Here is a 55817-nt window from a genome sequence, read left to right as displayed (position 1 = left end):
GGCGTCAGGCGCAGGCTCTGCACCAGGTTCCGGATCGGCTGGCCATAGCGATAGACCGTCTCGTGAGAGATCTTCAGGCGCATGGGTCACACCCCTCCAAGCAGGTAATCCTGGTGCACCAGGTTGGAAATCTCGGACAGTTCCAGGATGAACCAGCTGAGGAACTCGTGCAGCCCCTCATCGAAGATCATCTCGATGTCGCGGGCCTGCAGGGCTGCCAGAACCTCGCGCGCCTTGTCGCGGGCGCTGGTCGGCACCCCGTCACCATAGCGCCGCGCCAGCCCTTCAAGGTGCCACACGGTCTCATACAGCGACGTGATCAGCGCGCGGGGGCTTTCCCCGTTCAGGATCAGGAAATCGGCCACCTGGCCCGCTGTGATGTCGCCGCCATAGGCCCAGTGATAGGCCCGGTGCGCCGACAGCGCGCGCAGGATCACCTGCCACTGATAGGTGTCCAGACCCGATCCCACGAACTCGATCCGCGGCAGCAGGACGAAATACTTGACGTCCAGCAGGCGCGCGGTCGCGTCGGCGCGTTCCAGCCCGTATCCCAGGTTCATGAAATGCCAGCCGTCGTTCCTCAGCTGCGTCGCGTTGATCGCGCCGCGCACGGTCGAGGTGTGGCCGGTGGTGAAATCGGTCAGCCCTGCGGTGTCCAGCTTGGCGCGCGGCTGGCGTTCGATCCGGCGCAGCTCCTGGAAGGCCACGTTCAGCGCGTCCCAGACCTGGCTGGTCAGCGCGGTGCGCACGATCCGACCGGCCTCGCGCGCCTTTTCAAGGCAGCTGGCCACCGATGACGGGTTGGCGCGGTCGAAGAAGATGAACTCCTCGATGTTCTCCTGGGTGATCTCTCCGTATTTCTGCGCGAACAGGTCCGAACTGCCCGAGGCCTGCAGCAACGAGTTCCATTCGTTCTGGTACCCGGCCTCGGTGTTGGGAAGCAGCGTGATGCGCTGTCCCACGTCCAGCAGGCGCGCGGCGGTTTCGGCACGTTCCAGATGGCGGCCCATCCAGAACAGGTTCGAGGCGGTGCGGCTGAGCATCGTGTTACGTCCCCTCATTCCGACAACACCCAGGTGTCCTTGACACCCCCGCCCTGGGACGAGTTCACCACCAGCGACCCCTCGCGCAGCGCGACGCGCGTCAGCCCGCCCGGTACCAGCTCGATCCGGTCGCCGCACAGGCAATAGGGGCGCAGGTCGACGTGGCGCGGCGCGATGCCCTCGTCCACGAAGGTCGGGCAGGTCGACAGTGCCAGCGTGGGCTGGGCGATGTAGTTCGACGGATTGGCCTGGATCTTGGCGCGGAACGCCTCGATCTCCTCCCTGGTCGACTTGGGGCCGACCAGCATGCCGTAGCCGCCCGATCCGTGGACCTCCTTGACGACCAGTTCGGGCAGATGCTCCATCACATAGCGGTAGTCGTCGTCCTTCCACAGCGTCCAGGTCTGGACGTTGTTCAGGATCGGCTCCTCTCCCAGATAAAAGCGCACCATCTCGGGGACGAAGGTGTAGATCGCCTTGTCATCGGCCACGCCCGCGCCCGGCGCCGAACAGATCGACACGCCGCCAGACCGGTACACGTCCATCAGCCCCGGAATGCCCAGCATTGAATCGGGGCGGAAGCACAGCGGGTCCAAGTAGGGGTCGTCGATCCGGCGATAGATCACGTCCACGCGCTTGGGCCCGGTGGTCGTGCGCATATAGCAGAATTCGCCATCCACGAACAGGTCCTGCCCCTCGACCAGCTCGACCCCCATCAGGTTGGCTAGGAAGCTGTGCTCATAATAGGCGCTGTTGTAATGGCCCGGCGTCAGGATCACGCAGGTCGGCCGGTCGCTGCATTTCGCGGGCGCCACCGATTCCAGTGTGCGGCGCAGAAGGTCGGGATACTGGTCGACGGGTTCGATGCGGTTGCCGCGGAACAGGGCCGGGAACATGCGCATCATGATCTCGCGGTTCTCCAGCATGTAGCTGACGCCCGACGGCGTGCGACAGTTGTCCTCCAGGACATAGAACTCGTCCTTGGCGGTGCGGACCAGGTCGATGCCGATGATGTGGGAATAGACGCCGCGCGGGGGCACGAACCCCACCACCGATTTCTCGAATGCCTCGTTCTGATAGACCAGGCGGGCGGGGATGCGTCCGGCGCGGATGATCTCTCCGCGGCCATAGACGTCGCGCAGGAAGGCGTTCAGCGCGCGGGCGCGCTGCTTGATGCCGCGTTCCAGGCGGCGCCACTCGGCCTGCTCGAACACGCGGGGCATCATGTCGAAGGGGATCAACCGGTCCGGGTCGCCCCCCTCGCCATAGACGGCAAAGGTGATGCCGATGCGGCGGAACAGCGCCTCGGCCTCGGCCTGCTTCATCTGGCGGAAATCGTCGGGCATGGTCTCGACCCATTCCCGCAGGCGGGCATAGGGGTCGCGGACGCTGTCGCCCTCGTACATCTCGTTATAGTAACTCATCACTCCCCCACTGACTGACGCAACGCTTCCGGGTCTTTCCTTGGATCGATGATCCGCGCCCGGTTCCGGTAAGTCCACAGCAGAACCGCCGGATTTGCCCATTGGTTCCGCAGCTTGGCGCCGTGGCGGGGGCGCCGCTGCCGGCGCCCGGGGCAGCCTGCCGGTTTGGCAGGCAGATCAGCACAGTTCGACCGCCAGCGCGGTTCCCTCGCCGCCGCCGATGCAGATCGCGGCCACGCCCCGGCGCAGCCCTCGCGCCTGCAGCGCATGGATCAGCGTGACAATGATCCGCGCCCCCGACGCGCCGATCGGATGGCCCAGGGCGCATGCTCCGCCATGCACGTTCACGCGGTCATGCGACAGGCCCATCCGCGCCATGAAGGCCATCGGCACGACGGCAAAGGCCTCGTTCACCTCCCACAGATCGACGCTGTCCCTGTCCCATCCGATCCGCGCCAGCAGCTTTTCGGCGGCGGGCACAGGCGCGGTGGGGAACTGGCCGGGGGTCTGGGCGTGGCTGGCATGGCCGACGATGCGCGCGACGGCGCCCTGCGCCCGACCGCCCAGCACCAGCGCCGCCGCCCCGTCCGAGATGGACGAGCTGTTGGCCGCCGTCACGGTGCCCCCGTCGCGGAACGCGGGTTTCAGCAGCGGGATCTTGTCGGGGCGGGCCAGGCCGGGCTGTTCGTCGGTATCGATGACGGTGATCTTGCCGCGGCCGGGCACGGTGACGGGTGCGATCTCGGTCGCGAACGCGCCGCCGGCGATGGCCTCCTGCGCGCGCGTCAGGCTGGCCAGGGCGTAGTCGTCCTGCGCCTGGCGGGAAAAGGCGAATTCCGCGGCGCAATCCTCGGCAAACGTGCCCATCAGGCGGCCCTTGTCATAGGCATCCTCCAGCCCGTCCAGGAACATGTGGTCCAGCGCCTGTGCATGCCCCAGGCGCGCCCCGGCGCGCATTTTGGGCAGCAGGTAGGGGGCGTTCGACATGCTTTCCATGCCGCCCGCGACGACGATGCCGGCGCTGCCGGCGCGGATGGCATCGGACGCCATCATCACCGCCTGCATCCCCGATCCGCACATCTTGTTCAGCGTCGTTGCCGGCACCTCCTGTCCCAGCCCCCCGGCAAAGCCCGCCTGCCGCGCCGGGGCCTGGCCCTGGCCCGCGGGCAGGACGCAGCCCATGAACAGCGCATCGACCGCGGGCCCGCCCGCGCGCGCCAGTGCCGCGGCGATGGCCGCCCCACCCAGATCGGCCGCGGACACCCCCGACAGCGCGCCCATCAGCCCGCCCATCGGCGTGCGCGCCGCCCCCAGCACGTAGATGTCCTGAATTGTCATGATCTTTCCCCCCGATCTGTCCTCGCGCTTACCGGATCGTAACCTTTGGGGTCTAGTCAAGGATGCAGATGCGCAAGGAAGGCCCGGAATCATGCAGTTCATCGTCGAAGACGCCGAATCCCATCTGAACATCACGGTGACGGAACCCCGGATCGACGCGGCGATTGCGACCCTGTTCAAGGACAAGCTGCGCGAGATCGTGGTCAAGAACCGCAAGCCGGTGCACATGGACATGGCGGCGGTGGACTTCATGGACAGCTCTGGCCTGGGGGCGATGATCGCCGTCCGCAAGAGCCTGCCCGAGAACCTGGCGCTGGTGCTGTTCGCGCTGACGCCCAATGTCGAACGCGTGTTCCGCCTGACACGGATGGACAGCGTGTTCGACATCCAGCCCCGCACCGCTCAGCCCCGCACCGCTCAGAAGGAGCAACGAGAATGACACCCAGTGAACGCTCCGATCCGGGCATTGGAAACCGTGCATCCGCACTGACGCAGCCGATGTTCCACCGCGTCCTGAACGCCCATCCGATGATCGTGCGCGACACCCTTCAGGACGTCCGCCAGCGTTTCCGTGGAGAGGTGGGCGACGACACCCTGGGCCGACTGGAACTGGTCCTGGCCGAGGTGATGAACAACGTCGCCGAACACGCCCCGCTGGGCCAGGCGGAACAGGCACGGCTGCCGGTGATCCACCTGTGCATCGTGCGTCACAGTTCGGGCCTGGCCTGCGCGCTGACCGATGACGGGATCTCGCTTCCGGACGACTGCCTGCTGCCGCGCAGCCTGCCGCCGATGGTCGCGGACGATCTGCCCGAAGGCGGCTTCGGCTGGTTCCTGATTCAGGACCTGACGCAGGCCCTGTGCTATTACCGCGAGGAAAGCCGGAACTATCTGGCCTTCAGTATCCCCTTTGCCCAGATGGAGGTCGACGCCTAGTTGACCGGTCCCGCCAGGAAATAGCGGCCGTCCTGAAAAGCGCTAAACATGTCCCCGACCTCGGGGTGGTCCAGCGGTTCGCCCGACACGTCCAGTTCAAGGTTCTGTTCGGACACATAGGCCACGTAATAGGTCGCCTCGGTCTCGGCGAACAGGTGATAGAACGGCTGGTCACGGTCGGGGCGCGAATCCTCGGGGATGGATTCGTACCATTCCTCGGTATTGGCGAATTCAGGATCGACGTCGAAGATCACGCCCCGGAACGGCCGCGAACGGTGCCGGACGACCTGTCCCAGGCTGTATTTCGCGTGGCGGCTTTGGGCCTGCATCCGGGCGGTATCCATCGTTCGTGTCAGGGATCAACAAAAGTCAGCGCGCCTTCTAGCGCGCCGCGACGGTCCTGTCCACCGGCAGGCGATCAGGGGGCGATGTCGTCCGCCGTCAGGGGCACGGTCGCCATCGACATCTTGGCCGACCCCTCGCTGACCTGGTTGGCATGGGCCAGATAGACCAGCACGCGGTTGTCGGCGTCATAGATGCGCTGCACCCGCAGCGACTTGAACACCAGCGAACGCCCCTCGCTGAACACGTTCTCTCCCTCGCCGGGGGTCAGGGCGCTGACGTCGATGGGCCCGGTGCGGGTGCACTGGATCGCGCTGTTGGACGGATCCTCGAACCAGTTGCCTTGGCTCAGCCGATCCAGGACCGAGCGGCTGAAATAGGCCAGATGGCAGGTCACGCCCGGCACCTCTGGGTCCTTTATCGCCTCGATGACGACATCGTTGCCGACCCAGTCCACGCCGACGCGGCCGACCTCCTCGGCCTGCAACGACAGGGGGGCAAGGGTCAGGGCAAGGGTCAGGGCAAGGCGCATGGTCTACTCCGGCAACAGGGGCTGGCGGCCCGATTCGGTCAGCAGGTGCACGGCACCCGGTTCGATGACGGCGGCGGACAGCGGCCGGCCATAGGCGGCGCCCCCGTCCAGGTTCAGGCGGTTTGCATACAGGGCGGGGGCCTCCAGCGCGGTGTGCCCGTGCACGACCAGCGGCCCGAAATCGACGTCGCTGTCCAGGAACCCCTGGCGGATCCAGACCAGGTCGCCCTCGGCCTGGTCCTGCAGGTCGATGCCCGGACGGATGCCCGCATGCACGACCAGCGCCAGCGGATGCAGATACCACAGCGGCAGTGCCGCCAGGAACCGCGCGTGATCCGCAGGAACTGCCGCCCGCGCATCGCGCAGCAGCGCCTCGCGCGGCTGATCCGGGTCCACGCCATAGGACCGCAGCGTCGCGGCCGCGCCCAGACCCGGATGGTCCACCCAATGCTGTCCGGACGACAGGCCCGGGTCGATCCAGTCGGGCTGGTTCAGGAAGGCGGGCAGGAAGCGGTCGTGATTGCCGCGGGTGACGATCCAGGGCCGCCCCGCCTGCTGGCCGCGCAGCAGGTGGTCCACCACGCCGCGCGAATCGGGACCGCGGTCGATCAGGTCGCCCACATGGGCGATGACCGCATCAGGCCCGCCGTCGTCGAAGATCCGCTGATGCGCGGCCTTCAGCAGGTCCAGCTGTCCGTGAATGTCGCCGATCGCATAAAGTCGCATCTGTCACCTGGCCGTGGCGCGCGGCAGGGAGGGTCCGCACGCCCCTTGGGTAAGGGCGTGCGGGGCCGAGGTCAAACCTCGAACTGCAGCCGGCGGGCCTGCAGGAACTTGCCGGTGTTCTGCAGCGTGGCCAGGGCCTCGTCGCTGATCGCCTCGTCCAGGTACAGGATCGCGATGGCATCCGCTCCGTTGGCGGCCCGTCCCAGGGTAAAGTTCGCGATGTTCACGCCCAGGTCGCCCAGGGTCATCCCAAGCGCGCCGATGACGCCGGGAACGTCCTTGTTGCGGGTGTACAGCATGTGGCTTCCCACCTCGGCGTCCACGTTGATCCCGCGGATCTGGATGAAGCGCGGCTTGCCATCGCTGAACACCGTGCCCGCGATGGACCGCTCGCGCGTCTCGGTCACGCAGGTGACCTTGACGTAACCCTCATAGGCGCCGGCCTTGTCCTGCTTGGTGGTGGACACCTGCACGCCGCGATCCTTGGCCATGACCGGGGCCGACACCATGTTCACGTCCGGGTTCGACGCCTTCATCACGCCGGCGATCACCGCCGCGTTCAGTGCGTTCAGGTTCATCTCGGACACGACGCCGTCATACAGCACGTTGATCGCCTTGATCGGCTCGTCGGTCATCTGGCCCACGAAGGCGCCCAGATGCGCGGCCAGCTTGATCCAGGGGCCCATCACCGCGGCCTCCTCGGCCGTGACCGAGGGCATGTTCAGCGCGTTCTGCACCGCGCCCGTCAGCAGATAGTCCGACATCTGCTCGGCGACCTGCAGGGCGACGTTCTCCTGCGCCTCGGTCGTGGCGGCGCCCAGGTGGGGCGTGACGACGACGTTGGGCAGGTTGAACAGCGGGCTTTCCGTCGCGGGCTCGACGGCAAAGACGTCGAATGCGGCACCCGCCACGCGCCCGTCCTTCAGCGCCTCGGCCAGCGCCTCCTCGTTGACCAGGCCGCCGCGGGCGCAGTTGATGATGCGCACGCCCTTCTTCAGCTTGGCGATGGCCTCGCGCGACAGGATGTTGCGGGTCTTGTCGGTCAGCGGCACGTGGAAGGTGATGAAGTCGGACTTGCCCAGCAGGTCGTCCAGCTCGACCTTGGTCACGCCCAGTTCCTTGGCGCGATCCTCGGACAGGAAGGGGTCATAGGCCAGCACCTTCATGTGCAGCCCCAGGGCGCGGTCGATCACGATGCCGCCGATGTTGCCCGCCCCGATCACGCCCAGGGTCTTGTTGAACAGCTCGACCCCCATGAAGCGGTTCTTCTCCCACTTGCCGGCATGAGTGCTGACGCTGGCCTCGGGCAGCTGGCGCGCGACCGCGAACATCATCGCGATGGCATGCTCGGCCGTGGTCACGCTGTTGCCGAAAGGCGTGTTCATCACGATCACACCCTTCTTGCTGGCGGCCGGGATGTCGACATTGTCGACCCCGATGCCGGCGCGGCCGATGACCTTCAGGTTGGTCGCGCCTTCCAGCAGCTTGTCGGTGACCTTGGTCGCCGACCGGATGGCCAGCCCGTCATACTGCCCGATCACCTCGGCCAGCTTTTCCTTGTCCTTGCCCAGATCGGGCAGGTAATCCACCTCGACGCCGCGATCGCGAAAGATCTGGACGGCGGTTTCCGACAGCTTGTCTGAGACGAGAACCTTCGGCATGTCATTCATCCTTGCAGGGGCATCGGGGCCAGGCCTCGCCGACGCCATGTTTCTTCGTTGGAGAAATACCAGGGTCGGTCCGGGGGACTGGCCCCCGGTCCGCTTGGCTTATTGCGCGGCCAGTTCGGCGCGGTACGCCCATTCGATCCACGGCATCAGTGCCGCGACATCGGCGGTCTCGACCGTCGATCCGCACCAGATGCGCAGGCCCGCAGGCGCGTCGCGATAGGCGCCGGCGTCCAGCGCCACGCCCTCCTTCTCCAGGCGCTTGGCCACGGCCTTGGCAAAGGCCGCGCCGTCCTTGATCGTCGGATCGGTGAACTTCAGGCAGACGCTGGTCGTCGATGCGGTGGCCGGATCCTCGGCCAGATCGGCGATCCAGTCCTTGTCCGCGATGAAATCGCGCACAGCAGCCGCATTGGCATCCGCCCGCGCGATCAGCGCCGGCAGACCGCCCAGGGATTGCGCCCATTTCAGCGCGACCAGGTAATCCTCGACCGCCAGCATCGAGGGCGTGTTGATCGTCTCGCCCTTGAAGATGCCCTCGATCAGCTTGCCGCCCTTGGTCATGCGGAAGATCTTGGGCAGCGGCCAGGCAGGGGTATAGGTCTCCAGCCGCTCGACGGCGCGCGGTGACAGGATCAGGACGCCATGCGCGCCCTCGCCGCCCAGCACCTTCTGCCAGCTGAAGGTCACCACATCCAGCTTGTCCCAAGGCAGGTCCATGGCAAAGGCCGCGCTGGTCGCGTCGCAGATGGTCAGGCCCGCGCGGTCGGCGGGGATCGCATCGCCGTTCGGCACGCGCACGCCGCTAGTGGTGCCGTTCCAGGTGAAGACGACGTCCTTGTCGAAATCGACCTCTGCCAGATCGACGATCTTGCCGTAATCGGCCTTGCGGACCGTGGCGTCCAGCTTCAGCTGCTTCACGGCATCCGTGACCCAGCCTTCGCCAAAGCTTTCCCAGGCCAGCATCTCGACGGGGCGGGCGCCCAGCAGGGTCCACATGGCCATCTCGACCGCGCCGGTGTCGGAACCGGGGACGATGCCGATGCGGTAATCGGCCGGCACGCCCAGGACCGCACGGGTCAGCTCGATGGCCTCGGCCAACTTGGACTTGCCGACGGCGGCGCGATGCGACCGGCCCAGGGGCGCGTCCGACAGCATGTCCAGCGAATAATGGGGGATCTTGGCGCAGGGGCCCGAAGAAAAGCGCGGGTTTTCCGGCCGCGCAGCCGGGATCGCATGATCGGTCATGTGGCTAGCCTTCCAGCTAAAAAGCCCCTCGTTGGGGAGGGGTGTCCCACCGACCGACCTAAGGCCCCTCCCGCTCTGGCGCAAGAAAAAACTTTGTCCTACACCCGCAGGCAACCGCACAAGGACCGCGCCCATGTTCACCGTCTCGCTGATCGCGGCGCCTGCCGCAGCCAATCTGGATGATGCCCTGCCCGGCGGTCTGGCCGACCGGTGGGGCGGCGACGTGACGCGCTGGCTGTCGCCGGGCATGGCCGCCGAATTCGACATCGCGGTGCTTCCGGGCGATTCGGGCCAGGTCTGGTCCGACCTGCAGGCCATCGGCATCGACCTGGCGATCCAGCCCGCGGGCGGGCGGCGCAAGCGCATCCTGATCGCCGACATGGATTCGACCATGATCGATCAGGAATGCATCGACGAACTGGCCGACATGGCGGGCTTTGGCCCCCGCGTGGCCCAGATCACCGCCCGCGCCATGAACGGAGAGCTGGACTTCAACGCCGCGCTGACCGAACGCGTGGCCCTGCTGGCGAACCTGCCGGAGGCGGTCATCGCCCAGGTCCTGGCCGAACGCATCACCTATGCCGCGGGCGGGGCCGTGCTGGTGGCGACCATGCGCGCGCACGGGGCCTATACCGCGCTGGTCTCGGGGGGCTTCACCAGCTTTACCCGGGCCGTGGCCCAGACCCTGGGCTTTGACGAACATCGCGCCAACACGCTGCTGGCGCAGGACGGCGTGCTGACCGGGCAGGTCGCCCTGCCCATCCTGGGCCGCGAGGCCAAGGTCGATGCCCTGACCCAGATCGCCGCCCGCCTCGGCACCACGCCCCAGAACGCGATCGCGGTGGGCGACGGCGCCAACGACCTGGGCATGATCCAGCTGGCGGGTGCCGGCGTGGCGCTGCACGCGAAACCCGCGGTCGCCGCCCAGGCCCAGATCCGCATCAACCACGGCGACCTGACCGCGCTCTTGTACCTGCAAGGCTTCGCGGACGAGGATTTCGTCACCCCCTGATTTCTCCTTTGTTCAAATGCCCCTGCGACGATTGCCCCACCGAAAGTCCCGATGATGTTCGAACTGACCGCCGACCTGGTGATGCTGCTGATGATGGCGGCCTTTGCCGCAGGCTTCGTCGATGCCATCGCGGGCGGGGGCGGGCTGATCACGCTGCCCATCCTGATGCTGGCGGGCCTGTCGCCCGCGCAGGCGCTGGCCACGAACAAGGTGCAGGGCGTCTTCGGCGCGGGGACGGCCGCGCTCAGCTATGCGGCGCGGGGTCTGGTCGATCTGCGCAGCCAGTGGAAATCCGCGCTGATCGCGGGGGCGGCGGGGGCCGCGGGGGCGGTGCTGGTCAGCGCGATCCCCACCGACGGGTTGCGGCTGATCCTGCCGGTCATCCTGATCGGCATCGCGTTGTTCTTTGCACTGAAACCCGGACTGAACGACCTGGACCGCACGCGCCGCCTGACGCCCCTGGTCTTTGCGGCGACGGTGGTGCCGTTCGTGGGCTTCTATGACGGGCTGATCGGGCCGGGGGCGGGGGCTTTCTACATGATCGGGTTTGTCACGCTGGCCGGATACGGGGTTCTGAAGGCCACGGCCCATACCAAGCTGCTGAACTTCGCCTCGAACCTGGGTGGGCTGGGGGCCTTCGCGCTGGTCGGCCAGCCGCTGTGGCTTTTGGGCATGGCGATGGGGGCGGCGCAGATCGCGGGGGCGATGCTGGGCGCGCGGCTGGCCTCGCGCATCGGCGCGCGGCTGATCAAGCCGCTGCTGGTCGTGACCTCGACCCTGCTGGCGGGTCGGCTGATCTGGCAGATGATCTGAGACCGCGCATCCGGCGCCCGCTCTGCCAAGGGACGTCTAGAGTCTATCTACATTACATTACAATCAGTTAGGTGTACCCTACCACCTACGCATACCACCTACGTTTGCTCTATTTTTTTTGTGGATGGGTAGTCAGTCCAGAATCTTGCAAACAACGTTCCCGAATTGCTGCTTCGTCTCTCCAAAACCGGACATTGATCCAGATGAATTGAAATTCACCAACAGTAGCTTCATGTCGCGGAAGGTGAACGTACGCTCAGGATCAAAGTCGCCAGTGGTTGTAAGGCGATTAGCTATCACTGCACTCTCTCCTCGATGGATTTCGGGACCATGCAGCTTGCCAACTATTCTGACTGACTGGATAATCTCATCAGGGTCAGCAGGTTGAGGGGGCTTAGGCGCAGCTTGTGCGTCAGCTAGCTTTACGTTCAAAGCTTGGATTTCATCGTTACGGGCTTGGACGCGGTGCTCTAGGGTGCTTTTCTGTTCGGTTAGTTCAGCTATCTGTCCTGCATAGTACTTACAGGCGAGCCACCATACCGCAGCAGCTACCAAAGCAACAATTGCGAGAAACGACCACGGGGCATCACTAATCACCGCCCATTCGTTACGGAGGGTTGCCAACGGATCAGCCATATCAAGACGCCCTAAGTTGAATTTCTATTTTTTTTTTGCATTGTAGATCATTAGCCTTACCCGAACGCCATAAGGGTGCCTACCTTACGATTGTGGGGGACCCTAACGAATCATAGAGAGGGGAACTCCACCAAAGGAATCCCCCGCCCAGGTATCTACAACAAAGTCAAGTAATATTATTCAAGACAGCGATAGACAGAGGCGCGACTAATCCCGACAGTCTCTGCAATCTGTACAGGCTTCATTCCTTCACTGTGTAGCTGCTTCACCTTCTCTGCTTGTGACATGGCTGTAGGCTTCCTGCCCTTGTACTTGCCCTGCGCCTTGGCCTTAGCGATGCCTTCCCTTTGACGCTCTAGCATGATGCTTCTTTCGAACTCAGCTACACCACCCATGATATTGAGCATCAGCTTGCCAGTGGGCGTAGAGGTATCAATCCCCATATCAAGTATCTTGAGTGCAGCACCCTTGGCTTGGATCATGGACAGTAGTTCATGCAGGTGGGCTACAGAGCGGGCCAGACGATCAAGCTTAGTGACTATCAGCGTGTCACCTTCCCTAATGAACTCTAGTGCCTCAGTAAGCTTCTGACGGGCTGTCACGTCTACTGACGATACTTGCTCTACAAACAGCTTCTCACAGCCTGCTTGGTGTAGGTCACGCTCTTGAGCGGCAAGTCCTGCGGTCTGGTCCAGGGTAGAAGTACGGGCATATCCAACGAGCATGGTCTTAGTCTCCAATTGGGGAATCAGTCTCAATAGGCTCTAAGATGTTATGCCCTCACCGTCTCAGAATGTAAACACCATTTCAGTGAGACAGGATTCATGGGGCTAGCGTCTCACGGGGGCTATCTCACACCACCTTGGTTCATTGAGACAAGATCGGGGAACTGTCGCCTGGAACTCATCACCACAATGAGAACGAATCAAGAACGATAATCTCTAAGAGAACTTCTAGGAAGAACTCAAAAGTAAAGAGTTAATTATAAAAGAATCAAAGAGAAAGTTAGATATAGAATTGTCAAGACCTAACTTAAGATCACACGATAACGTGATGCAAGAGGTGTTGCTAGGCCCTACGATGGGAATTAGGAATGTTCCTGAGGCGCTAGGAGAGCGACAGGGTAAGCCTTTTCCACCATATACGAACAATGCTGAATTAGAACGAAAGTAGAACATAGTACTGAAATAGCGGAATAATCTCAAGGATACATCACTACTTTTGCGGCATGTAAGCTATTGTTATCTAACTACGGTATTACAGCTTTAGATAAGGGGAATATGACGAGCGCCAGCGGATCAGCTATAACACTTACAGTGTTCTATCTGTCACTCTTTACAGAGTGAAAATCCTTGGACTCCTGTCGGGACATTCTACACAGATTAGCTACAAAATAAGATAGGTAACTAGTAGTCTAATTCATATCTTCTATTTGATCATAGCCTATCAAGGCTGACCGATAGGTCTAGTAATTACCATATAGTGCCTAACTACTGTAGTTCTTTAGCTTATGTTCTTATTACTGGGCTATCGCCTCAGCCTGTAGGCTATTTATATATTAAGAGATAAGAAAGATAACTACAGTTACAGCACTATACCATACTTCTTATTTTGTAGAGATTAAGAATGATTAGTCATTCCGCCTACAGATCGGTTAGAGGCTGTGCCGAGAAGCGAAAAGAAGGCTCGTAGACTTCTTTAGTTATCTGATGCCCTGGAACGTGAGTAGAATGTACTCCTTTATTCTTAGGGGGGTGCAAATTCACCTTATAATATCAATGGGTTAGACCCCCCACTGGGAAGGTTTTTCCGCAGACTGTAATACTTGACTGACCAATCAACAATAAATCAGGCTCAGTGGGCCACTGAAATAGCGCCATTCCCTCAACTTTATTTTCATGAGTGACATGGTTTACACTGCAAAAATCAGTCAGAGTGCTTATATTAGTAGTACAAGAAAAGCATCAAACTATTTGCACGAATTATGCCAATAATTCATTAATAAATGTTAACTGCTACTTGAAATTTCGACCAATCGTACCTATATTATATAAGACGAAAAGAATAGCACGTTCTGCTGTCTACGTGTTGAATGCAGCGTCTGCCAGTGCTGCTACAAAGATAGTAATCCTTGGTTGTTAAATCATAGACTTTAGCCGATAGCCCGATGTCTGAAATCGTTAGCTATCGGCCATTTCTTCTTTTAACCAATCATCCTCATTCACATTCACGACAAAAGATGCCGGGGGGCATTGTCGCGATATAAGAAATACCTTGTGTCATTCCTCAAGGTTTAAGCCGTCACTCGCGTTCCCCCGGACGTTGGAGTGGCGGCTGTTTTAATTTTTGGACTATTTCAATGAACAACAAAGTATTCGTACTAGACAGCATCATGGGCAGCGGCAAAACCACTAAGATCATTGATTGGATGATTGCCAACCCACAAGAGAAATATCTTTACGTATCCCCACTACTATCTGAGGTAGAGGAACGTATTCCTGTAGCTTGTAGGGATGCTATCGGCTTTTCCTTTCCTGTGTCTGATGACGAAACAACTAAGTCCAAGTCATTTCTAGAGTTACTGAGAGCCGGACAGAACGTATCTACAACTCATACTCTGTTCTCTCTGATGACCAAGGAACACCTAAAACTCATTAAGGATCAAGGCTATATTCTTATTGTAGATGAAGAAGTGAATATGATTGAAAACTTCTCCACCAAGTATGGTGATCTTGATTCACTACGGGCATGGGAAGTAATCGACGTAGACCAACAGAACTACGGTCAGGTCAAAGTGCTAAAGCCCACTGACAGCGGTAGTTTCAAGTACCTGTTCGATTATGCTAAGACTAACTCGCTATTCGCCACTAAAGACAACAACAACGCCCTAGTGGTACAGCTACCTATCGAACTTCTTCTATCTGCAAAGAAAGTTATCATTCTTACCTACAAGTTCAAAGGTTCAATTCTTTCCAAGTTCCTTGACATGAACAATCTTACTTATATTCCATTTACTGAATTTGATATGCCTGACGAAAAAGAACTAAAGGCACAGATCAAGAAGCTTCTGACCATCGCTACAACGCCATCAATTGACGCTCTTAGTAAGCGTGCAGGGTTCCTATCTACCACTTGGTACAATGAGGGGAATGCTCGTGACTTTGTAGCACTCAGATCGGCCCTGGCATCTATTTATCGTAAGCATCCGAAAGACACTACTCTAATCACTTGCCCTAAGTCTGCTGTAGATACACGGCATAGCAAGTCAATACATGACAATAAGTACATCAACCCTAAAGTCAGTGGCCCGAAACAAGGGTGGTTAGCATGTCATACGCGAGCCACAAATGAGTTCGCTGACAAGACTGTTATGATCCATGCCTATGACAGGTATCCAAATCGTAACGTCGATTCCTACCTGACCTCATGGGGACATTCCATTGATAGAGGCAACTACGCTCTGTCTGAGATGATCCAATGGCTTTGGAGAGGTTGTATCCGTAACGGTGAACCTATGACTGTCTACATTCTATCAGACAGGATGAAAAACCTACTTATTAATTGGCTCAACAGTCAGGAAGAAGAACTACTAGACTTAGCTATTTGAAAGAAAGATTATGATTACTCTAATTTACGAACTACGAACATTTAACACTGACTACGGTAGCGACAAGAAATCCAAATTTGAGATTTACCTAAACGGTACGTCATTAGGATTAGTGAACAGTCCTACTTACGATGGTGCACGGCTCTTGCTCAAGCTAGGCTACAACCCAGAAGAACTACTCACAACACGACAAGCTGACAGCAAACATAACTCATGGAATCCCCAAGCCTTATGGAAATGGGCTAAGTGGACAACCGAAGAACAGTATGACCGTGCAGTACGTGTTAAATCGTTCAGGGAGTGGGAACGGGTAGGTGTTTTAGAGGGGGTAAAGCCTTCTCAGGTCCCGACCTACCAGAACAGTACTAATACCGTTCCCCGCTACACTCGTCCCCACTGTGAGGCAGTAGCATGAACGTCAATCAAATCTCACAGAACAGACAAGAAACCAGTCAACACCCTTGGCACATACCATACTCACCACAATGTATCTGTGCAGGGTGTCAAAGTAAGCCTTATTGGGATGGTGAAATCTATTACAGTTGCTGCCTGAAATGCCTTGAGCAAAAGTCTCTTGGTCCGTTTAGGAAAAAGCACTTTAAGGAAAATAGTTACTCAACACTATTCTGGTTGACCGACTATGAACGCAATAATTCAGGAAAGGAAACATTGCAATGATTAAACTATTTAACAGAAACGAAACACTAAGATGGCTGATGTAGATATTGCCGTAGACAGTGGCGATCTTAAAGCAGCCATCGCACTATTAAATGAATACGGTCAATCCTTCACAGGGATGGTTAACAAGGTTCAGACAGAAGGCAATAGGCTTGCAAGAGCAAGTAAAGCTACAGCAGCCCAAGTAGAACAGGCTTTCAACAACTCCTTGGCTAAGATCAATAACGACAAGCTAGCCGTACAGGCCAAACAAGAAGCACAGATTCTAAGGCTACGGGAACAGAACTGGAAACAATTCTTTCAAAGCTACGGAAAGTCACAGGCTGGTTTGAATGGTGCTCCAAGTTCTGCTGGTAGTTCTGCACTACTACAGATGCTCAAGGACGAGGAACAGCAGGCTAAGGTGAACGCTCAAGCCCTCAAGGCACTGGAACAGGAAAAGATCAGGCTTACCGCTACCTACAACCCTCTCCTAGCCGCACAGAGACAGTACGAGCAATCGCTACAAGAGATTAACCGGGCTACAGAACTACAGATCATTGACACCAAGCAGCAAGCCGCAGCATTAGCCCAACTTGACAGGGAATATGAGGCCCTAGGCTCTGGTGTGTACCTAGCAGGATCACGGTTCAATCAGTTTGGTGAAATGGCCGGTATGTCAGGCAAGGCCGCAGGTCGGTTCGGCATGTATGCTCAACAGGCAGGTTATCAGATCGGTGACTTCGCGGTGCAGCTACAGTCAGGGGCAAATGCTGGTGTAGCGTTCTCTCAGCAGGCCGCACAGCTTGCAGGTCTAATCCCCGGCCTAGCTGGTGCCCTGACCACCTTCGCAGCCATTGGTGTCGGTCTAGGTATTCAAGCCATGACCAGGTTCAATGAGGACGGTAGGAAAGGCAAGGACATCTACGACGATCTAGGGGCAACCCTAAGCAACCTAGAAGCTCTGACCTTCTCCAACATCACAGGTAGCCTATCAGACAGTGCCAAGACCATCCGTGCAGAGTTCCAAGCAACCTTTGACCTGATTGAGCGGGTGGAGACACAAGCCCTCAAGAACAATCTCTTGCAACCTCTCAAGGAAATGGAAGCGGAACTAAAGGCTTTCCAAACTAGGAACCAGTTATCCAACCAACTTGGTAGTGGTGATACCTCATTTAATTATCTTGGCTTCACTGATCCTGACAGAGCAATTCAAGCTTTCAGTTACCTAAAGGATATTCAGGGTGAAACGAGGGAAGAACTTTCCCGCAGTCTGAACCTACAGACCATGTATCTACAAGGGTCAGGTCTATTGACAGCTGAGGTACAAGCTAGACTTGCAATTATGGCTGAGGAACTTGGTATTGTAGAAAGCACCACTCAACAAGCTGAAACACTCAACAGCGTGTATGAGAGCCAAAGAGTAGAACTTGCTCAATCCAATGAACTGCTAAGGCTAAAGGCACAATTTGGGGAACAATCCGTACAGTACCTTAATGCTGAAAGGAATCAGACCCTACAGAACCTTCGCACTGAAATGGAACGGGCTGGTGTTGCTGACCATCTTATCAGTCAGATCATCACAATGAAGAATGAGCAGATTGGTTATGAACAGTCTGTAGCTAGATCAACCGCAGCCGTAGAGACGCTACAGAACGTCCTAGAGGGCATTAGCGGAATTGACATATCATCAGTATTCATTCGCGCACAGGCTGCTGCTAACGGCCTTCTAGGCACTGTGAACGCCATTGGTAGGGGATTGTCTCAAGTAGGTCAGTTAGGACTAGAGGCTCAAGCGATCCAAGCAGAGAACGCGGCATTGAAAGGTGGGGCAAGTCCCGGTCAGGCCAGAATTGCTGGTGAAACAGTGAGGTTCGGTAATAGTCTGAATTTACCTGACGGTCCGCTAAATAACATTGCCAAAGGTTTCCTGACTAAAGCTTTCGAGAACCAATCTCTTGAGAACTTATCCTACACAGAGGAAAATGCTCAAATCACCTCTGCCTGGAATGAATCAAATAATCCTAAAGGTGGTGGTAAAGGCAAGAAACCTAAACTGTCAGATGCAGAGAAGCAAGTTGAGAAAGCTAATGACAAACTTAAAGAGTTCTTTGAGCAGTACAATCTGAACATCAAACAGCAAGAACGTCTATTAGGTGTTCAAGGTGAACAGAGACAAGAACTTGAAAAGGTAATCGAGATTGAGAACCGTCTTGGTGAAGCACGTAGTCTAGTGTCTCAAGAACAGATCGAAGCTATGGCTAGAGAGGAACTTGCCCTAGAGCGAAAGCTACAAAGAGAGCAAGAAATCTACAATCTAGGCAAGAATAGCGTAGAGAACCTTCTAATGACTGTCGTGGATGGTACTTCAAGTATTGAAGATGCATTCAAAGGTATGTTGAGAAATATTCTCCTAGAAGTCTATCAGCAATATGTAGCGAAAGGTGCTGCTGATCTTGCAGGTAATGCCTTGGTTAGCCTGCTATCCGCTAATGGTAATGCCTTTGGTGCTGGTGGTGTCAAAATGTTCGCTAAAGGTGGCGTTGTAGGTTCCCCTACTCTGTTCGGCTATAGTGGCAATAAGACAGGAATGATGGGTGAAGCAGGTCCAGAAGCTATCATGCCACTAAAGAGAAATAGTCAAGGTCGTCTTGGTGTGGAAGTCTCTGGTGGTGGTGGCAGTCAGGTAAACGTCTACCATAATTTCAACATTGCAGCTAATGGCGATGATTCTGTAAACAGGATTATTCAGTCACATATTCCAAGAATTACCGAGGCAAGCAAGCGTGCTGTTATTGACGCCAACCGTAGAAGTCAGAAGGGCTTTCGGTAATTAATGAAGCGGGGGACAATAGCGCCCCTACTTCTACTACTACTTTACAATCAAGGAAATTGAACATGATTAAATTAAAGACAAACTGGTCTGTACTATCCCAAGATCAAGCTACAACTAATAAAGTACAGGAACTGAAATCTTACCTAGATAACCGACTATCTGTAGTCAAAGAGGCTACACAAGATGATCTTGAACGTATTCTGGTAAGCTTCCTAGCCTATGGCTCTAATGAATACCAAATTAGTATGGACTCCATTCCAGATCAGGACAAAGAACTTGTTGCAGTATGTAGGGATACACTCACAGGGAAGCTACTACAGCGCACGAAAGGTCGGAATGGCTATCGGGTCAGGGAAGATCAATTAGGGCCGTACAGCGTCACCACAACAGGTGCAGAGAGCAAGTTTAGGGTACTCACCAAGTACGGTTCAGCGATCCTGGACGACAGCTACCATGACATTCCCCTAGATCAGCTTAAGACACTGAATTACTACCCCGTCTCGTCTATTACCGTGATTAAGCCCCATCTACAGACAAGTTGGTGTGTCACTGGTGAAGGTCCAGCGCTACGGTGGCAAGGTGTAGAAGGTGATGAACTACCCGAAACAGGTCTATTCGCACAGATCAGGGACAGAGCAGTAGCTGACAACTGGATGACACTAGCCCCTTACGGAGAAGATACCATTCTCTGTGTAGATGCTAACCAAGCCTGTGTGTCCCTAAGGACTGCTACAGCAAAAATGACAGGACAACTTTTTAACTACTCTGTCTCATTCAAAGATCAGTTTGGGCGGAAAGGTGTGACTTGGGGTAGTAAAGGCTAAGCTCTACAATCACTAAATAAATATATCCCTACGGCATTAGATAGCTGTAGGGACTTTTTCTATCTTGAAGGAATGAATCAATGATTTTTAGTTTTCTCTACATCGCATCAGCACTAGCAGTAACCGTATCAGCTATGAATAATTCCTACACATTCGATAACTAAAGTTAGTTACTACAGTAATCTTTTTTATTCATGACTGAATGATGATTAATCTAATCTGTAGCGTGACTACTATAGTATTGCGCTCCGCTAGGGAATATAGGACTGAACCCTGCCCGTTCAAGGGTCTATCATGTCACTACACGGAATAAATTTTGGGGCGTACAGCGGCAATAGCACTGTCAGGTAGGGTGATCTACAGAGATAGTGTTCCGCCGCTGTAGGGTGCCTTCTAGGGCTTCTGTGGCACTACTCAGGTGCTATTCCTGCAATCTCTTCCAAGATCATCTGTCTTACGTCATTGGGAACTGGGCCTTTCTGATAAGTATACGTCTTTCCGCCCATTCTGTTGAATTTCTTTGTAGGATTTTTTATAAGGTATTCTCTGACTTTGATATCATCAGCGGATGGTGTTCTCTTTTGCTGCTTGTTATTTGTTTTTTGCTTGATACCGAAATGCTTTATTGCTTCTTCTTTCGTTATTCCAAGAAGATCAAACTTCGAGATACCTGATAGGGACGATATGTTGTTAATTTTATCTTTTATAGACTCAGCTTCCCCTACAGCACTTGCCTTGATTTTCTCTCTAATCTTAGCTTGTTGTTCATCGTGTTCTTTGAGTTGTGCAAGCAGATCATCAATGTTTTCTTCTTTTGCCATTTCTAATTCCAATCTAGTGTGTTGATTGCTTCTTGTAGCTTAGGGAAAGGGGTATTGCCGCTTGAGTACCTGCCATATGACATAGTGGTGATCTTGTGACCTAGCAACCTCGCAGCGATCAGTTCATCTATACCAGCAGCCTCAAACTGACTAGCTACGGATTTTCTGAAAGAGTGGAATACTAGGTCAGGACCGTACCCGCAGTTAGTTTTGATCCTACCAAACCGTTTTCCAATAGCGTTGGACCTGTCCCCGTACTTGTTTTCAGTCAGACCGGACAGAACGTACCCATCTAGAGAACCCTTCACCAGTGAGGCTACAAGGCTGGCAATGTCTTTGTGTATGGGGATGGTTCTCAGGCCAGATTTTGTCTTAGCATCTTGGATAACTAGCCTATCCTTCTTCACATCACTGGTCTTAAGTGAGCAAATTTCCTCTAATCTACAGCCTGTATACGCTGCAATCCGTATCAGAGCGACCATCTGAAGGTCTTTCGTGGCTGCTATTAGCTTCTTGTAGTCGTCTACCTCAAAAGACTTCCTGCTATCTGCATTAATCTGTTTCTGAGTGGTCAATCTGGCAGGTACTACATCATCAAAAGGATCAGGTAGGTTCAGGTCTTTCTTGTCCTGTAGGTATTTCCAGTACTGACGTGAGTTAGAGACGATCTTCCTACAACTAAGCAGAGACAAGCCTTGTTCAGCAATCAGGTTAATCTCTACCCAATCTCTAACAGCCTTCTTTGTGGCATCCTTGGCGTACTTGAACTGTTTAGCAAAGCGTTTGACGTCAGATATGCGAATATCCTTAGTCTTTTCTTCTATGTAGGTCAGTGATTTATCGTAATCAGCAATGAACTGCTTAAGAAGGAAAGTCTTACCCTTAGCAATCTCGTCTATCTCTGTTTTTTCAGTATCTGACAGGGCTGACGCAGGACCTACAACATTCATGATGTGCTGAATCATTTCAGTGGTCAGCTTGGGGGGTTCATCCTTCTTACGGGAATCCTTCTGCACCTTCACCAGAAACGCCAAATCAGTCTCTGAAAGGTTGTTCCGCGCTGCTTCAATCTCTGCTTTCCAGCGTGAGACGAGAGCGTGTTTCCGTACCTCAGCCACCTTGAGGGAGTCAGTCTGTAATGATTGCTTGAACCGGACCTTGCCTAGCTTCGCACGTAGGCTCTTGGGCACCTCTATTGTGGCGTAGTACCCGTTACGTTGCTTGACCAGATATTGTGCCATATTGACAACTACCACCTACGATTCTCACCTACATTGACCACAGCAACCTGTTGTAGATCAATATATTTTCAGGAGTCCATAGGCTTAAGTCGCATCCGGCGCCCGCTCTGCCAAGGGGCGCCGGTTCGGGGCACGGGCACGGGACGGGGGCATCCCGTGCCGTACAGTAAAGCACGGCTCCATGTCGGGGATGTGACGGCCCTCAGGCGGGAAAGCCCGGCGCGCGGCGCAGGTTGCCCGTGACCATGCCGCGACAGTTCAGGATCGGTCCGTCCAGAAGCGCCTGCGCCGCCGGATGGGCCGCATCCAGAACCCCCAGGTGGATCAGCAGCGCGGTGATCGCGGCCTCGCTGGCGCGGGTGCCGCCATCGGTGATCTTCAGCGCGACGCCCAGGCCCTGGTCGGGCAGGATCGCCACGAACACCGCCTCGGCCCCGGTCTTGATCGCCGCGACGCCCCCCATCGCGCGCATCAACTCGGTGCAGGACCGACCCTCGCCCGCGACCATATCGGGGTGGCTGCGCATCGCGTCCACCAGCCGCCGCATGGCCATGCCGCGCCTGTCCGTTCCGGGATTGGCGAACCGTGCCATCGCGCGGGCCAGCCCCTCGACCGTGCAGGCCCAGTTCGGGGCCGAACAGCCGTCGATGCCGAAACCGGGGCTCTCCTCGTCGGTGACCGCCTCGAAGGCGGCCTTGACGGCGCGCTGGACCGGGTGGTCGGGCTCGACATAATCCGGCCCGCCCTTCAGGTGCCGGTTCAGCGTCAGAAAGCCCGCATGCTTGCCCGAACAGTTGTTGTGCAGCTGGCAGGACGCGGTGTCGGAGCAGGTCAGGCGGCGGTTCTCCTCCGGGTCGCGGGGCATGTGGCTGCCGCAGCGCAGGTCGGACTCGCCCAGGCCCAACCCGGTCAGCCAGCCGTCCACGGCCGCGACATGCATCGCCGCCCCCGAGTGGCTGGCGCAGGCCAGGGCCAGCTGGCGGTCGGTCAGGCCCGCCGCATCGGCGGCCCCGCTTTCCATCAGCGGCAGCGCCTGGATCATCTTGCACGACGACCGCGGATAGATCACCTGCCCGGGTCGCCCCCAGGCCTCGACCACGCCATGGGCGTCGCAGATCACGGCATGGCCGGCATGCAGGCTTTCGCGCATGTCGCCGCGCCACAGTTCGATCATTTCTGCGGACCGCATGTTTTCTCCCTGACAATTGCGCGATTGTGCTTGCGCAGCCTTTAACGGGCGGCGATTTTCGCTATCCTGACGACAGATGGTTGAAAAGACCACAGCAATCAGGAAGAACGCCGGGCGAAGCGGCGAATTGAATTGGCAGGAGGCCAGAGCATGATTACCACCACCCTGCGCGGCATGGGCGCCAGCCTTGTCCTGATCGCCGGACTGGGCACGGCGGTTGCGCAAGAATCCAGCAACGTCGTGGCGACCGAAGGGGACTGGACAGTCTTCGCGGCCGACAACCCGCGCGAATGCTGGGCAGTCTCGCCCCCGAAATCCACGCTGAACACCCGCGACGGTCAGCCGACCGAGGTGACGCGCGGCGACATCCGCCTGTACGTCGCCTACCGTCCCGGCCAGAACGGAGAGGTCAGCTTCAGCGGCGGCTATCCCTTCGCCCCGGATTCGACGGTCGAGGTCGATGTGGGCGGCCGCACGTTCAACCTGTTCACCGAGGGCGAGAGCGCCTGGACCGGCAGCCCGTCCGACGACGAGGCGATGATCGCGGCCCTGCGCGGCGGCTCGTCGGCGGTCGTGACCGGCCGTTCGGCACGCGGCACCACGACCAAGGACACGTTCAGCCTGTCGGGCATCACCGCCGCGACCAACAGCGCACGCGAGCGCTGCCAGTAACCGCAAGGTTGCAGTCCTGACGGAACCAAGGGGGCGGGCCGGTTGATTTCGGGCCCGCTTTCGCATATGTGGCTGTCTTTCGCCCCTTGGGCCGTTCCAACACCGGTGATCTTCATGACCGATCAGACCCCGTCTGCGCCGATCACGCAGGACGTGATGACGCTTCCGCGCAAGCTGCCCCAGGGCGGGCTGACGAACATCGTCGGCCTGACGCGGGCGCAGCTGCTGGACGCCTTGGTCGCGGCGGGCACGCCCGAGCGTCAGGCCAAGATGCGCGTGGGCCAGGTCTGGCAGTGGGTCTATCACTGGGGCGTGCGCGATTTCGCGCAGATGACCAACCTGGCCAAGGATTACCGCGCCCTGCTGGCCGAGCATTTCGAGATCGTCCTGCCCGAGATGGTGACCCGTCAGGTCAGCAGCGACGGCACGCGCAAGTATCTTGTCCGCATCGCCGGCGGCCACGAGGTCGAGGTCGTCTACATCCCCGAGGAGGGCCGCGGCACGCTCTGCGTCAGCAGCCAGGTGGGCTGCACGTTGACCTGTTCGTTCTGCCATACCGGCACGCAGAAGCTGGTGCGCAACCTGACGCCCGGGGAAATCGTCGGCCAGCTGATGCTGGCGCGCGACGATCTGGGCGAATGGCCCGTCCAGGGCGCCCCCAAGGACGAGACGCGGCTGATCAGCAACATCGTCCTGATGGGCATGGGCGAGCCGCTGTACAATTTCGAGAACGTCCGCGACGCGATGAAGGTCGTGATGGACAACGAGGGCCTGTCCCTGTCGCGCCGCCGCATCACCCTGTCGACCAGCGGCGTCGTCCCCGAGATCGCGCGCACCGCGCAGGAGATCGGCTGCCTGCTGGCCGTCAGCTTCCACGCGACGACGGACGAGGTCCGCGACCGGCTGGTCCCCATCAACAAGCGCTGGAACATCGAGACGCTGCTGGCCGCGCTGCGGGACTATCCTCGCCTGACCAACAGCGAGCGGATCACCTTTGAATACGTGATGCTGGCGGGCGTGAACGACAGCGACGAGGACGCGCACCGCCTGGTCAAGCTGATCGAGGGCATCCCGGCCAAGATCAACCTGATCCCGTTCAACGAATGGCCCGGCGCCCCCTACAAGCGGTCCAGCAATAACCGCATCCATGCCTTCGCGAACATCATCCACAATGCGGGCTATGCCAGCCCGATCCGCACCCCGCGCGGAGAGGACATCATGGCCGCCTGCGGTCAGCTGAAATCCGCGACAGAACGCGGCCGCAAGTCCCGCGCCCAGATTGCGGCGGAAACCGCCTAGAACAGCCCGTCTGAACCTGCCGCAGGGCCGGTCACGGCACCTGCCACCGGCAGGCTGCTCGACGGCGACCTCCTGTGCGGATGGCACGCTCTACAGTGCGTTTGGCGGTGATCGCCGCCGCGGCGTCACGGGAGTTTTTGCCTGTCGTCCGGTCCAAAGGCCTGTCTGCGATGCGTTTGGCCCCGCCGCGCACAAACAGTTTTGGCGCGTGACCCTTGGCCCTGTTCGTCGCATTTACAGTGTGGCTTCATCGGCGACCTGTACCATCGTGATGCAGGTTGCGGCCTATGTGCTTGGCTGTTCGACGACGCTTGCAGCAGCAGGGGTTGCCCAAACCGGGAAACGTCCGCCAAGGACGACCTCTCCCCCAGCGCCTGCAACATGATTGCGGGAGCAGTGACCGTCAGCGCCGCCTGCCGCCGCGGGGCAGGGTGGTGCGGTTGCCGCGGGGTCCGGTCTGGACCGGGGTGTTGTCGCGGTTCTCGTCGTGCAGCTTGCGCCAGCGCTCCAGCCGGTCCGCGTCCAGCGTGCCGGCGCGCACGGCCGCCTGCACGGCGCAGCCCGGTTCATGCGCATGGGTGCAGTCGCGGAACCGGCAATGGGGGGCCAGTTCGGTGATCTCGGCGAACAGCATCTCGATGCCCACGGCGACATCGGCCACGTGCAGCGTGCGCATGCCGGGCGTGTCGATGACCCAGCCCCCGCCCGCCACCGGATGCAGCGACCGCGCGGTGGTGGTGTGCCGCCCCTTGGCGTCCGATTCGCGGATCTCGCCTGTGGCCTGGGCATCGCGGCCCGACAGCGTGTTCAGCAGCGTCGATTTGCCCACCCCGGACGAACCCACCAGCGCGACCGTCCGCCCCGGTCCGCACCAAGGTGCCAGCACGGCCGCCGCATCGGCCGACTTGGCGTTCAGCGCCACGACCTGCAGCCCGCGCTGCAGGGTGCTGGCGCGGTCGATCCAGTCCGACGGGTCGTCGACCTTGTCGATCTTGGTCAGCACGATCACCGGGTCCGTCCCGGCCTCGTTCGCCAAGGCCAGATAGCGTTCCAGCCGCGCCGGGTTGAAATCATCGTTGCACGACGTGACCACGAACAGCGTGTCCACGTTGGCGGCGATCAGCTGGCGGGCATCCGCCCCCTCGGTCCGGCGGCGCAGCAGGGCGCGGCGGTCCAGCAGGCGGGCCACGACGCGCGTGTCGCCCTTGGCCAGCACCCAGTCGCCCACCGCAAAGTCTGCGGTCGTGGCATGCAGCGGCAGGTCCAGCCGGACCTGGCCCGCCCCGGTTTCGGCCATCAGCCGCGACCGGTGCACCGCGGCGATGCGCATGGGCACCAGCCCCGCATCGTCATCGGTGACCTGATCGGCAAAGAAGGGCCCCCAGCCCAGATCGTCCAGTGCGCGTGTCATGCGATCTGCATGATCGGGCCACGGGCGCGATGCAAGCGTTTCATTCCGGCGACCAGGCGTCGATGATCGCCACGGCCTCGTCCGCGGTCTCGACATAGCGGATCAGGTCCAGGTCGGACGCGCTGATCGTGCCGGCGCGGGCCAGGGCCTGCCAGTTGATGATGCCGTCCCAGAACTCGGCCCCGAACAGCAGGACCGGGATGCGGGCCATGCGGCCGGTCTGGATCAGGGTCAGCGCCTCGAACAGCTCGTCCAGGGTGCCGAAGCCGCCGGGGAAGACCGTGATGGCGCGGGCGCGCATCAGGAAATGCATCTTGCGGATCGCGAAATAGTGGAAGTTGAAGCACAGGTCCGGCGTGACATAGGGGTTGGGCGCCTGCTCGTGCGGCAGCACGATGCCCAGGCCGATTGACTGGCCGCCGACCTCCTGCGCGCCAAGGTTGCCCGCCTCCATGACGCCGGGGCCGCCGCCGGTGCAGATGACCAGGTCCTTGCCGCCCTGCGCCAGGCTGCGTTCGGTCATCAGGCGGGCGAACAGGCGCGCCTCGGTATAGTATTTCGACAGTTCGGCCAAGGCCGGGCTGCGGGCGTCGCGGGCCGCGCCGTCGGGCGCCGGGATGCGCGCGCCGCCGAACATCACCACGGTGGATTCGATGCCGTGTTCGTCCATGATCATCTGGGGCTTCAGCAGCTCCAGCTGCAGGCGGACGGGGCGCAGCTCCTCGCGCAGCAGAAAGTCGCGGTCGCTGAAGGCCAGCTGATAGGACGGCGCACGGGTCTGGGGCGTGTCGGGCACGTGCCGGGCGCGGGCCGCGTCGCGGCTGCTGGCGGGCAGGGTGTGGGCGCGGTCCTGTTCGGTCGTATCGGTCATCAAGGCCTCGGGGTGGGGGATGCGCGGATTGCGCGGGCATTGGTTGATGCTTATAGCCCACAGGCAACAGTTTCCACCCGGACGCGACAGCAGCAAGAGGCCAAGATGACTCAAGACCTGGAACAAGCCATCGAAACCGCGTGGGAGGCCCGCGCCGAGATCACCCCCGACACGCAGGGCGCCGCCCGCGAGGCCGTGCGCGAGACCCTGCACCAGCTGGACAGCGGCGCCCTGCGCGTGGCCGAAAAGCGCGGCGCCGACTGGCACGTGAACCAGTGGGCGAAAAAGGCGGTGCTGCTGTCCTTCCGCCTGAACGACATGGAGGAGATGGCCGGCGGTCCCCAGGGCACCTCGTGGTGGGACAAGGTTCCGTCCAAGTTCCACGGCTGGACCCAGGACGACTGGCGCCGCGCGGGGTTCCGCGCCGTGCCGGGCGCGATCGTGCGGCGATCGGCGTTCGTCGGCAAGGGCGCGGTTCTGATGCCGTCCTTCGTCAACCTGGGTGCCCATGTGGGCGAGGGCGCGATGATCGACACCTGGGCCACCGTCGGGTCCTGCGCGCAGATCGGTAAGAACGTCCACCTGTCGGGCGGCGTGGGAATCGGCGGCGTGCTGGAGCCGCTGCAGGCGGGGCCGACGATCATCGAGGACGACTGTTTCATCGGCGCGCGTTCGGAGGTGGTCGAGGGCTGCATCGTGCGCGAGGGATCGGTCCTGGGGATGGGCGTCTATATCGGCCAGTCGACCAAGATCGTCGACCGCGAGACCGGCAGCGTGACCTATGGCGAGGTTCCGGCGGGGTCGGTCGTGGTGTCGGGCACGATGCCGTCCAAGAACGGCGTGAATCTGTACTGTGCGGTGATCGTCAAGCGGGTCGACCCGCAGACGCGGTCCAAGACCTCGATCAACGAGCTGCTGCGCGACTGATGACCACGCTGTTCATCGATGCGGATGCCTGCCCGGTCAAGGCCGAGGCCGAGCGGGTGGCCGTCCGCATGGGTGTGCCCATGGTGCTGGTCTGCAACGGGGGCCTCAGGATGCCCACGCATCCGCTGGTCCGGCTGCAGATCGTGTCCGCGGGCCCGGACGAGGCCGACAAGTGGATCGCCGACAGCTGCGGTCCCGGCGACGTGGTGGTGACGGGCGACCTGCCGCTGGCGGATCGCTGCATCAAGGCGGGGGCGGCGGTGCTGACCCATGCCGGAGAGGTGCTGGACGTGCGCAACATCGGCCCACGGCTGGCCACGCGCGACCTGATGGCCGACATCCGCGCGGCGGACCCGTTCCACAAGGGCGGCGGGGCGGGGTTCGGCAAGGCCGACCGGGCACGGTTCCTGCAGTCGCTGGACCGGCTGCTGACCGCCGCACGCCGCGCGGGCTGAGCGCGGACCCCGTGACGCGTCAATGCGTTGCACCCCCGACAAGCAGGAGAATGCGATGAGCGATGACACCGTCATCACCGATCTGGTCGGCCGCGTGCGCAAGGGGGCCGAGGGCGACAAGGTCAGCGTCGGACAGATCGCCGAGGCCCTGGGCCAGGATTCGCTGCCCCCCAACCTGATGATCCCGGCCTTTGCGGTGGCGTCGCCCCTGTCGGGCGTGCCGCTGTTCTCCAGCATCTGCGGCCTGCTGATCGCGCTGGTGTCGGCGCAGATGCTGATCGGGCGCGATCACGTCTGGCTGCCGGGCTTCCTGATGCGGCGCCAGGTGTCCGGCGACCGGTTGCGCAAGGCGCTGGACTGGATGGAGAAGCCCGCGCGGTTCCTGGACCGGGTCAGCCACGAGCGGCTGACCCCGCTGGTGCGCAGGCCCATGCGCTGGATCGTGCAGGGGATCTGCCTGTGCTGCGGGCTGGTGATGCCGCTGCTGGAATTCATTCCGTTCACCTCGTCGCTGATGGGCGTGGTGGTCAGCCTGCTGGCGTTCGGCCTGCTGGCGCGGGACGGTGTCTTCGTGCTGCTGGGATTCCTGGCGATCGGCGGGGTGGTCACACTGGTCCTGACCCTGATGCCCTGAGCAAGGAGCGGTCGGCCGGGGCATCGATCCCCGGCCGACCGCTGCCGCGGCACGGGCCCAAGGCCCGCGACGCGACATGGCGCCCCCGTCAGGCGGGCTTGATCTTGTCCGCGGTGCCGCCGGCGAAGGCCGCCAGCCTGTCGCGGGCCTCGGCCTGGGTGTTCACGACGCCGGCCACGGCGGCCTCGGCATAGGCTGCGTCCAGCGCGCTCATGTTCTGCATGTGGCTGATGGCCGAGCAGATGGCGAAGTTCGACAGCGGCGGATTCAGCGCCGCCTTGCGCGCGATCTGCAGCGCATGGGCGGCCGGATCGTCGACGATGTACTGGCACAGCCCCACCGACACGGCCTCGTCCCCGCGATAGAGGCGCCCGGACAGCATCATGTCGATCATCCGCGCCTTGCCGATCAGGTCGGCCACGCGGATCGTCGCGCCGCCGCCCGTGAACAGGCCACGCTGCCCCTCGGGCAGGCCGAAATAGGTGCCGGGCCCCGCCACGCGGATATGCGCGGCGCTGGCCAGTTCCAGCCCGCCGCCAACCACCGCGCCCTGCAGCACTGCGATAATGGGCACTCCGCCATATTCCATCCGGTTGAACGCGTCGTGCCAGCGCAGGCAGACCTGCATGAAATCGGCGGCGCTGCGATCCTCGTGGTGGTGTTCCACCAGGTCCAGCCCGGCGCAGAAATGATCGCCCGCCGCGTCCAGGATCGCGGCGCGCACGCCCGCGCGCGGCAGGGTGGTGAAGATGTCGATCAGCTCCTCGATGGTGGCCAGGTCCAGCGCGTTGCGCTTGGCCGGGCGGTTCAGGGTGACGCGGGCGATGCCCTCGTCGTCCACCGCCAGCAGGATGTTCGACAGCCTCAGATCCGCGATGTCGCGCATGTCCGGTTCCCTCCCTTGAACGTGCGCGTCCGGGGATAGCCCGCCCCGCCGCCTGCGTCGAGGCGAAGTTCGCCGTTGGCAAACGCGTGCGAAAGGATCACCCTTGGACCATCCATCCAGGGAGGGATGCACCATGAAGGACCTGACCGACGCCGCGACCAACGCGGCAACCGCCACCCGCCGCCGCGCCGCCATGGCCCGCGGCGTGGGCGTGATGACCGACCATTTCGCGGCCCATGCCGAGAACGCCACCGTCACCGACATCGAGGGCAACCGCCTGATCGATTTCGCCGCCGGCATCGCGGTCGTGAACACCGGCCACCGCCACCCCCGCGTGATCGAGGCCGTGCGCGCCCAGCTGGACGCCTTCACCCATACCTGCCACCAAGTCCTGCCCTATGAGAACTATGTCTGCCTGGCGGAGCGTCTGAACGACGCGACTCCCGGCGATTTCGACAAGAAGACGATCTTTGTCACCACCGGGGCCGAGGCCTGCGAGAACGCGGTCAAGATCGCCCGCGCGGCCACGAAGCGCGACGCGGTGATCGCCTTCACCGGCGCGTTCCACGGGCGGACCTTCATGGGGATGACGCTGACCGGCAAGGTCGTGCCCTACAAGAAGGGCTTCGGCGGCATGATGCCCGACGTCTTTCACGCGCCCTTCCCCTGCCCGCTGCACGGGGTCACGACCGAGGACAGCCTGGCCGCCATCGACAAGCTGTTCAAGGCCGATCTGGACCCCGCCCGCGTCGCAGCCATCGTGTTCGAGCCGGTGCAGGGCGAGGGGGGCTTCTATCCCGCGCCCACCGATTTCGTCGTGGCGATCCGCGCGCTGTGCGACCGGCATGGCATCGTGATGATCGCCGACGAGGTGCAGACCGGGTTCGCGCGCACCGGCCGCCTGTTCGCGATGGAGCATCACGGCGTCGCGGCCGACCTGGTGACCATGGCCAAGGGCCTGGGCGGCGGGCTGCCCATCGCCGCGGTCACGGGCCGGGCCGAGATCATGGACGCGGCCGAGCCGGGGGGTCTGGGCGGCACCTATGGCGGCAACCCCTTGGGGATCGCGGCAGGCCTTGCGGTGCTGGACGTGATCGAGGAGGAGGGCCTCTGCGAACGCGCCGACCGCCTGGGCGCGGCGCTGAAGGCGCGGCTGGAGGCGATCCGGCCGCAAATGCCGGAACTGGCCGATATCCGGGGCCCGGGCTTCATGGTCGCGGCCGAGTTCATCGGCCCGGACGGGCCCGATGCAGGCCTGACGGCGCGGGTGCGCGAACAGGCGCTGGCGCGGGGGCTTTTGCTGCTGACCTGCGGGGTGCATGGCAACGTGATCCGCTTCCTGGCGCCGCTGACCATCCCGGACGACCAGTTCGCGCAGGCGCTGGACATTCTGGAGGAGGCGATGCTGGCCGCGCGGGCCTAGGCCCCGATCAGCAGGATCAGCGCGGGGATGGTCAGGATGCTGGCCGCGGTCGAGATCAGGATCGCGGTCGACACCCGCTGCTGCGCCAGCCCGAAATGCTGGGCCAGGATATAGACGTTGCCCGCGACCGGCAGGCCCGCCGCGACCACCATGACTCCTGCCGACACGGGATCCACCCCGAAGGCCCAGGCCGCCAGACCCACCGCGGCCGGGTGCAGGACCAGCTTGGCCCCCGACAGCCAGGCCGAGGGCGCCAGCCGCGCCAGGCTGCGCCCCGCCAGGCTGGCGCCGATGGCGAACAGCGCGCCCGGCGTGGCGGCGGCCCCCAGGATCGACAGGAACTCGTCCAGGGGGGCGGGCATGGGCAGGCCCAGCCCGCCCCAGGACAGGCCCGCGACCATCGCCAGGATCATCGGGTTGGCCGCGATCCCCCGCAACACCGGCACAATCGCGGCGAGGCCGACCCCGCCATTGCGCGAGGCATGCACGATCAGCGTGATCAGCGTGGAAAAGACCAGCATGTCGATGATCAGCACCATCAGCACCGGCCCGATCGCCGCTGGGCCCAGCAGCACGACCAGCATCGGCACGCCCAGAAAGCCGGTGTTGCCGATCATGCAGCACTGCGCCTCCATCGCGGCCTCGGCCAGGCCCAGGCCGCGGGCGCGCGCGACCCACAGGCCCACCGCCCAAACCGCCGTGGAGCCTGCCAGATAGGCCAGCACGAAGCGCAGATCGAACAGCTGGCCCAGATCAACCCCCGCGGCAAAGCGGAACAGCATCGCCGACAGCGCGAAATAGAACACGAATTTCGTCAGCCAGGCCGCGCCCTGGGCGGGAAAGAACCGCGTGGCGGCGGCGACCCAGCCCAGCCCGATCAGGGCAAAGAAGGGCAGGGTCTTGAGCAGGATCTCGGTCATCTGGCCCCCGGGTGGGGGCCGTCAGCCCGATCCGATCAGCACCCCAACGGCCAGCACCAGACCACCGCCCACGACGACTTGCAAGACGGCCCGCCAGAAGGGCGTCTGCATCCAGCGGTTCTGGATCCAGGCGATGGCCCACAGCTCGACGAAGACGACGATGATGGCGATGGTGGTGGCGGTCCAGAAATCCGGTATCAGATAGGGCAGGGCGTGCCCCATCCCGCCCACGGTGGTCATCACCCCCGACGACAGTCCGCGCTTCAGCGGCGATCCGCGCCCCGACACCACGCCGTCATCGGACGCGGCCTCGGTAAAGCCCATGCTGATGCCTGCGCCGATGCTGGCGGCGGCGCCCACCAGGAAGGTCGTCCAGGGGTTCTGCGTGGCAAACGCCACTGCAAAGATCGGCGCCAGGGTCGACACGCTGCCGTCCATCAGCCCCGCCAGCCCCGGCTGGACCCAGGTCAGGACGAAATCGCGATGGGCGACGGCATCCTCCTCGGCGCGGGCATCGGCGGGCAGAAGCTGTTCGGTCAGCTCGTGGGCGCGGTTCTCGTGGCCGCGCTCGGCGGCGGCCAGATCGCCCAGCAGCTTCCGCGTGCCGGCGTCCTGGCTGACCTGGGCGGCATGGGCATAGAACTCGGCCGCGTCGCGTTCCATGCCAGCGGCCTCGGCGCGGATGCGGTCCAGCGACAGGTTCTCGATCATCCAGGCGGGGCGGCGGGTGACATAGCCCGCGACATGTTCACGGCGGATCACGGCGATGGCGTCCCCCCACCGGCGCTGGTGCATGTCCAGCAGCAGGCGGCGGTGGCCGTCCTCCTCGGCGCTCATGGCGTCGAACACGGCGGCGCTGGCGGGATAGTCCTTGCGCAGGAACGCCGCCCAGTTGCGATAGATGCGCGCGTCATCCTCCTCGGAGGCGATGGCCAGGGCCACGATCTCTTGCTCCGTCAACTCCGACAGGCGCTTGCGCGAGGGCAGGAAGGGCATGGTCATCGTCGGTGCTCAACTCTCTTCGGGGGCAGGATCGGCTGCCTGTCCGGTCGCGGGGCCGCGCCTGACCGTGAATTCCGTGACGCCGTCGCCCAGATCGCGCATCCCGATCATGGCATGCCCGGCCTGCCCGCAGAAATGCGGCACATCGACCATCGCCATGCGATCCGTCGCGATCAGCCGCACGATGCCCCCTTCGGGTATCGCCAGCAGCTGCTTTCGCAGCCGCAGCACCGGCAGGGGACACAGCAACCCCCGCGCGTCCAGGTCCGTCACGACGCAGCTGCGAATCGGTCCAGGCACCAGGACCGCAGCTGGTCGGGCCGGATTTGCACCGCCAGATCGCCCGCGAAATCCAGGAACGCCGCCTGCTGCTGGCGCGGCACATACAGGATCACCGGCTGCCCGTCGGCCACCGCCTGGCCGATCAGGTCACGAAAGCCGCGGCCCATCGCCTCCTGCCGGCCGAACTTGGGGATCACCACCAGGCCCGCGCCGGCCAGGCGGGGCGCGGTGCGCGCCACCGCCTCCTCCAGCGCGCCGGTATCCAGCCTGCAGCCCTGCGCCCCCGGCCCAAGCGACTGAGAGATGCGGACCGGATCGCCGGGATCGCCCAGCACGATCATTTCCATGTCGCAGGCGCAGTCGGGGCCCAGGTCCAGGTTGCGCTGCACCGCCCCCGCCACGGCCAGTCCGCGCGCGCTCAGGTCCGCCGCCAGCGCCTCCAGCGCCAGGTCGGCCGCGCCGGGCGTCGTGTCGGTGTCGTTCGTGAACCAAGCCAGCATGCCGACCCCCTATACGCCGCTGTCCAGCGCGAATTTCATCAAGCCGTTGATCCCGTCCACGCCCAGCTTCTTCTTGAGCGCCGACGAGGTGTTGGCCGCGGTCTTGTAGCTGACGCCCAGCTGATCCGCGATGGCCTGCAGCGCATGTCCCTGCCCGATCAGGGCCAGGACCTGGCGTTCGCGGTCCGACAGCGCGCCCAGGGGGTCGCCCGCCGCGCCCGCGCGCAGCGTGGCCAGCGCCATCGCCTGCTTGGGGGCCAGATAGAACTCTCCGGCCTCCAGCGTGCGCACGGCGTCGCGGAAATCGGACGGCGGGGCGTTCTTGGACAGGAACCCCTGCGCGCCCGCCTGCAGGGCACGGGCGGCAAAGCCTGTCTGGTCGTTCATCGAAAAGACCAGGATGCGCGCGTCGGGTGCGGCGGCCAGCAGCGGGGCGACCAGGTCCAGGCCACCCGCGCCGGGCAGGCTGATGTCCAGGACGATCAGGTCGGGGGCGGGGTCGCGGGTCAGCTGGTCCAGCGCCTCCTCTCCCGACATGGCCTGGCCCACCGGGTCATAGCCCAGATCGCGCAGCAGGCGGCTGGCGCCCAGATGGGTGATCGGGTGGTCGTCGATGACCAAGGCGCGTTTCGTCACGGGGTCGTCCTGTCCTCAGTGCTGGCGGTCGTCAGGGCTGTCCGGCCTGCCGGGGCAGGTCCGCGATCAGGCGCGTGCCGGGCGACCCGGCCTCGAGGCGCAGGGTGCCGCCCAGCAGGGTGATGCGTTCGCGCATGCCCGTCAGGCCGGTCCCCTCGCGCCGGTCGGGGGCCATGCCCACGCCGTCATCGGCCAGCACCATGCGCCAATGCGCCGGATCGGTCCAGAGCCGGATGTCCACCCGGTCCGCCCGGGCATGGCGCAGGGCGTTCGTTGTGCCCTCCTGCAGGATGCGGAACAGGGTCAGGGCGGTGGCCTCGTCGGGCTCGGGCAGGCCCGCGGCCATGTCCAGGGCAAAGCGGGTGCCCGGAAAGCGGCGGTTCAGATCGGCCACGTAATCCGCCAGCACCGTGGCCAAAGGCAGCTGTCCCACCGCCATCGGGCGCAGATCGTCCAGCAGGGTGCGGTTCACGCGGGCGATCTGTTCCGCGATCGCCGCGATCTGGTCGGCCGATGCGGCGGTCGCGGGGTCGGGCGCCGCCTCGCGCAGCGCATCGGCCTCGACCCGCAAGCCGAACAGGCACGGGCCCATCTCGTCGTGCAGGTCGCGGGCGATGGCCTTACGTTCGGCATCCGCGCGGGCGATCACCTGGTGCTGCAGGCGGGTGCGGTCGGTGCGGGCCTGTTCCAGCGCCTGCGCCAGCCGGTCGGCATGGGTGGCCAGCGCCGCCAGGTCGGGATGGGGCAGCGGGCCGATGCGGCTGTCCAGGTCGCCCCGCGTCATGTCGGACAGGCGCGCGGCGATGGTCGCGACCGGGCGCAACCCCTGCGCCAATGCCCCGGCGATCAGCGCCGCCTGCAGGACGGCCGCCGCCGCCGCCAGCGCCATCAGGTCGCGGATGTCGCGCCAGGCGCGGGCGATCTCCTCGGCCGGGTCGCCGGTGATCAGCACATAGCCGCGCGGGCGGCCGTCGATCACCACCGGCAGGCGGGTTTCCTGCGGGTCGGGGGCGACCAGGGCCGCGAACCAGCCGGGTGCGCGCAGCGCCGGGTCGGGCGGACCCGCAGGCTGGCGCAGCGTCCCGTCCAGCGCGTTCAGGGTGCCGATGCGGGCATGGCGGGGTTCGGTCAGCCGTTCGGGCAGCCGCGCCATGATGCGGTCGGGCGGCACGGCCCCCTGCATCGTGCCGATCGTGGCCAGCACCAGGTTGCGCGCCGTCTCGGCGCCCATGCGCGTTTCGGTGGCGATGTCGCGGCGCAGCCGGTCCAGGCTGCCCAGGGCCAGCAGCGCGATCAGGCCCAGTTGGACGATCAGGATCAGCGTCAGGATGCGGGTGCGCAGCGTCATGGCGCGACAGTGCCGCCAAGCGGTTGCCGGGGCAATGGTCCGCGTCCCCGCCGCAATCGTCGCGGCGGTGAACGGGCGGGCTTTCCTGTCCCGACGGCCCCGCGTAAGGATATGCGGATGAGCGATTATGACGATCTGTCGGCCCGCATCCGGGGCCTGTGTGCGGGCGAGACCGACGAGGTCGCGCTGATGGCGACCGTCGCCTGCGAACTGCATCATTCCGACGACCGGTTCGACTGGACCGGCTTCTATCGCGTGGTGGGCCCCGAGCTGCTGAAGATCGGGCCCTATCAGGGCGGGCACGGCTGCCTGGTCATCCCGTTTTCGCGCGGGGTCTGCGGGGCGGCGGCGCGCACGCGCACGGTCCAGATCGTGCCCGATGTCGAGGCCTTCCCGGGCCACATCGCCTGTTCCAGCAGCACCCGGTCCGAGATCGTGCTGCCTGTCCTGGGCGCGGGCGGGCGGCTGATCGGGGTGCTGGACATCGACAGCGACCGCCCGGATGCCTTTGGTCAGGCCGATGCGGATGCGTTGACGGCGATTCTGGCGGATGCCTTCGGGCATCTGTGATCACGATGGGGACGGCAGCAAGATGATCTGGGACACCTTGGCGAACATTCCCGCGGGACAGCTGACCGCGTTCATCGCGGGCGGGCTGGTCCTGAACTTTGCGCCCGGTCAGGACGTGTTCTTCGCCAGCGCCTGCGGCATCCAGGGCGGGCCGCGCGCCGGGGCCTGGGCCGGGTTCGGCGTGGGCCTGGGCGTGCTGATGCACGTGGCGCTGGCGACCGTGGGCCTGGGCGCGATCGTCGCCGCCCATCCCGAGGCGTTGCGCGCCATCAAATACGCGGGCGCGGCCTATCTGCTGTGGCTGGCGTGGAAAAGCTGGCGGTCGGGCGACATCGACCCGTCGGCCCGGGGCAGCGTCAGGGTCTGGAACATCATCCGCCGCGGGTTCCTGTCCAACGCGCTGAACCCCAAGCCGGTCCTGTTCCTGCTGGCCTTCCTGCCGCAGTTCACCAACCCCGCCTGGGGCCCGGTCTGGCAGCAGATCCTGGGCTTGGGGCTGATCTTCGCATTCACGGGGACGCTGGTGACCATGGGATACGGCATCGTCGGCGGGATCGCAGGCGGGGTGATCGGCAAGCGGCTGGGGATGGTCAACAAGATCGCCGCCGTCATGTTCGCGGGGCTGGCGCTGCGCCTCGTCTGGAAATGACCGAATTCGTCTATGACCCGCCGCCGGACATCCCGGTGGTCCTGCATGCCGACCACCACGTTCTGGTGGTGGACAAGCAGGCGGGGTTGCTGTCGGTGCCGGGGCGCGGAGAGGATCGGGCCGACTGCCTGATCGCCCGCCTGCGCGAGGCGTTCCCGACCGTGCTGCTGGTGCATCGGCTGGATTTGGACACGTCGGGGGTGATGGTCTTTGCCCTGACCCCGCAGGCGCAGCGCCACCTGTCCAAGCAGTTCGAGGATCGGCTGACCAAGAAGGTCTATGTCGCGCGGCTCTCGGGCCGCCTGCAGCCCGAGACCGGTCGGGTCGACCTGCCGCTGATCGTGGACTGGCCGAACCGGCCCCGCCAGAAGGTCGACCATGTCGAGGGTCGGCCTGCCCAGACCGATTGGCGCGTCGTCCGCGCGACCGATGTGGAAACACGGGTGCGCCTCATGCCCGTCACAGGGCGCAGCCACCAGCTGCGGGTACACATGGCGTCCTTGGGCCACCCGATCCTGGGCGATCCGCTTTATGCGACGGGGGCGGCCGCCGACCATCCCCGCCTGATGCTGCATGCCGAAAGCCTGCGGTTCCGCCACCCCGACACCGGGGTGCAGACCGGGTTTTCGGCCAAGGTGCCGTTCTAGGCGTCCGCTTCGGCGTACCAGGGTGCCACGACGACCTGGGTGCCCGACCCGCCCTCGGCCACCAAGGCCGTGAACGCGTCCAGGTCGCTGCCCCGGTGGTGGTACGGATAGACCACATCGGGGGCAAAGGCCGTGACCGCCGCCGCCGCCTGATCGACGGACATCGTATAGGGCAGGTTCATCGGCAGGAACGCCACATGGATGTCGGTCAGGGCACGCAGTTCAGGCGTATCCTCGGTATCGCCGGCGATCAGGAAACGCTGGCCCCCGATGGTCAAGATATAGCCGTTGTCGCGGCCCTGCGGATGGTTCTGCAGCCGGTCCTCGGTGATGTTGTAGGCGGGGATGGCCTCGATCGGCAGGCCCAGGGCCTCTCCGCTGTCGCCATTGGCCATCGTCGTGGTGCGTTCGGCCATGGCGGCCGGCAGCATCCCGGCCACGGCGGGGTTGGCGATCATCGGCACCTCGGGCAGGGCGTCCAAAGTCGGCTGGTCGTAATGGTCGCCGTGTTCATGGGTGATCAGGATCAGGTCGGGCGCAGGCAGTTCGGCATAGGCCTCGGCCCCGCCGACCGGATCGACATAGATCACCCCCGCGGGCGTCTCCAGGACCATGCTGGCGTGATCGACGGGGTGGATCACGACCTCTCCACCCTCGACCGCATGGCGAAAGCCGCCGTCCTGTGCGCGGGCGGCTCGGGGCAGGACCAGGGCGGGCAGGACGGCAGTGCCCATCAGGGCTGCGGCCAGTTTCAGTCCGGTGCGACGGGTCAGGTGCATGCTGTCTCCTGCGGAACGGGGGAAAGAAAGGTCAACCCCGGCGGCATGCCGGGGGTTCCGGCCCGCGCTTGCGGCGCATTGCCGCGTGACCTACAGCTTGGGGCGCAAGCCATGGCAGGGGATTGGGATGACACATCTGTGGGTCAGGGCGGAAAGCCGCCCGAACGAGGATCGCGTGGGCATCACCCCGGACGGGGTCGCCGCGCTGATCGGGCAGGGCATGCGCGTCACGGTCGAGGACAGCCCCCGCCGCATCATCCCGACCGACGACTATGTCAAGGCCGGCGCGACCATCGCCCCCGAGGGCAGCTGGCCCACCGCGCCCGACGATGCCATCGTCTTCGGCCTCAAGGAGCTGCCCGAGGAAGGCACCCCCCTGCGCCATCGCCATGTGATGTTCGGCCACGCCTTCAAGGGCCAGCCCGCGGGTCGGGTGCTGCTGGACCGGTTCCGGGCCGGGGGCGGGGCGCTGTATGACCTGGAATATCTGACCGACGACACGGGGCGCAGGCTGGCGGCCTTCGGGTATTGGGCGGGCTATGCGGGGGCGGCGGTGTCGCTGATGGCCTGGGCCGCGCAGCAGTGGGGCGGCATCTGCGGCCCGGTGGCCGCCTATCCCGACCGGCATCGCCTGCTGGACGACCTGCGGGCGCGGCTGGACGCCACCGGCCGCCCGCGCCCGCGGGCCATCGTCATCGGCGCCAAGGGCCGCGTGGGCAGCGGCGCGGCCGACCTGCTGACCGCGATGGGCGTCAACGTGACCGGGTGGGACATGGCCGAGACCGCCCATGGCGGCCCCTTCCCCGAGGTGCTGATGCACGATGTCTTCATCAACGCGATCCTGGCCCATCCCGGCGCCCCGGTCTTCGTGCCTGCCGATGCCGTGGCGCCGGGCCGTGCACTGAGCGTCATCGGCGACGTGGCCTGCGACCCGACCAGCGATTTTTCCCCGATCAAGGTCTATGACCGCAGCACCACCTGGGACGCGCCGGTCCTGCGGGTGGCGGATGCGCCGGTGCTGGACGTGATGGCGATCGACAACCTGCCCTCGATGCTGCCGCGCGAAAGCAGCGAGGATTACGCGGCCCAGCTGCTGCCTGTGCTGCAGGGGCTGGATGACCTTGACGCGGGCGCCTGGGACCGGGCGGGTGCGCTGTTTCGAGACCATCGCGACGCGCGCTGACATGGGCGCCGTCACGGCCGCCTGACAGGGACGTGTTGCCGCAGGGGGGAACGCCGGGCCGTGTCACGAATTGGGCAGGGTATTCACCGGATCGGAGGACCCCATGACGCGCCGTACGACGACAAGCCTGACCACCCTTGCCGCCACAGGATTCCTGGCCTCGATGGCCGCGGCGCAGGGTTTCAACGATGCCGCCCCCAACGGGGCCGCCTACGACCAAACGCCCGCCTTCGAAGGCCAGACCCGCGCGCCCATGCTGGACAGCACCGGACTGCAGCAGCAGGTCCTGGTCGAGGGGCTGGAGCATCCCTGGGGCCTGCAGGAGCTGCCCGACGGGAACTGGCTGATCACCGAACGCCCCGGCCGGATGCGCATCTATACCACCGACGGTACCCTGTCCGAACCCATTCAGGGCCTGCCCGAGGTCGATGCCCGCGACCAGGGCGGCCTGCACGACGTGTCCGTCGCGGACGATTTCGCGGACACCCGCCGCGTCTGGTGGACCTATGCCGAACCCCGCGGCGACGGCACAAACGCCACCGCCGTCGCGACCGGCATCCTGTCCGAGGACGGCACCACGATGGACGACGTCCAGCGCATCTGGCAGCAGCAGCCGGCATGGGCCTCAACCAAGCATTTCGGCGCACGGATCGTGCATGACGGCGAGGGCCACATCTTTGTCGGCCTGGGCGAACGCAGCGACCCCGAACCCCGCCAATACGCCCAGGACCCGCAGGCGACATTGGGCAAGATCATCCGCATCAACGCCACCGACGGCACCCCGGCCGGGGCGGGAATCGAGGGCGCGCTGCCCGAGATCTGGTCCATCGGCCATCGCAACATCCAGGGCGCCGCGATGGGCCCCGACGGCCAGCTGTGGATGAACGAGCACGGCCCCAAGGGCGGTGACGAGCTGAACGCCGTCGAGGGCGGCTTGAACTATGGCTGGCCCCTGGCCACCTACGGCACCGACTATAGCGGGGCCCAGATGGGCGCGACCCAGGTCGAGGGTACCGAACAGCCGGTTTATTACTGGGATCCGTCGCCCGCGATCAGCGGCATGGCCTTCTATGACGGCGACATGTTCCCCGACTGGCAGGGCGACGCGCTGATCGGCGGGTTGCGGTCGGGCGACATCATCCGGCTGGAACTGGACGGCACCACCGTGACCGGAGAGGCGCGCCTGGCCCAGGGCATCGGCCGCGTCCGCGAGGTCGAGGTCGCCCAGGACGGCGCCCTGGTCGTCATCACCGATGAGGAGAACGGCCGTCTGGTCCGCCTGACCCCGGAAGGGTGATCCGACCACGATCGGTCTTGGGGCGGTCCTGCGGGGCCGCCCTTCGTCATACCGGACGCTGCAGGTCGTCCTCGATGTCGCCGGGAGAGATGCCCAGCCCTTCCAGCCCCGCCTCCAGCAGATCGGCCAGTCGGGGTTCGCCCATCAGGTAATCCTCGGTCGGGATGGTCCGTTCGATCCGGGCGGTGCGGATCGCCTCCTCCAGTTCGGACGGCTCAAAGCTGTCGCGCCCGATCCACATCACGGCGACCAGGCTGGCCTGCTCATCCTCGTTCAGGCCCGCGATGAAATCGTGCAACTCGGACCGGGTGCCATGCTGGCGTCCGCCGCCCTGATGGGCCCAGGGATTCACGCCGCTTTCGTAATCGCGGGCGCGGATGATCACGTGGGCGATCTTGTCGACGGCAATCTGCAGCATCGCGGCACCTCCTGTCTGGGCACAGGATCGATCCGTGCGCGTCCTGCGTCAATCCCTGCGACCGAACAGGCGTTCGATGTCCGACAGCTGCAGCTTGACCCAGGTCGGGCGGCCGTGATTGCACTGGCCCGATTTCGGCGTCCGCTCCATCTCGCGCAGCAGGGCGTTCATCTCGTCCGCGCCCATCCGGCGGCCGGACCGGACCGACCCGTGGCAGGCCATCGACGACAGCACCGCATCGATGCGCGCCTGCAGCCGGTCCGACGCGCCCTGATCGGCCAGATCGTCCAGGATGTCGCGGATCAGCGCGCGCCCGTCCAGCCGCGCCAGCATCGCGGGCACCTCGCGCAGCGCGACCGCGCCCGGGCCGAACGGCTCGACGACCAAACCAAGCGCGGCCAGATCGGCTGCGATGGACAGGATGCGGTCGGCATCGGCCGGGGACAGCTCGACGATCTCGGGGATCAGCAGGGCCTGGGCCGGGATGCCCGCGGCCTGCGCCTGCGCCTTCAGCCGCTCATAGACCAGCCGTTCATGGGCGGCATGCTGATCGACGATCACCAGCCCGTCGGGCGTCTGCGCGATGATATAGTTCTCGTGGATCTGCGCGCGCGCGGCCCCCAGGGGCGCGTCCTCCATCGGCGCGTCGGCCACGACCGGGTCGAACCGCGCCGACGGCGTCTCGGCAAAGCCCGGCATCTGCAGGTCCAGCGCCGCCCGCACGGCCGCCGCCGACGGCCTGTCGGCCTGCCATGCGGGCCGCGGGTCTGACCGGTTTTCGGCCAGAGGTTCGGGTCGCGGTTCGACCTGCACCGCCTGCAGCGTCGCGTGGCCCACCGTGCTGGAGGCGCGGTGCCCGGCCCCCGCCATCGCGTGGCGGAGGCTGCCCACGACAAGCCCGCGGGCCGATTGCGGGTCGCGAAACCGCACCTCGGCCTTGGCCGGGTGGACGTTCACGTCGACCATCTGCGGATCGCATTCCAGAAACAGCACCGCCGCCGGATGCCGGCCCGCCGCCAGCACGTCCATGTAGCCCGCCCTGAGCGCCCCGGTCAGCAGCTTGTCGCGCACCGGCCGCCCGTTCACGTACAGATGCTGCGCCACCGCCGCCCCACGCGAATAAGTCGGCAGGGCGGCATAGCCCGTCAGGGTGATCCCGTCGCGTTCGGCATCCATGGGCAGGGCGTTGTCGATGAAATCAGCCCCCATCAGCCGGGTCAGCCGCGTGGTCAGCGCCCCGAACAGCTCTCCCTGCTCCGCATCGGCGCGAAAGATCTCGCGCCCGTCAGCGGTCAGCGAAAAGCCCACATAGGGTTCGGCCATCGCCAGCCGGCGCACCGTGTCGGCCACCGCCTGCGTCTCGGCCCGGTCGGTGCGCAGGAACTTCAGCCGCGCGGGCGTGGCAAAGAACAGGTCGCGCAGCTCGACCACGGTGCCGCAATTGGCGGCCGCCGGGCGCAGCGGGTCCAGCCGCCCCCCGGTGACCGCGATGGACGCCCCCTCGCCCCCCCGCGTGCGCGAGGTGATGGTCAGCCGCCCGACCGCGCCAAGCGAGGGCAGCGCCTCGCCGCGAAAGCCGAAGCTGGTGATGGCCAGCAGGTCGGTCCCGTCGATCTTGCTGGTGGCATGGCGCGACAGGGCCAGCGGCAGGTCGTCCGGCACCATGCCGCAGCCGTCGTCGGTGACGCGGATCAGCCGCTTGCCGCCGTCCTGGATGGCGATCTCGATCCGGGTGGCGCCGGCGTCCAGTGCATTCTCGATCAGTTCCTTGACCGCCGAGGCCGGGCGCTCGACCACCTCGCCCGCCGCGATGCGGTTGGCGGTGGCCTCATCCAGCTGGCGGATCACGGGGCGGCCGTTGGGGCGTATCTTGGGGGCATGGCTGTTCATCGCCCCAAATCTAGCAGGACTGCCCCGCGGCTGCCAGAGATTCGCGGGACATCAGCCCCCCGGAACGACCGCGCCGCGCCCCTTGGGGCGCGGCGCCACCGCTGTTGTCGGTTCAGTTGGTGACAGGGTCCGATTCGATCCCCTCGGGGCGGCCGACCAGCACGAAGCGCAGCCGTTCGGGGTCCAGCAGGCGCTGCGCCACGCGGGACACGTCCTCGGAGGTCACCGCCTCGACCTTGGCATTGCGGGTATCGATATAGTCGATCGGGAATCCGATCAGCTGCATCCCCGCCAGGATCGATGCGATGCGTCCGTTCCCGTCGAACCGCAGGGGATATTCTCCGGTCAGATATGTCTTGGCATCGGTCAGTTCCTGGTCCGTCACACCCTCGGCCATGCGGGCCCATTCGGCGCGGATCAGCTCCACCGCCTCGGCCGTGGTGGCGTTCGATCCCGACATGCCGCCCTGCCAGGTCTGGCCGTACAGCCCCGTGGCCAGCGCCGTTCCCACGCCATAGGTCAGCCCGCGCTTCTCGCGGATCTCCTCCATCAGGCGGGAACTGAAGCCCCCGCCGCCCAGGATGTGGTTGGCGACGAAAGCCGCGAAATAATCGGGGTCGTCGATCGGGATGCCCGGCCCGGCAAAGGCCACCACGGTCTGCGGGCTGTCCCAGTCGATCACCGTCGTGCCGCCGGTCACCTGCAGTTCGGCCTGCTCGGGCAGGGGGGCGGTCGCCTGTTCCGGCAACCCGCCCAGGATGCGGTCCAGCAGCAGCCCCAACTCCTCGGCCGAGATGTCGCCCGCCGCGCCCACGACCACCCGGTCGCGCGCCAGGACACGGTTCTTGGCCGCCACCAGGTCCTGCCTGGTCAGGGCCGCGACGCTGTCAGCCGTTCCGTTGATCGAGGTCGCATAGGGATGCGCGCCCCAGGCCTGCGCCGCCATCTCCTTGGCGGCGATGCTGTTCGGATCGGTCGCCTCGGACCGGATCACCGCCTGCACCTGTCCGCGCACGCGGGTCAGCGCATCGTCGTCGAACCGCGGCTGCGCCAGCGCCTGGGCCAGCAGGTCGGCGGCGGCGTCGCGGTTCTCGGTCAGGGACTGGAAGCCCACGGACACCGTGTCGTCGCTGGCCGAAAAGGACAGCCGCGCGCCTAGGTCCTCGACCGCCTGGGCGAACTGCGTGGCGCTGTTCGACCCGGCGCCCTCCTCCAGCAGCGCGGTCATCATGTTGACCGCGCCGCGCTTGCCCTCGGCGTCCATGCTGGCGCCGCCCCGGAACTGGATGTCCAGCGCCACAAAGGGGATGCTGTCGTCCTGGACCAACCAGGCCTTGATCCCGCCCGGAGAGGTGACGTCCTGGATCTCGATCGCCTGCGCCGGCACGGCCAGCAGGGCAAGAACGGTGGCGATTGCGGCACGGATCATCCTTGCACCTCGGTCTGTTCGTCGGGGGTGCCCGGGGCCGGTTCCTGGGTCGCGGCGGCCTCCGCCTTTGCGGGAGCGGGCAGCAGCCAGCCGGTCACGGCGGGCGCCTGCAGCACGTCGCGGGCGGCGGCCATCACGTCCTCGGCGGTGACCGCGTCCAGGATGTCGGGCCAGTCGTTCACGTCCTGCACGGTCAGGCTGGTCGACAGCCCCTGGCCATAGTCATAGGCCCGGCCATGCGCCGAATCGCGCGAATAGATCTCCTCGGCCCGGATGCGGGTCTTGACGCGCTCCAGGTCGGCCTCGTCCGGACCCTCGGCCAGAAACTGCGCCAGCGCCTCGTCCAATGCCGCTTCGGCCTCCTCGGGCGGGGTGCCCTCGGCCGGAACCAGCGACAGCATGAATTCGGTCCGGTCCAGCGACAGCCCATCATAGCTGGCCCCCGCCCACAGCGCCGTCCCCGGCAGCGTCAGCTGCTGCGCCAGATACGAGGTCTGCGACGACCCACCCAGCAGCGCCGCCAGCACGGTCAGCGCCGCCGCATCCTCCTGCGCGCCCGGATCGCGTTCCGCGGCCAGCACGGTGCGGATCATCCGGGGCTGCGCGACGCGCGGGTCCGACATCTCCAGCCGCCGCGCGGTCCGCTTGGGCGGCTCCTGCGGGCGGATGCGCGGTTCGGCCTCGCCCTTGGCGGGGATGGCACCGTAATGCTCCTCGGCCAGGGCACGCGCCTCCTCGGGGGTGACGTCGCCGGCGATGACCAGAACGGCCTCGTTCGGCGAATAATGCGTGTCGTACCAGGCGACCGCGTCGTCGCGGGTCAGCGCCTCGATCTCGTCGCGCCAGCCGATGATCGGCCGGCCATAGGGGTGGTTGTCATAGACGACCGCGTTCAGCTCTTCGGCGAACTGGGCGGCGGGGTCGCTGTCGACGCGCTGCGCACGCTCCTCCAGCACGACCTGGCGTTCGGCCTGCCAGTCCTCGTCGCGGATGTTCAGGTTGGCCATGCGGTCGGCCTCCATCCCCATTACCAAGGGCAGGCGGTCGCTGGCGATGCGCTGGAAATAGGCCGTGAAATCCCACGATGTGAAGGCGTTGTCGCTGCCGCCGTTCGCGGTCACGGTCTTGGACAGCTCTCCGGGCTCTAGCGTGTCGGTGCCCTTGAACATCAGGTGTTCCAGATAGTGCGCGATGCCGGACTTGCCCGGCACCTCGTCCGCCGCGCCGATCTTGTACCAGACCATCTGCACCACGACGGGCGCGCGCTCGTCCTGGATGACCACCGTCTCCAGGCCGTTGGGAAGGGTGAAATGGGTGACGCCGTCGGGCATCGGGGCGGCGGCGTCCTGCGCCAGGGCGGGCAGGCCGGTCAGCGACGTGCCAAGCGCCAGGGCCACGGCCAGGGCGGAACGGGATGCGGAAAGACGCATGGGTGGAGCAACCTCCTCTTGCTGAGGGGCAACTTGGACTTCAGGGGCAAGCCGCGCAAGCCACGCTCGCGCGAATGTGCAGCGCCGGCGGCAGGGGTCGCGGCGCCAGCCGCGCGCCCGGACGGCCCCCTCGATGGGGGCGGGCCGGGCGACCTGTTCCGACCTGCGCGCCGGTCAGGCGGTCAGACGCACCGGCAGGGACAGCGGCCCATGCGCCTGCAGCCCCTGCTTCCACCGCACCGGCCCATCCGCCGCCATCCCCGGCGCGCGGGCCAGCAGGGCCGTGAACAGCGTCTCCATGTTAAGTCGCGCCAGATTGTTGCCCAGACAGACATGCACGCCTGTGCCAAAGGCCAGGTGCACATTCGGACGGCGGGTGACGTCAAAGCGGTCGGCATCGGCAAAGGCCTCGGGGTCGCGGTTGGCCGACGCGTAAAGCAGCCCGAACAGCGTGCCCTTGGGCCAGTCCCGCCCGCAGATCGTCAGATCCTCGGACGCATAGCGGTGAAAGAACGGCAGCGGCGCGGCAAAGCGGAACATTTCCTGCACCGCCTGCGGCATCAGGTTCGGCTGCGCGCGCAGCAGCGCCGCCTGGTCCGGGTGATCCAGCAGCGCCACCATCCCCGACCCCAGCACGTCGATGGTCGATCCGTGCCCCGCATGCAGGATCTGCATGATCGTGGCGATCAGTTCGTCATGGGTCATCAGGCCCGCCCGCTCTGCCTCGATCATCGCGGACATCAGGTCGTCGCGCGGGCGGGCGGCGCGTTCGGCGTGCAGGTCCTCCAGCAGCGCCGCGAACAGGCGCGTGGCCTCCTCGGCGCGGGCCTTCTTGGCGGGCGTCCGGTCGATGTCGAAATAGCTGACCACGTGATCGGACCATTCGGTCATCTGCGGGGCCAGCGCCGGGTCCGTGCCGATCAGGTGGCCGATCACCTGCCCCGGCAGGTGCGCCGCCAGATCGGCGATGAAATCGATCCGCCCCTGCGGGACCAGGCGATCCAGCGCGGCATCGACCCAGGCCGTGACGAAGCCGCGCATCCCCTCCAGCCGGGTCCGGGTAAAGAACGGAAACACCGCGCGGCGCAGCCGGTCGTGATCCGGCCCGTCCGTGTCCAGCATCGAGGTCTGCACGAAGCGTTCGTGGAACGGCATGTCGTGGAAGTTGCCCGCGACCTGCATCGCGCGCACCTGTTCGGGCGGGGCAAAGGCCGCGGGCGCGCGCACCATGCGCCGGTCCAGCGCGATGGCGCGCACATCCGCCATGCGCGATGCCAGATGGCCACCGAAGCCCGGCCAGAGGGGCAGGCCCGGCTGCGCCCTGAGCGCCGCATAGGCGGGCCAGGGATCGGCCCCGAAACCGGGGTCCGTCGGGTCGAAGACGGCGGTGCTCACTCTGCCGCAGGCGCCGGCGCGGTCGAGGTGATGGCCCCGGCGCGCTGCCAGCGCCGCTGTTCGCTGACGGGGTCCAGCGCCATCGGCGCATAGGCGCGCTGATAGACCGGCGTGCCCATGATGCGCTCCAGCGGGCGGCGGCCGTTGCGGGCCCGCCATTCGGCGTCCGATTGTGCCAGGCGTTCGCGGATCTGCGGGTCGGTGCCCGCGCGGGCGGCCTGCGCGACCAGCGCCTGGTCCGCGGCCCCGATGCCCTGGTTCGCCAGCCGTTCCGGGTTGCCGCCCAGGGCTGCGACCGCGTCGCCGCGGGGGTTCGGATCGGTGATGTTCGCGCCGCCCGGCGTGGGTGCGGGCAGCACCGCCAGATCGGGCGGCATCGACAGCGACCGCGTGGGCAGGATCGCGAATTCATCCGGCCCCACCTGGCCCGCGCCGATATTGTTCAGCGTCCCGCCGCCACAGGCGGAAAGCCCCATCGCGGCCGCAAATCCGATCACCAGCGCGCTTGTCCGCATGTCCTGCCCCCTTTGGTCCGTTGCGCCGTTCTAGCCCGGTTTTCCGTCGCCGTCACGACCCTGTTGGTCGGCGGGCGCGAACAGGTCGGGCTGGCGTGGACCGGCGGGCGGCGGCGAAGGCACCTTGGGTGCCGGACGCGCAGGCGGCTTGGCCGCCGTGCGCTGTGTGCGGGGCTTTGCCGGGGCGGGGGTTTCGGTCGTCTTGGGCTGCGGCATCAGCACCAGCCCCAACGCGCCCGCAAAGATCGAGATGTCGGCCACGTTGAAGCTGTAGGGGTTCTGCCAGCCCGGCAGCGACACGTTCAGGAAATCGGCCACCGCACCATAAAGAACGCGGTCCACCACGTTGCCCAGCGCGCCGCCGATCAGCAGCCCGGCCGAGATGCGGGCGAACCGCCCCAGGCCCGCGCGCCAGACCCAGATCCACACCCAGGTGCAGATGACCAGCGCCACCCCGATCAGCACCCAGCGCATGATGTCCGTATCCGAGGCCATCAGGCCAAAGTTCACGCCCTGGTTCCAGGCCATGCGCAGGTTCAGCCAGGGGGGGAACACGTCGATCGACCGCACGCGGTCCAGGTCCAGCATGTGGACGACGACGTATTTCAGCGCCTGGTCGGCCAGAAAGATCGCCAGCGCGACCCAGATCACCGGCCGCATGTTGCTGCGCGCGGGCTGGGGTGCCGGGCGCGCCTTGCGGGCGGCGGGTTTCGCGGGCGCGGCCATCAGTGGCGGAAGTGACGCTGGCCGGTCAGGACCATCGCCAGCCCAAGGCGGTTGGCCGCCGCGATTACCTCATCGTCGCGCATCGAGCCGCCGGGCTGGATGACCGCGCGGGCGCCGGCCTCGGCCAGGGCCTCGATGCCGTCGGCAAAGGGGAAGAACGCGTCGGATGCCACCGCCGCGCCGTTGGTCAGCGGTTCCGACAGGCCCAGGACCTGGGCCATGTCCTCGGACTTGCGCCGCCCGATGCGGGTGCTGTCCACGCGGCTCATCTGGCCCGCGCCGATGCCGACGGTGGCCAGGTCCCTGGCATAGACGATGGCGTTGGATTTCACGTGCTTGGCGACTGTCCAGGCGAACATCAGGTCGGCCAGCTCCTGTTCCGACGGCTGGCGGTCGGACACGATGCGCAGGTCGGCGCGGGCCACATGGCCGTTGTCGCGACCCTGGATCAGCATGCCGCCCGACACCTGCCGGAAGGTCAGCCCGCCCGCGCGCGGATCGGGCAGACCGCCCGTGGTCAGCAGGCGCAGGTTCTTCTTGGCGGCAAAGATGCGGCGCGCGTCGGCGTCGGCATCGGGGGCGATGACGACCTCGGTGAAGATCTTGACGATCTCCTCGGCGGTGGCCCCGTCCAGCGGCTGGTTCAGCGCGATGATGCCGCCGAAAGCGGAGGTGCGGTCGCAATCAAACGCCCGCTTATAGGCCTCCAGCGCGGTCGCGCCCTGGGCCACGCCGCAGGGATTGGCATGCTTGATGATCGCGCAGGCGGGGCCGTCCGCCGGGTCGAACTCGGACACCAGCTCGAAGGCGGCATCGGTGTCGTTGATGTTGTTGTAGGACAGCTCCTTGCCCTGATGCTGTTTGGCGGTGGCAACGCCGGGGCGCGCATCGCCCGTGACATAGAAGGCCGCCTGCTGATGCGGGTTCTCGCCATAGCGCAGGCCCTGCGCCAGCGTGCCGGCGAAGGCGCGGCGGCGGGGCGTCGCCTCTCCGATCGCATCCGCCATCCAGGTGCTGACGGCTGCGTCATAGGCGGCGGTGCGGGCATAAGCCGCCTGCGCCATCCGCTGCCGGAAGGGCAGGGTGGTCCCGCCGTTGGCGTCCAGTTCGGTCAGAACGGCGTCGTAATCCTGAACGTCCACGACAACGGTGACAAAGCCGTGGTTCTTGGCGGCGGCGCGGATCATCGCCGGGCCGCCGATGTCGATGTTCTCGATGCAGTCGTCATAGGCCGCGCCCTTGGCCACGGTCTCCTCGAACGGATAGAGGTTCACGACCAGCAGATCGATCGCGCCGATGCCATGCTCCTCCATCGCCGCCACGTGGTCCGCGTTGTCGCGCAGCGCCAACAGGCCACCATGCACCGCCGGGTGCAGCGTCTTGACGCGGCCGTCCATCATCTCCGGGAAACCCGTCACGTCTGCCACGTCGGTCACGGACAGGCCCGCGTCGCGCAGGGTCTTGGCGCTGCCGCCGGTGGACAGGATCTGGACGCCGCGCGCATCCAGGGCGCGGGCGAAATCGATCAGGCCGGTCTTGTCGGAAACGGAGAGAAGCGCGCGTCGGATGGCGACGGGGTCGGACATGGGGGCCTCGTGTCTCTGGGTGACGCCCAGTTACCGAAACCCCCGCCGAAGGTCCAGCGCCTCAGCGCTTGCGGGACGAGAACAGCTGCTGCGCCAGCTGCACCGCCGCCACGACCATCACGGCCGTGCCGATCCCCGAGGCAAGGCCGCCCGCACCCTTGGCCGCCGTGCTGGCGCCGCGCGTGCGCAGGACGGCCTGCGCCAGTTTCAGTCCCATCGCGACAGTGGTCAGCCTCATCTGCTCATCCTTTCATCCGCATTCGCGGAAGGAAGGCGCAAGGCGGCCCGACGGTTCCGTTCAGCCGGGCTTGCGCAGGCAGACCATGTAGAACCCGTCCATCCCGCCCCGGTCGGCCCAGTAATCCGGGCGCAGGCGCAGGCCGCCCTCCTCGGTGATCCAGGCTGGGTCGATGCCGGGCAGGTCGATCCGCGACAGGTCCGGGCGTTCCACGATCAGGCCGGGATGGCGGACCAGCACCTCGTCGATCTGGACCTCGCCCTCGTCGGGGATCAGCGAGCAGGTGGCATAGACCAGCCGCCCACCGGGCCGTAGCACCGACAGCGCGTGATCCAGAAGGGTCGTCTGCAGCTCGATCAGCTCGGCGATGCCGTGGCCGTCGCGGATGAAGGGCAGGTCGGGATGGCGGCGGATGGTGCCCGTGGCGCTGCAGGGCGCGTCCAGCAGGATCGCGTCGGGTGCCACGTCCGGGCGCCAGTCCAGCACGTCGGCCGCGACCAGATCGGCGGTCAGCCCGCAGCGGGCCAGGTTCTCGGTCACGCGGCGCAGGCGCTGTTCGCTGATGTCCACGGCGGTGACATGGGCACCGGCCGCCGCCAGCTGCAGCGTCTTGCCGCCGGGCGCCGCGCACAGGTCTGCGATGCGTTCGCCGGGCTGCGGGGCCAGCAGGCGCGCGGGCAGGGCCGCGGCGGCATCCTGGACCCACCACTGGCCCTCATCGAACCCCGGCAGGGCGGTCACCTGCGCCGGACCCTGCAGGCGCCACGACCCGGTGGGCAGCGCATCGGCGCCCGGCACCGGGTCCGCGCCGGGCTTCATCGTCAGGTCCAGGGGCGCGCCGCGCTGATGGGCGGCCTCGATGGCGGTCATCACCGCGTCGCCGTAAGCCTCGACCAGCGGGCCGCGCAGCCATTCGGGCAAAGGTTGCGGTGCCAGGTCGGCCCAGCCCTGATACGCCCCCGCCTTGCGCAGGACCGCGTTGACCATGCCCGCCGCCGCCTGGCCGCGCGCGCCCAGCGTGCGGGTCAGGTCGACCGCCGCACCCACGACGCCGTGGGCAGGGGCGCCCAGCTCCAGCATCTCGACCACGGCCAGGCGCAGCACGTCGGCGATCTGGGGGGCGGGCCTGCGGTTCACGAAGGCGTCGATCACCACGTCCGCGCGACCCTGATGGCGCAGCGTCTCGGCCGCCAGCCGGGCCGCCCGGGCCTGTTCGGCCACCGGCAGCGCGCGCAGGCTGCCGGACTGGTCCGACAGGGACCGCCCGTCGCGAACGCCCTGGATCAATCGCAATGCGCCCTTGCGCGCCATATCGCCGCCCGGCTTTGCCAAAACGCTTTCCTTTGCCTAAGTGATGTTCAACACTGTTCCGCGACCCCTTACGCCCATTCGGAGGATCTTTCCATGAGCGATGACACCCCCGCCCTGCCCGCCGCAGCACAGCGCGCCCTGGCCGAGGCCGAGGCCCGCAGGAAACAGCAGGCCGGGCAGATCCTGCCGGTCGAATACGGCGGGCGCGACGGGCCGGAGCCGGTCCGCTATGGCGACTGGGAAAAGGGCGGAATCGCGGTGGATTTCTGAATGGACTGGTTGCGGGCATCGGCCACCCAGCAGGGCCGCGCCATCATGGCGGGGGTCCTGGACCCCATCGACCAGACCGAGGCCTATCTGGCCGCCGCGAAGGATCACCCCGACTGCGCGCGCATCTATGCCCGCCTGACCGCCGCCCGCGCCCGGTCCGAGGCCGTGGCCGCCCATGACCGCGCGAAACAGGAGCGCCGCCACAGCCTGCTGGACGGCGTGGCCATCAGCTGGAAGGACAACATCGACAGCGGCGGCACCGTGACCGAGGCCGGATCGCGCCTGCTGGAGGGGCGCGTGCCGCGCAAGGACGCCAACATCCTGGCGCGTGCGGCCCGTCGCGGCATGGTCTGCCTGGGCAAGACCCACATGACCGAACTGGCGTTTTCCGGGCTGGGGCTGAACCCGCGCACGGCGACGCCGCCGAATGCGCTGGACCCGGACCTGGCGCCGGGGGGCTCTTCCTCCGGTGCGGCGGTGTCGGTGGCGCTGGGGCTGGCGGCGGCGGCGGTTGGCACCGATACGGGCGGGTCCGTCCGCGTGCCCGCGGCCTGGAACGGGCTGGTGGGGTTCAAGCCCACGCATGGCGCGCTGCCCGAAAAGGGCGTGGTGCCCTTGGCGCGCAGGTTCGACATCGCGGGCCCCATCGCCCGCAGTGTCGAGGACTGTGCCCAGATCTTTGCGATCATGGCCGACCAGCGGGCCCCCGACCTGGACGGCGCCAGCGTGCAGGGCCTGCGCCTGATGGTGCTGGAGGGGCTGCCCTTCGACGACGCCGAATCCGGGCCGGTGACGGCGTTCCAGGACGCGATGGACCGGCTGGGCCGGGCGGGGGCGCAGATCGCCCATGTCTCGACCGACTGGCTGGACAAGGCCATGGCCCTGTCGCCGCAGCTGTTCGCCCCCGAGGCCTATGGCATCTGGCGCGCCCAGATCGAGGATGCGCCGGAACTGATGTGGCAGCCCATCCTGGAGCGGTTCCGCGGCGGGGCAGGGGTCAGCGCGCCCGACTATGTCGCGGCATGGGAAAGCCTGGCCCGCGTGCGCCGCAAGTGGATCAAGGAGGTCGTCGGCGGATACGACGCCGTGTTGCTGCCGACGGTGCCGATCCTGCCGCCCGCGACCCAACGGCTGATGACCGACGGGTCGGAATTCGTGCGCGCCAACCTGCTGACCCTGCGCAACACCCGGATCGCCAACCTGCTGGGCCTGCCCGCGATCACCCTGCCCACCGGGCACCCGGCCTGCGGGATCAGCCTGCTGGGCCATGCCGGTCAGGACCGGCATCTGCTGCGCGTGGCGGCGGGGGCCGAGGCCGCGCTGGCGTGACCGGGTCTTTGCTGGACGCAAGGCCCGGATCACGCTAATGTTTCCGCCAAGGAACGGGGCGCAGACCCCGAAAAGCGAGGCAGAGATGGCATTCCCCGAGCGGTTCTCGAACCTGCCGGACTACGCGTTCCCGCGTTTGCGGGCGCTGTTGTCGGATATCGAGCCGGGGTTGGCCCCCGGCGAATCCCCCATGATCCTGACCATCGGAGAGCCCCGCCACCCGATGCCCGGTTTCGTGGCGCAGGTGATGGCCGACAGCCTGCCCGAACTGGCGAAATACCCCCCGAACGAGGGCGCGCCCGAACTGCTGTCGGCGATCGGCGGCTGGCTGGACCGCCGCTATGGCCTGGAGGTCGCGCCCGACCGGCTGATGGTCCTGAACGGCACGCGCGAGGGACTGTTCAACGCGGCCCTGGCCCTGTGCCCCGAGACCAAGGCCGGCCAGCAGCCGATCGTGCTGGTGCCGAACCCGTTCTATCAGGTCTATGCGGTCGCCGCCGCCGCGGTGCAGGCGCAGGCGCTGTTCGTGCCGGCCACGCCCGCCACGGGCAACCTGCCCGATTACGCGGGGCTGGACCGGGCGCTGCTGGACCGGGTGGCGCTGGCCTATCTGTGTTCGCCCGCCAACCCGCAGGGGGCGGTTGCCGACCGCGAATACCTGGAAACGCTGGTGACCTTGGCCGAGAGGCACGATTTCCTGATCCTGGCCGACGAATGCTATTCCGAGATCTGGCGCGATGCGCCCCCGCCGGGTGCCCTGCAGGTCGCGACTGCGATGGGCCTGCCCGACCGGGTGGTGATGTTCAACTCGCTGTCCAAGCGGTCGAACCTGCCCGGCCTGCGGTCGGGCTTCGCCGCGGGCGGCCGCGCCCAGATCGCCCAGATGCGGCGGTTGCGCAACTATGCGGGCGCGCCCCTGCCGCTGCCGGTGCAGCGCGTCAGCGCCGCCGCCTGGTCGGACGAGGATCACGTGGCCGCCAGCCTGGCCCTGTACCAGCGGAAATACCGCATCGCGGATGAGATCCTGGGCGACATTCCTAGTTATCTGCCGCCGGAGGGCGGGTTCTTTCTGTGGCTGCCGGTGGCCGACGGTGAACAGGCCGCGCGGACGCTGTGGGCGCAGGCGGGCATCCAGGTGCTGCCCGGCGCCTATCTGTCGCGCGACGTGGACGGGATCAATCCCGGCGCGGGCTTCATCCGGGTGGCGCTGGTGGCCGATGCCGACCAGACGCGCGCCGCGCTGACCCGCCTGCGGGCGGTCCTATATGACGAAACGGGGGGCTGAGATCATGGCAAGCTGGCAGGCGAAACACCGCGACCCGCTGTTCGACCAGTCGACCCAAGCCGCCCTGGAACGACGCGGCAAGGAGGCCATCGGCGCGGGGCTGATCGTGCTGGGCATCCTGATCACGATGATGCTGGGCAGCTGGTCGCCCGACGATCCCAGCTTCGGGTCGGCCACCGACGCGCCGGCGCAGAACATGCTAGGCGGGATCGGGGCGATGATCGCCTCGGCGCTGATCATGATCGCGGGCATGGGGGCCTGGATGCTGGTCGTCGCGGCCTGGGTCTGGGGCCTGCGCATGATGCTGCACAAGGGCGAGGAGCGCCTGATGCGCGGCATCTTCACCCCGATCGCCGTGGCCCTGGTGTCGATCTATGCCAGCACGCTGATCCCCGGCCCCGAATGGCAGCAGAATTACGGCCTGGGCGGCCATTTCGGCGACATGGTGATGGGCGCGATGCTGAACCTGCTGCCGATGAAGGCGCAGCTGGGCATCCGCCTGGCGGCGTTGCTGGTCGCGGTGGCCGTGGTCGCGGCGGCGGCTTTCGTCCTGGGCTTCGACCGGACCGAGGTCGCGGCCCTGTGGCTGCGGTTCCGGCAGGGGCTGGCGACGGCGCTGCAGGGGACGGTTCTGGCGGGATCGGCCGCCGCCGGCGCGGCGCAGCGCCTGCGCCAACCGCGCGCCGAGGGCGCCGCCCCCCGCAAGGCCGCA

56 protein-coding genes (1 of these 56 running past the window's edge) are annotated in these 55817 nt (G+C 64.7%); 22 read left to right on the top strand and 34 right to left on the bottom strand.

The genetic code is table 11. The annotated features are described in order from the left end of the window. The 4 genes from FHD67_RS10400 to FHD67_RS10385 all read right to left on the bottom strand — a co-directional run. Positions 1 to 83: the beginning of a transglutaminase family protein gene (locus FHD67_RS10400; RefSeq protein ID WP_046000428.1), read on the bottom strand. It extends 724 nt beyond the left edge of the window; only the first 83 of its 807 coding nucleotides appear in the window; the start codon lies at positions 81 to 83; the stop codon falls past the left edge of the window. 3 nt (positions 84 to 86) lie between these two features. Beyond that, positions 87 to 1043, bottom strand: coding sequence for an alpha-E domain-containing protein (locus FHD67_RS10395; protein ID WP_045982658.1), 957 nt, complete (start codon positions 1041 to 1043; stop codon positions 87 to 89). Between the two features lie 14 nt (positions 1044 to 1057). Continuing rightward, positions 1058 to 2467: a circularly permuted type 2 ATP-grasp protein gene (locus tag FHD67_RS10390; RefSeq protein ID WP_046000427.1), complete on the bottom strand. Its 1410-nt coding sequence runs from the start codon at positions 2465 to 2467 to the stop codon at positions 1058 to 1060. Between the two features lie 177 nt (positions 2468 to 2644). Beyond that, positions 2645 to 3805: an acetyl-CoA C-acyltransferase gene (locus FHD67_RS10385; RefSeq protein WP_425467254.1), complete on the bottom strand. Its 1161-nt coding sequence runs from the start codon at positions 3803 to 3805 to the stop codon at positions 2645 to 2647. Between the two features lie 91 nt (positions 3806 to 3896). On the opposite strand from FHD67_RS10385, the gene FHD67_RS10380 reads away from it, so the two are divergent. Together FHD67_RS10380 and FHD67_RS10375 are read left to right on the top strand one after the other, a co-directional pair. After that, the gene (locus tag FHD67_RS10380; protein WP_045983052.1) at positions 3897 to 4244 is read left to right on the top strand and encodes an STAS domain-containing protein; all 348 of its coding nucleotides are present in this window, start codon (positions 3897 to 3899) and stop codon (positions 4242 to 4244) included. After that, positions 4241 to 4741: an ATP-binding protein gene (locus tag FHD67_RS10375; protein WP_045983053.1), complete on the top strand. Its 501-nt coding sequence runs from the start codon at positions 4241 to 4243 to the stop codon at positions 4739 to 4741. Before FHD67_RS10380 ends, FHD67_RS10375 begins: the two co-directional genes overlap by 4 nt. Here FHD67_RS10375 and hspQ read toward each other — a convergent pair. The 5 genes from hspQ to FHD67_RS10350 form a co-directional block, all read right to left on the bottom strand. Beyond that, positions 4738 to 5085 carry a heat shock protein HspQ gene (gene hspQ, locus FHD67_RS10370; RefSeq protein ID WP_369799424.1) on the bottom strand — a complete coding sequence of 116 codons (348 nt, stop codon included), beginning with the start codon at positions 5083 to 5085 and terminating at the stop codon, positions 4738 to 4740. The two genes, FHD67_RS10375 and hspQ, sit on opposite strands and share 4 nt — an antisense overlap. Positions 5086 to 5159: 74 nt before the next feature. Next, the gene (locus FHD67_RS10365; protein WP_139598662.1) at positions 5160 to 5615 is read right to left on the bottom strand and encodes a CreA family protein; all 456 of its coding nucleotides are present in this window, start codon (positions 5613 to 5615) and stop codon (positions 5160 to 5162) included. Positions 5616 to 5618: 3 nt separating this feature from the next. Next, complete coding sequence (locus FHD67_RS10360; RefSeq protein ID WP_139598661.1) at positions 5619 to 6341, bottom strand: metallophosphoesterase; 723 nt, start codon at positions 6339 to 6341, stop codon at positions 5619 to 5621. Positions 6342 to 6412: 71 nt separating this feature from the next. Continuing rightward, the gene (gene serA, locus FHD67_RS10355) at positions 6413 to 8002 is read right to left on the bottom strand and encodes a phosphoglycerate dehydrogenase (protein WP_176695100.1); all 1590 of its coding nucleotides are present in this window, start codon (positions 8000 to 8002) and stop codon (positions 6413 to 6415) included. Positions 8003 to 8110: 108 nt separating this feature from the next. After that, the gene (locus tag FHD67_RS10350; protein WP_139598659.1) at positions 8111 to 9256 is read right to left on the bottom strand and encodes a phosphoserine transaminase; all 1146 of its coding nucleotides are present in this window, start codon (positions 9254 to 9256) and stop codon (positions 8111 to 8113) included. 133 nt (positions 9257 to 9389) lie between these two features. Here FHD67_RS10350 and serB point away from each other — a divergent pair, with 133 nt between their 5' ends. Together serB and FHD67_RS10340 are read left to right on the top strand one after the other, a co-directional pair. Then, entirely contained in the window at positions 9390 to 10268 is an 879-nt protein-coding gene (gene serB / locus FHD67_RS10345) for a phosphoserine phosphatase SerB (RefSeq protein WP_139598658.1), read from the top strand. A gap of 54 nt (positions 10269 to 10322) precedes the next feature. After that, positions 10323 to 11081, top strand: a complete 759-nt coding sequence (locus FHD67_RS10340) for a TSUP family transporter (RefSeq protein ID WP_045983076.1) — start codon at positions 10323 to 10325, stop codon at positions 11079 to 11081. Positions 11082 to 11213: 132 nt separating this feature from the next. Here FHD67_RS10340 and FHD67_RS10335 read toward each other — a convergent pair whose 3' ends face one another. Then, positions 11214 to 11717, bottom strand: a complete 504-nt coding sequence (locus FHD67_RS10335; RefSeq protein WP_139598657.1) for an EMAP trimerization domain-containing protein — start codon at positions 11715 to 11717, stop codon at positions 11214 to 11216. 176 nt (positions 11718 to 11893) lie between these two features. Next, a complete protein-coding gene (locus FHD67_RS10330; RefSeq protein WP_139598656.1) occupies positions 11894 to 12442 on the bottom strand; it encodes a recombinase family protein in 549 nt (182 codons plus the stop codon). A 1634-nt stretch (positions 12443 to 14076) separates the two neighbouring features. Here FHD67_RS10330 and FHD67_RS10325 point away from each other — a divergent pair. The 3 genes from FHD67_RS10325 (at position 14077) to FHD67_RS10315 (ending at position 19641) form a co-directional block, all read left to right on the top strand. Further along, positions 14077 to 15324 carry a DEAD/DEAH box helicase family protein gene (locus FHD67_RS10325; protein ID WP_176695099.1) on the top strand — a complete coding sequence of 416 codons (1248 nt, stop codon included), beginning with the start codon at positions 14077 to 14079 and terminating at the stop codon, positions 15322 to 15324. Positions 15325 to 16033: 709 nt separating this feature from the next. Continuing rightward, positions 16034 to 18814, top strand: a complete 2781-nt coding sequence (locus FHD67_RS21180; RefSeq protein ID WP_139598654.1) for a phage tail tape measure family protein — start codon at positions 16034 to 16036, stop codon at positions 18812 to 18814. 65 nt (positions 18815 to 18879) lie between these two features. Continuing rightward, the gene (locus FHD67_RS10315; protein ID WP_139598653.1) at positions 18880 to 19641 is read left to right on the top strand and encodes a hypothetical protein; all 762 of its coding nucleotides are present in this window, start codon (positions 18880 to 18882) and stop codon (positions 19639 to 19641) included. A gap of 410 nt (positions 19642 to 20051) precedes the next feature. Here FHD67_RS10315 and FHD67_RS10310 read toward each other — a convergent pair whose 3' ends face one another. From FHD67_RS10310 to FHD67_RS10300, 3 genes are all read right to left on the bottom strand, one after another. Next, positions 20052 to 20462, bottom strand: a complete 411-nt coding sequence (locus tag FHD67_RS10310; protein ID WP_139598652.1) for a hypothetical protein — start codon at positions 20460 to 20462, stop codon at positions 20052 to 20054. A gap of 2 nt (positions 20463 to 20464) precedes the next feature. Then, a complete protein-coding gene (locus tag FHD67_RS10305) occupies positions 20465 to 21703 on the bottom strand; it encodes a tyrosine-type recombinase/integrase (RefSeq protein WP_139598651.1) in 1239 nt (412 codons plus the stop codon). A 202-nt stretch (positions 21704 to 21905) separates the two neighbouring features. Then, complete coding sequence (locus FHD67_RS10300) at positions 21906 to 22892, bottom strand: asparaginase (protein ID WP_139598650.1); 987 nt, start codon at positions 22890 to 22892, stop codon at positions 21906 to 21908. A gap of 150 nt (positions 22893 to 23042) precedes the next feature. Between FHD67_RS10300 and FHD67_RS10295 the strand changes: the two genes are divergently transcribed. Both FHD67_RS10295 and rlmN read left to right on the top strand, forming a co-directional pair. After that, a complete protein-coding gene (locus FHD67_RS10295) occupies positions 23043 to 23564 on the top strand; it encodes an invasion associated locus B family protein (RefSeq protein ID WP_046000420.1) in 522 nt (173 codons plus the stop codon). Positions 23565 to 23678: 114 nt separating this feature from the next. After that, positions 23679 to 24863: a dual-specificity RNA methyltransferase RlmN gene (gene rlmN, locus FHD67_RS10290; RefSeq protein ID WP_139598649.1), complete on the top strand. Its 1185-nt coding sequence runs from the start codon at positions 23679 to 23681 to the stop codon at positions 24861 to 24863. Between the two features lie 403 nt (positions 24864 to 25266). Here rlmN and rsgA read toward each other — a convergent pair whose 3' ends face one another. Then, complete coding sequence (gene rsgA / locus FHD67_RS10285; protein WP_139598648.1) at positions 25267 to 26274, bottom strand: ribosome small subunit-dependent GTPase A; 1008 nt, start codon at positions 26272 to 26274, stop codon at positions 25267 to 25269. A 40-nt stretch (positions 26275 to 26314) separates the two neighbouring features. After that, positions 26315 to 27145, bottom strand: coding sequence for an LOG family protein (locus FHD67_RS10280; RefSeq protein ID WP_046000418.1), 831 nt, complete (start codon positions 27143 to 27145; stop codon positions 26315 to 26317). A gap of 105 nt (positions 27146 to 27250) precedes the next feature. Here FHD67_RS10280 and dapD point away from each other — a divergent pair, with 105 nt between their 5' ends. From dapD to FHD67_RS10265, 3 genes are read left to right on the top strand one after another with little or no spacing between them, the layout of a single operon-like run. After that, positions 27251 to 28072, top strand: coding sequence for a 2,3,4,5-tetrahydropyridine-2,6-dicarboxylate N-succinyltransferase (gene dapD, locus FHD67_RS10275; protein ID WP_139598647.1), 822 nt, complete (start codon positions 27251 to 27253; stop codon positions 28070 to 28072). Continuing rightward, a complete protein-coding gene (locus FHD67_RS10270) occupies positions 28072 to 28527 on the top strand; it encodes a YaiI/YqxD family protein (protein ID WP_046000417.1) in 456 nt (151 codons plus the stop codon). Before dapD ends, FHD67_RS10270 begins: the two co-directional genes overlap by 1 nt. Before the next feature lie 55 nt (positions 28528 to 28582). Further along, entirely contained in the window at positions 28583 to 29161 is a 579-nt protein-coding gene (locus FHD67_RS10265) for an exopolysaccharide biosynthesis protein (protein ID WP_046000416.1), read from the top strand. An 88-nt stretch (positions 29162 to 29249) separates the two neighbouring features. On the opposite strand, the gene FHD67_RS10260 is transcribed toward FHD67_RS10265, so the two are convergent. Further along, entirely contained in the window at positions 29250 to 30047 is a 798-nt protein-coding gene (locus FHD67_RS10260; protein ID WP_139598646.1) for a crotonase/enoyl-CoA hydratase family protein, read from the bottom strand. 133 nt (positions 30048 to 30180) lie between these two features. Between FHD67_RS10260 and FHD67_RS10255 the strand changes: the two genes are divergently transcribed. Beyond that, positions 30181 to 31470, top strand: coding sequence for a 4-aminobutyrate--2-oxoglutarate transaminase (locus FHD67_RS10255; RefSeq protein ID WP_139598645.1), 1290 nt, complete (start codon positions 30181 to 30183; stop codon positions 31468 to 31470). Here FHD67_RS10255 and FHD67_RS10250 read toward each other — a convergent pair. Genes FHD67_RS10250 through FHD67_RS10225 form a run of 6 tightly spaced genes read right to left on the bottom strand, consistent with a single transcriptional unit; the run spans position 31467 to position 36158 of the window. Further along, a complete protein-coding gene (locus tag FHD67_RS10250) occupies positions 31467 to 32390 on the bottom strand; it encodes an AEC family transporter (protein WP_139598644.1) in 924 nt (307 codons plus the stop codon). The genes FHD67_RS10255 and FHD67_RS10250 overlap by 4 nt on opposite strands. 21 nt (positions 32391 to 32411) lie before the next feature. Next, complete coding sequence (gene mbfA, locus FHD67_RS10245; RefSeq protein WP_127899244.1) at positions 32412 to 33386, bottom strand: iron exporter MbfA; 975 nt, start codon at positions 33384 to 33386, stop codon at positions 32412 to 32414. 15 nt (positions 33387 to 33401) lie between these two features. Continuing rightward, positions 33402 to 33665: a sulfurtransferase TusA family protein gene (locus FHD67_RS10240; RefSeq protein ID WP_337960269.1), complete on the bottom strand. Its 264-nt coding sequence runs from the start codon at positions 33663 to 33665 to the stop codon at positions 33402 to 33404. Then, complete coding sequence (locus tag FHD67_RS10235) at positions 33662 to 34174, bottom strand: DUF2478 domain-containing protein (protein ID WP_139598643.1); 513 nt, start codon at positions 34172 to 34174, stop codon at positions 33662 to 33664. Before FHD67_RS10235 ends, FHD67_RS10240 begins: the two co-directional genes overlap by 4 nt. Positions 34175 to 34183: 9 nt before the next feature. Next, positions 34184 to 34810: a response regulator gene (locus FHD67_RS10230; RefSeq protein ID WP_046000410.1), complete on the bottom strand. Its 627-nt coding sequence runs from the start codon at positions 34808 to 34810 to the stop codon at positions 34184 to 34186. Positions 34811 to 34841: 31 nt separating this feature from the next. Continuing rightward, positions 34842 to 36158, bottom strand: coding sequence for a histidine kinase (locus FHD67_RS10225; protein WP_139598642.1), 1317 nt, complete (start codon positions 36156 to 36158; stop codon positions 34842 to 34844). Positions 36159 to 36275: 117 nt separating this feature from the next. Here FHD67_RS10225 and FHD67_RS10220 point away from each other — a divergent pair, with 117 nt between their 5' ends. Genes FHD67_RS10220 through FHD67_RS10210 form a run of 3 tightly spaced genes read left to right on the top strand, consistent with a single transcriptional unit; the run spans position 36276 to position 38024 of the window. Beyond that, complete coding sequence (locus FHD67_RS10220; protein WP_139598641.1) at positions 36276 to 36728, top strand: GAF domain-containing protein; 453 nt, start codon at positions 36276 to 36278, stop codon at positions 36726 to 36728. Positions 36729 to 36750: 22 nt separating this feature from the next. Next, entirely contained in the window at positions 36751 to 37377 is a 627-nt protein-coding gene (locus FHD67_RS10215) for a LysE family translocator (protein WP_046000408.1), read from the top strand. After that, complete coding sequence (locus FHD67_RS10210; RefSeq protein ID WP_139598640.1) at positions 37374 to 38024, top strand: pseudouridine synthase; 651 nt, start codon at positions 37374 to 37376, stop codon at positions 38022 to 38024. The genes FHD67_RS10215 and FHD67_RS10210 overlap by 4 nt, the downstream gene beginning before the upstream one ends. Here FHD67_RS10210 and FHD67_RS10205 read toward each other — a convergent pair. Further along, positions 38021 to 38803, bottom strand: a complete 783-nt coding sequence (locus FHD67_RS10205) for an MBL fold metallo-hydrolase (RefSeq protein WP_139598639.1) — start codon at positions 38801 to 38803, stop codon at positions 38021 to 38023. The genes FHD67_RS10210 and FHD67_RS10205 overlap by 4 nt on opposite strands. A 127-nt stretch (positions 38804 to 38930) precedes the next feature. Here FHD67_RS10205 and FHD67_RS10200 point away from each other — a divergent pair, with 127 nt between their 5' ends. Both FHD67_RS10200 and FHD67_RS10195 read left to right on the top strand, forming a co-directional pair. After that, positions 38931 to 39986 (top strand): saccharopine dehydrogenase, encoded by a 1056-nt coding sequence (locus FHD67_RS10200; RefSeq protein ID WP_139598638.1) that lies wholly within the window; start codon positions 38931 to 38933, stop codon positions 39984 to 39986. Positions 39987 to 40089: 103 nt separating this feature from the next. After that, positions 40090 to 41283 carry a PQQ-dependent sugar dehydrogenase gene (locus FHD67_RS10195; RefSeq protein ID WP_139598637.1) on the top strand — a complete coding sequence of 398 codons (1194 nt, stop codon included), beginning with the start codon at positions 40090 to 40092 and terminating at the stop codon, positions 41281 to 41283. A 46-nt stretch (positions 41284 to 41329) separates the two neighbouring features. On the opposite strand, the gene FHD67_RS10190 is transcribed toward FHD67_RS10195, so the two are convergent. The 10 genes from FHD67_RS10190 to FHD67_RS10150 all read right to left on the bottom strand — a co-directional run bounded on the left by FHD67_RS10190 (position 41330) and on the right by FHD67_RS10150 (position 52221). Then, on the bottom strand, positions 41330 to 41701 hold the full coding sequence (locus tag FHD67_RS10190) for a DUF3775 domain-containing protein (protein ID WP_139598636.1): 372 nt from the start codon (positions 41699 to 41701) through the stop codon (positions 41330 to 41332). A 48-nt stretch (positions 41702 to 41749) separates the two neighbouring features. Beyond that, on the bottom strand, positions 41750 to 43591 hold the full coding sequence (gene mutL, locus FHD67_RS10185; protein WP_139598635.1) for a DNA mismatch repair endonuclease MutL: 1842 nt from the start codon (positions 43589 to 43591) through the stop codon (positions 41750 to 41752). Between the two features lie 112 nt (positions 43592 to 43703). After that, positions 43704 to 45020, bottom strand: coding sequence for a M16 family metallopeptidase (locus tag FHD67_RS10180; protein ID WP_045982471.1), 1317 nt, complete (start codon positions 45018 to 45020; stop codon positions 43704 to 43706). Continuing rightward, a complete protein-coding gene (locus FHD67_RS10175) occupies positions 45017 to 46450 on the bottom strand; it encodes a M16 family metallopeptidase (protein WP_139598634.1) in 1434 nt (477 codons plus the stop codon). The genes FHD67_RS10180 and FHD67_RS10175 overlap by 4 nt, the downstream gene beginning before the upstream one ends. Positions 46451 to 46624: 174 nt before the next feature. Next, on the bottom strand, positions 46625 to 47845 hold the full coding sequence (locus FHD67_RS10170) for a cytochrome P450 (protein WP_139598633.1): 1221 nt from the start codon (positions 47843 to 47845) through the stop codon (positions 46625 to 46627). After that, positions 47842 to 48360, bottom strand: coding sequence for a DUF3035 domain-containing protein (locus FHD67_RS10165; RefSeq protein WP_139598632.1), 519 nt, complete (start codon positions 48358 to 48360; stop codon positions 47842 to 47844). The genes FHD67_RS10170 and FHD67_RS10165 overlap by 4 nt, the downstream gene beginning before the upstream one ends. Positions 48361 to 48390: 30 nt before the next feature. Further along, the gene (lspA, locus tag FHD67_RS10160) at positions 48391 to 49086 is read right to left on the bottom strand and encodes a signal peptidase II (protein ID WP_246071278.1); all 696 of its coding nucleotides are present in this window, start codon (positions 49084 to 49086) and stop codon (positions 48391 to 48393) included. Further along, on the bottom strand, positions 49086 to 50672 hold the full coding sequence (gene purH, locus FHD67_RS10155) for a bifunctional phosphoribosylaminoimidazolecarboxamide formyltransferase/IMP cyclohydrolase (protein ID WP_139598631.1): 1587 nt from the start codon (positions 50670 to 50672) through the stop codon (positions 49086 to 49088). The genes lspA and purH overlap by 1 nt, the downstream gene beginning before the upstream one ends. 61 nt (positions 50673 to 50733) lie before the next feature. Beyond that, complete coding sequence (locus FHD67_RS20425; protein WP_157001474.1) at positions 50734 to 50910, bottom strand: hypothetical protein; 177 nt, start codon at positions 50908 to 50910, stop codon at positions 50734 to 50736. Positions 50911 to 50970: 60 nt separating this feature from the next. Beyond that, positions 50971 to 52221 carry an RsmB/NOP family class I SAM-dependent RNA methyltransferase gene (locus FHD67_RS10150; RefSeq protein WP_046000396.1) on the bottom strand — a complete coding sequence of 417 codons (1251 nt, stop codon included), beginning with the start codon at positions 52219 to 52221 and terminating at the stop codon, positions 50971 to 50973. 93 nt (positions 52222 to 52314) lie between these two features. Here FHD67_RS10150 and FHD67_RS10145 point away from each other — a divergent pair, with 93 nt between their 5' ends. The 4 genes from FHD67_RS10145 to FHD67_RS10130 all read left to right on the top strand — a co-directional run. Further along, positions 52315 to 52491: a DUF1674 domain-containing protein gene (locus FHD67_RS10145; RefSeq protein ID WP_042251299.1), complete on the top strand. Its 177-nt coding sequence runs from the start codon at positions 52315 to 52317 to the stop codon at positions 52489 to 52491. Further along, entirely contained in the window at positions 52492 to 53820 is a 1329-nt protein-coding gene (locus FHD67_RS10140) for an amidase (RefSeq protein WP_139598630.1), read from the top strand. A gap of 85 nt (positions 53821 to 53905) precedes the next feature. After that, on the top strand, positions 53906 to 55105 hold the full coding sequence (locus tag FHD67_RS10135; protein ID WP_046000394.1) for an aminotransferase class I/II-fold pyridoxal phosphate-dependent enzyme: 1200 nt from the start codon (positions 53906 to 53908) through the stop codon (positions 55103 to 55105). A 4-nt stretch (positions 55106 to 55109) separates the two neighbouring features. Then, a partial coding sequence (locus FHD67_RS10130; RefSeq protein ID WP_176695098.1) for a DNA translocase FtsK 4TM domain-containing protein occupies positions 55110 to 55817 on the top strand: 708 nt, incomplete at its 3' end.

The sequence above is a fragment of the Paracoccus haeundaensis genome, from assembly GCF_006239215.1.
GTDB classification, from domain to species: Bacteria; Pseudomonadota; Alphaproteobacteria; order Rhodobacterales; family Rhodobacteraceae; genus Paracoccus; species Paracoccus marcusii.
This window is presented reverse-complemented; position numbering and strand designations above follow the sequence as displayed.

Excerpts from the sequence above, each read along its gene's own strand:
- FHD67_RS10380 (WP_045983052.1), top strand. The coding sequence starts at position 3,897 with ATGCAGTTCATCGTCGAAGACGCCGAATCCCATCTGAACATCACGGTG.
- serA (WP_176695100.1), bottom strand. The coding sequence starts at position 8,002 with ATGCCGAAGGTTCTCGTCTCAGACAAGCTGTCGGAAACCGCCGTCCAG.
- FHD67_RS20425 (WP_157001474.1), bottom strand. The coding sequence starts at position 50,910 with ATGAGGCTGACCACTGTCGCGATGGGACTGAAACTGGCGCAGGCCGTC.
- FHD67_RS10315 (WP_139598653.1), top strand. The coding sequence starts at position 18,880 with ATGATTAAATTAAAGACAAACTGGTCTGTACTATCCCAAGATCAAGCT.
- mutL (WP_139598635.1), bottom strand. The coding sequence starts at position 43,591 with ATGAACAGCCATGCCCCCAAGATACGCCCCAACGGCCGCCCCGTGATC.
- FHD67_RS10140 (WP_139598630.1), top strand. The coding sequence starts at position 52,492 with ATGGACTGGTTGCGGGCATCGGCCACCCAGCAGGGCCGCGCCATCATG.
- lspA (WP_246071278.1), bottom strand. The coding sequence starts at position 49,086 with ATGGCCGCGCCCGCGAAACCCGCCGCCCGCAAGGCGCGCCCGGCACCC.
- FHD67_RS10335 (WP_139598657.1), bottom strand. The coding sequence starts at position 11,717 with ATGGCTGATCCGTTGGCAACCCTCCGTAACGAATGGGCGGTGATTAGT.
- FHD67_RS10310 (WP_139598652.1), bottom strand. The coding sequence starts at position 20,462 with ATGGCAAAAGAAGAAAACATTGATGATCTGCTTGCACAACTCAAAGAA.
- FHD67_RS10330 (WP_139598656.1), bottom strand. The coding sequence starts at position 12,442 with ATGCTCGTTGGATATGCCCGTACTTCTACCCTGGACCAGACCGCAGGA.
- FHD67_RS10300 (WP_139598650.1), bottom strand. The coding sequence starts at position 22,892 with ATGCGGTCCGCAGAAATGATCGAACTGTGGCGCGGCGACATGCGCGAA.
- FHD67_RS10265 (WP_046000416.1), top strand. The coding sequence starts at position 28,583 with ATGAGCGATGACACCGTCATCACCGATCTGGTCGGCCGCGTGCGCAAG.
- FHD67_RS10175 (WP_139598634.1), bottom strand. The coding sequence starts at position 46,450 with ATGCGTCTTTCCGCATCCCGTTCCGCCCTGGCCGTGGCCCTGGCGCTT.
- FHD67_RS10220 (WP_139598641.1), top strand. The coding sequence starts at position 36,276 with ATGAGCGATTATGACGATCTGTCGGCCCGCATCCGGGGCCTGTGTGCG.
- hspQ (WP_369799424.1), bottom strand. The coding sequence starts at position 5,085 with ATGGATACCGCCCGGATGCAGGCCCAAAGCCGCCACGCGAAATACAGC.
- purH (WP_139598631.1), bottom strand. The coding sequence starts at position 50,672 with ATGTCCGACCCCGTCGCCATCCGACGCGCGCTTCTCTCCGTTTCCGAC.
- FHD67_RS10360 (WP_139598661.1), bottom strand. The coding sequence starts at position 6,341 with ATGCGACTTTATGCGATCGGCGACATTCACGGACAGCTGGACCTGCTG.
- FHD67_RS10255 (WP_139598645.1), top strand. The coding sequence starts at position 30,181 with ATGAAGGACCTGACCGACGCCGCGACCAACGCGGCAACCGCCACCCGC.
- FHD67_RS10250 (WP_139598644.1), bottom strand. The coding sequence starts at position 32,390 with ATGACCGAGATCCTGCTCAAGACCCTGCCCTTCTTTGCCCTGATCGGG.
- FHD67_RS10150 (WP_046000396.1), bottom strand. The coding sequence starts at position 52,221 with ATGGCGCGCAAGGGCGCATTGCGATTGATCCAGGGCGTTCGCGACGGG.
- FHD67_RS10270 (WP_046000417.1), top strand. The coding sequence starts at position 28,072 with ATGACCACGCTGTTCATCGATGCGGATGCCTGCCCGGTCAAGGCCGAG.
- dapD (WP_139598647.1), top strand. The coding sequence starts at position 27,251 with ATGACTCAAGACCTGGAACAAGCCATCGAAACCGCGTGGGAGGCCCGC.
- FHD67_RS10365 (WP_139598662.1), bottom strand. The coding sequence starts at position 5,615 with ATGCGCCTTGCCCTGACCCTTGCCCTGACCCTTGCCCCCCTGTCGTTG.
- FHD67_RS10390 (WP_046000427.1), bottom strand. The coding sequence starts at position 2,467 with ATGAGTTACTATAACGAGATGTACGAGGGCGACAGCGTCCGCGACCCC.
- FHD67_RS10260 (WP_139598646.1), bottom strand. The coding sequence starts at position 30,047 with ATGCGCGACATCGCGGATCTGAGGCTGTCGAACATCCTGCTGGCGGTG.
- rsgA (WP_139598648.1), bottom strand. The coding sequence starts at position 26,274 with ATGACACGCGCACTGGACGATCTGGGCTGGGGGCCCTTCTTTGCCGAT.
- rlmN (WP_139598649.1), top strand. The coding sequence starts at position 23,679 with ATGACCGATCAGACCCCGTCTGCGCCGATCACGCAGGACGTGATGACG.
- FHD67_RS10225 (WP_139598642.1), bottom strand. The coding sequence starts at position 36,158 with ATGACGCTGCGCACCCGCATCCTGACGCTGATCCTGATCGTCCAACTG.
- FHD67_RS10195 (WP_139598637.1), top strand. The coding sequence starts at position 40,090 with ATGACGCGCCGTACGACGACAAGCCTGACCACCCTTGCCGCCACAGGA.
- FHD67_RS10190 (WP_139598636.1), bottom strand. The coding sequence starts at position 41,701 with ATGCTGCAGATTGCCGTCGACAAGATCGCCCACGTGATCATCCGCGCC.
- FHD67_RS10395 (WP_045982658.1), bottom strand. The coding sequence starts at position 1,043 with ATGCTCAGCCGCACCGCCTCGAACCTGTTCTGGATGGGCCGCCATCTG.
- FHD67_RS10375 (WP_045983053.1), top strand. The coding sequence starts at position 4,241 with ATGACACCCAGTGAACGCTCCGATCCGGGCATTGGAAACCGTGCATCC.
- mbfA (WP_127899244.1), bottom strand. The coding sequence starts at position 33,386 with ATGCCCTTCCTGCCCTCGCGCAAGCGCCTGTCGGAGTTGACGGAGCAA.
- FHD67_RS10165 (WP_139598632.1), bottom strand. The coding sequence starts at position 48,360 with ATGCGGACAAGCGCGCTGGTGATCGGATTTGCGGCCGCGATGGGGCTT.
- FHD67_RS10215 (WP_046000408.1), top strand. The coding sequence starts at position 36,751 with ATGATCTGGGACACCTTGGCGAACATTCCCGCGGGACAGCTGACCGCG.
- serB (WP_139598658.1), top strand. The coding sequence starts at position 9,390 with ATGTTCACCGTCTCGCTGATCGCGGCGCCTGCCGCAGCCAATCTGGAT.
- FHD67_RS10205 (WP_139598639.1), bottom strand. The coding sequence starts at position 38,803 with ATGCACCTGACCCGTCGCACCGGACTGAAACTGGCCGCAGCCCTGATG.
- FHD67_RS10280 (WP_046000418.1), bottom strand. The coding sequence starts at position 27,145 with ATGACCGATACGACCGAACAGGACCGCGCCCACACCCTGCCCGCCAGC.
- FHD67_RS10235 (WP_139598643.1), bottom strand. The coding sequence starts at position 34,174 with ATGCTGGCTTGGTTCACGAACGACACCGACACGACGCCCGGCGCGGCC.
- FHD67_RS10305 (WP_139598651.1), bottom strand. The coding sequence starts at position 21,703 with ATGGCACAATATCTGGTCAAGCAACGTAACGGGTACTACGCCACAATA.
- FHD67_RS10340 (WP_045983076.1), top strand. The coding sequence starts at position 10,323 with ATGTTCGAACTGACCGCCGACCTGGTGATGCTGCTGATGATGGCGGCC.
- FHD67_RS10210 (WP_139598640.1), top strand. The coding sequence starts at position 37,374 with ATGACCGAATTCGTCTATGACCCGCCGCCGGACATCCCGGTGGTCCTG.
- FHD67_RS10135 (WP_046000394.1), top strand. The coding sequence starts at position 53,906 with ATGGCATTCCCCGAGCGGTTCTCGAACCTGCCGGACTACGCGTTCCCG.
- FHD67_RS10350 (WP_139598659.1), bottom strand. The coding sequence starts at position 9,256 with ATGACCGATCATGCGATCCCGGCTGCGCGGCCGGAAAACCCGCGCTTT.
- FHD67_RS10180 (WP_045982471.1), bottom strand. The coding sequence starts at position 45,020 with ATGATCCGTGCCGCAATCGCCACCGTTCTTGCCCTGCTGGCCGTGCCG.
- FHD67_RS10325 (WP_176695099.1), top strand. The coding sequence starts at position 14,077 with ATGAACAACAAAGTATTCGTACTAGACAGCATCATGGGCAGCGGCAAA.
- FHD67_RS10295 (WP_046000420.1), top strand. The coding sequence starts at position 23,043 with ATGATTACCACCACCCTGCGCGGCATGGGCGCCAGCCTTGTCCTGATC.
- FHD67_RS10145 (WP_042251299.1), top strand. The coding sequence starts at position 52,315 with ATGAGCGATGACACCCCCGCCCTGCCCGCCGCAGCACAGCGCGCCCTG.
- FHD67_RS21180 (WP_139598654.1), top strand. The coding sequence starts at position 16,034 with ATGGCTGATGTAGATATTGCCGTAGACAGTGGCGATCTTAAAGCAGCC.
- FHD67_RS10385 (WP_425467254.1), bottom strand. The coding sequence starts at position 3,805 with ATGACAATTCAGGACATCTACGTGCTGGGGGCGGCGCGCACGCCGATG.
- FHD67_RS10200 (WP_139598638.1), top strand. The coding sequence starts at position 38,931 with ATGACACATCTGTGGGTCAGGGCGGAAAGCCGCCCGAACGAGGATCGC.